General features: G+C 53.1%; 44 protein-coding genes and 1 pseudogene. 28 read left to right on the top strand and 17 right to left on the bottom strand.

Annotated elements, in window-relative coordinates; all coding sequences use genetic code 11:
* A partial coding sequence (locus JW953_23600; GenBank protein ID MBN1995693.1) for an aldo/keto reductase occupies positions 1 to 411 on the top strand: 411 nt, incomplete at its 5' end.
* 23 nt (positions 412 to 434) lie between these two features.
* Here the strand turns inward: JW953_23600 and JW953_23595 are convergent.
* Positions 435 to 1391, bottom strand: coding sequence for a GDP-mannose 4,6-dehydratase (locus tag JW953_23595; GenBank protein ID MBN1995692.1), 957 nt, complete (start codon positions 1389 to 1391; stop codon positions 435 to 437).
* 308 nt (positions 1392 to 1699) lie between these two features.
* On the opposite strand from JW953_23595, the gene mraZ reads away from it, so the two are divergent.
* The 25 genes from mraZ (at position 1700) to JW953_23470 (ending at position 27855) form a co-directional block, all read left to right on the top strand.
* Positions 1700 to 2131 carry a division/cell wall cluster transcriptional repressor MraZ gene (gene mraZ / locus JW953_23590; protein MBN1995691.1) on the top strand — a complete coding sequence of 144 codons (432 nt, stop codon included), beginning with the start codon at positions 1700 to 1702 and terminating at the stop codon, positions 2129 to 2131.
* A gap of 34 nt (positions 2132 to 2165) precedes the next feature.
* The gene (gene rsmH, locus JW953_23585; GenBank protein ID MBN1995690.1) at positions 2166 to 3113 is read left to right on the top strand and encodes a 16S rRNA (cytosine(1402)-N(4))-methyltransferase RsmH; all 948 of its coding nucleotides are present in this window, start codon (positions 2166 to 2168) and stop codon (positions 3111 to 3113) included.
* A 4-nt stretch (positions 3114 to 3117) separates the two neighbouring features.
* Positions 3118 to 3606, top strand: coding sequence for a cell division protein FtsL (locus tag JW953_23580; GenBank protein MBN1995689.1), 489 nt, complete (start codon positions 3118 to 3120; stop codon positions 3604 to 3606).
* Entirely contained in the window at positions 3607 to 5310 is a 1704-nt protein-coding gene (locus JW953_23575) for a penicillin-binding protein 2 (GenBank protein MBN1995688.1), read from the top strand. It begins immediately after the preceding gene.
* Between the two features lie 36 nt (positions 5311 to 5346).
* Positions 5347 to 6786 (top strand): UDP-N-acetylmuramoyl-tripeptide--D-alanyl-D-alanine ligase, encoded by a 1440-nt coding sequence (locus JW953_23570; GenBank protein ID MBN1995687.1) that lies wholly within the window; start codon positions 5347 to 5349, stop codon positions 6784 to 6786.
* Positions 6787 to 6811: 25 nt separating this feature from the next.
* Positions 6812 to 7804: a phospho-N-acetylmuramoyl-pentapeptide-transferase gene (locus tag JW953_23565; protein ID MBN1995686.1), complete on the top strand. Its 993-nt coding sequence runs from the start codon at positions 6812 to 6814 to the stop codon at positions 7802 to 7804.
* Between the two features lie 76 nt (positions 7805 to 7880).
* Positions 7881 to 8183, top strand: a complete 303-nt coding sequence (locus JW953_23560) for a hypothetical protein (protein MBN1995685.1) — start codon at positions 7881 to 7883, stop codon at positions 8181 to 8183.
* An 83-nt stretch (positions 8184 to 8266) separates the two neighbouring features.
* Positions 8267 to 9727 (top strand): UDP-N-acetylmuramoyl-L-alanine--D-glutamate ligase, encoded by a 1461-nt coding sequence (gene murD / locus JW953_23555; GenBank protein MBN1995684.1) that lies wholly within the window; start codon positions 8267 to 8269, stop codon positions 9725 to 9727.
* Positions 9728 to 9778: 51 nt separating this feature from the next.
* Complete coding sequence (ftsW, locus tag JW953_23550) at positions 9779 to 11002, top strand: putative lipid II flippase FtsW (GenBank protein MBN1995683.1); 1224 nt, start codon at positions 9779 to 9781, stop codon at positions 11000 to 11002.
* Positions 10914 to 12023 (top strand): undecaprenyldiphospho-muramoylpentapeptide beta-N-acetylglucosaminyltransferase, encoded by a 1110-nt coding sequence (gene murG / locus JW953_23545; protein ID MBN1995682.1) that lies wholly within the window; start codon positions 10914 to 10916, stop codon positions 12021 to 12023. Before ftsW ends, murG begins: the two co-directional genes overlap by 89 nt.
* On the top strand, positions 12010 to 12753 hold the full coding sequence (locus tag JW953_23540; protein ID MBN1995681.1) for a hypothetical protein: 744 nt from the start codon (positions 12010 to 12012) through the stop codon (positions 12751 to 12753). The genes murG and JW953_23540 overlap by 14 nt, the downstream gene beginning before the upstream one ends.
* Positions 12754 to 12817: 64 nt before the next feature.
* Positions 12818 to 13603 carry a hypothetical protein gene (locus JW953_23535; GenBank protein ID MBN1995680.1) on the top strand — a complete coding sequence of 262 codons (786 nt, stop codon included), beginning with the start codon at positions 12818 to 12820 and terminating at the stop codon, positions 13601 to 13603.
* 62 nt (positions 13604 to 13665) lie between these two features.
* Positions 13666 to 14445: a CvpA family protein gene (locus JW953_23530; GenBank protein ID MBN1995679.1), complete on the top strand. Its 780-nt coding sequence runs from the start codon at positions 13666 to 13668 to the stop codon at positions 14443 to 14445.
* 104 nt (positions 14446 to 14549) lie between these two features.
* Entirely contained in the window at positions 14550 to 15950 is a 1401-nt protein-coding gene (gene murC / locus JW953_23525; protein MBN1995678.1) for a UDP-N-acetylmuramate--L-alanine ligase, read from the top strand.
* Entirely contained in the window at positions 15947 to 16159 is a 213-nt protein-coding gene (locus JW953_23520) for a hypothetical protein (protein MBN1995677.1), read from the top strand. The genes murC and JW953_23520 overlap by 4 nt, the downstream gene beginning before the upstream one ends.
* A gap of 13 nt (positions 16160 to 16172) precedes the next feature.
* Entirely contained in the window at positions 16173 to 17105 is a 933-nt protein-coding gene (gene murB / locus JW953_23515) for a UDP-N-acetylmuramate dehydrogenase (GenBank protein ID MBN1995676.1), read from the top strand.
* Positions 17092 to 18213, top strand: a complete 1122-nt coding sequence (locus JW953_23510; GenBank protein ID MBN1995675.1) for a D-alanine--D-alanine ligase — start codon at positions 17092 to 17094, stop codon at positions 18211 to 18213. Before murB ends, JW953_23510 begins: the two co-directional genes overlap by 14 nt.
* A gap of 63 nt (positions 18214 to 18276) precedes the next feature.
* On the top strand, positions 18277 to 19128 hold the full coding sequence (locus JW953_23505) for an FtsQ-type POTRA domain-containing protein (protein MBN1995674.1): 852 nt from the start codon (positions 18277 to 18279) through the stop codon (positions 19126 to 19128).
* A gap of 263 nt (positions 19129 to 19391) precedes the next feature.
* The gene (gene ftsA / locus JW953_23500; GenBank protein MBN1995673.1) at positions 19392 to 20615 is read left to right on the top strand and encodes a cell division protein FtsA; all 1224 of its coding nucleotides are present in this window, start codon (positions 19392 to 19394) and stop codon (positions 20613 to 20615) included.
* Between the two features lie 58 nt (positions 20616 to 20673).
* Positions 20674 to 21807 (top strand): cell division protein FtsZ, encoded by a 1134-nt coding sequence (ftsZ, locus tag JW953_23495; protein MBN1995672.1) that lies wholly within the window; start codon positions 20674 to 20676, stop codon positions 21805 to 21807.
* 215 nt (positions 21808 to 22022) lie between these two features.
* Positions 22023 to 23354 (top strand): response regulator, encoded by a 1332-nt coding sequence (locus JW953_23490; protein MBN1995671.1) that lies wholly within the window; start codon positions 22023 to 22025, stop codon positions 23352 to 23354.
* Positions 23355 to 23570: 216 nt separating this feature from the next.
* Positions 23571 to 24653: an aminopeptidase P family protein gene (locus tag JW953_23485; protein ID MBN1995670.1), complete on the top strand. Its 1083-nt coding sequence runs from the start codon at positions 23571 to 23573 to the stop codon at positions 24651 to 24653.
* Between the two features lie 125 nt (positions 24654 to 24778).
* Positions 24779 to 25981, top strand: coding sequence for a hypothetical protein (locus JW953_23480; GenBank protein ID MBN1995669.1), 1203 nt, complete (start codon positions 24779 to 24781; stop codon positions 25979 to 25981).
* A gap of 279 nt (positions 25982 to 26260) precedes the next feature.
* The gene (gmd, locus tag JW953_23475; protein ID MBN1995668.1) at positions 26261 to 27241 is read left to right on the top strand and encodes a GDP-mannose 4,6-dehydratase; all 981 of its coding nucleotides are present in this window, start codon (positions 26261 to 26263) and stop codon (positions 27239 to 27241) included.
* 38 nt (positions 27242 to 27279) lie between these two features.
* Positions 27280 to 27855: a UbiX family flavin prenyltransferase gene (locus tag JW953_23470; GenBank protein MBN1995667.1), complete on the top strand. Its 576-nt coding sequence runs from the start codon at positions 27280 to 27282 to the stop codon at positions 27853 to 27855.
* Here the strand turns inward: JW953_23470 and JW953_23465 are convergent.
* From JW953_23465 to JW953_23430, 8 genes are all read right to left on the bottom strand, one after another.
* Positions 27852 to 28838, bottom strand: coding sequence for a uroporphyrinogen decarboxylase (locus JW953_23465; GenBank protein MBN1995666.1), 987 nt, complete (start codon positions 28836 to 28838; stop codon positions 27852 to 27854). The two genes, JW953_23470 and JW953_23465, sit on opposite strands and share 4 nt — an antisense overlap.
* Positions 28839 to 28956: 118 nt before the next feature.
* Positions 28957 to 32538, bottom strand: coding sequence for a glutamine synthetase adenylyltransferase (locus tag JW953_23460; GenBank protein ID MBN1995665.1), 3582 nt, complete (start codon positions 32536 to 32538; stop codon positions 28957 to 28959).
* Between the two features lie 332 nt (positions 32539 to 32870).
* Positions 32871 to 34283, bottom strand: a complete 1413-nt coding sequence (gene glnA, locus JW953_23455) for a type I glutamate--ammonia ligase (GenBank protein MBN1995664.1) — start codon at positions 34281 to 34283, stop codon at positions 32871 to 32873.
* 208 nt (positions 34284 to 34491) lie between these two features.
* Positions 34492 to 35451 carry a hypothetical protein gene (locus JW953_23450; protein MBN1995663.1) on the bottom strand — a complete coding sequence of 320 codons (960 nt, stop codon included), beginning with the start codon at positions 35449 to 35451 and terminating at the stop codon, positions 34492 to 34494.
* A 19-nt stretch (positions 35452 to 35470) separates the two neighbouring features.
* Entirely contained in the window at positions 35471 to 36874 is a 1404-nt protein-coding gene (locus JW953_23445; GenBank protein MBN1995662.1) for an ammonium transporter, read from the bottom strand.
* A 331-nt stretch (positions 36875 to 37205) separates the two neighbouring features.
* Positions 37206 to 37811: a response regulator gene (locus JW953_23440; protein MBN1995661.1), complete on the bottom strand. Its 606-nt coding sequence runs from the start codon at positions 37809 to 37811 to the stop codon at positions 37206 to 37208.
* Positions 37801 to 39024 (bottom strand): phosphoglycerate kinase, encoded by a 1224-nt coding sequence (locus JW953_23435; protein MBN1995660.1) that lies wholly within the window; start codon positions 39022 to 39024, stop codon positions 37801 to 37803. The genes JW953_23440 and JW953_23435 overlap by 11 nt, the downstream gene beginning before the upstream one ends.
* A gap of 36 nt (positions 39025 to 39060) precedes the next feature.
* Positions 39061 to 40251 carry a hypothetical protein gene (locus tag JW953_23430; GenBank protein MBN1995659.1) on the bottom strand — a complete coding sequence of 397 codons (1191 nt, stop codon included), beginning with the start codon at positions 40249 to 40251 and terminating at the stop codon, positions 39061 to 39063.
* Between the two features lie 307 nt (positions 40252 to 40558).
* Between JW953_23430 and JW953_23425 the strand changes: the two genes are divergently transcribed.
* The gene (locus JW953_23425; protein ID MBN1995658.1) at positions 40559 to 41077 is read left to right on the top strand and encodes a hypothetical protein; all 519 of its coding nucleotides are present in this window, start codon (positions 40559 to 40561) and stop codon (positions 41075 to 41077) included.
* A 24-nt stretch (positions 41078 to 41101) separates the two neighbouring features.
* Here JW953_23425 and JW953_23420 read toward each other — a convergent pair whose 3' ends face one another.
* Positions 41102 to 41761, bottom strand: a complete 660-nt coding sequence (locus JW953_23420) for an endonuclease III (protein ID MBN1995657.1) — start codon at positions 41759 to 41761, stop codon at positions 41102 to 41104.
* A gap of 191 nt (positions 41762 to 41952) precedes the next feature.
* Here JW953_23420 and murJ point away from each other — a divergent pair, with 191 nt between their 5' ends.
* Positions 41953 to 43551 carry a murein biosynthesis integral membrane protein MurJ gene (gene murJ, locus JW953_23415; protein MBN1995656.1) on the top strand — a complete coding sequence of 533 codons (1599 nt, stop codon included), beginning with the start codon at positions 41953 to 41955 and terminating at the stop codon, positions 43549 to 43551.
* Positions 43552 to 43623: 72 nt separating this feature from the next.
* Here the strand turns inward: murJ and JW953_23410 are convergent, their stop codons facing one another.
* From JW953_23410 to JW953_23380, 7 genes and pseudogenes are all read right to left on the bottom strand, one after another.
* Entirely contained in the window at positions 43624 to 44937 is a 1314-nt protein-coding gene (locus JW953_23410; protein ID MBN1995655.1) for a polymer-forming cytoskeletal protein, read from the bottom strand.
* Between the two features lie 174 nt (positions 44938 to 45111).
* Positions 45112 to 45690, bottom strand: coding sequence for a zf-HC2 domain-containing protein (locus JW953_23405; protein MBN1995654.1), 579 nt, complete (start codon positions 45688 to 45690; stop codon positions 45112 to 45114).
* A gap of 91 nt (positions 45691 to 45781) precedes the next feature.
* Positions 45782 to 46405, bottom strand: coding sequence for a sigma-70 family RNA polymerase sigma factor (locus tag JW953_23400; GenBank protein MBN1995653.1), 624 nt, complete (start codon positions 46403 to 46405; stop codon positions 45782 to 45784).
* 294 nt (positions 46406 to 46699) lie between these two features.
* Positions 46700 to 48229 carry a ribonuclease Y gene (rny, locus tag JW953_23395; GenBank protein MBN1995652.1) on the bottom strand — a complete coding sequence of 510 codons (1530 nt, stop codon included), beginning with the start codon at positions 48227 to 48229 and terminating at the stop codon, positions 46700 to 46702.
* An 83-nt stretch (positions 48230 to 48312) separates the two neighbouring features.
* Positions 48313 to 48942: a RecX family transcriptional regulator gene (locus JW953_23390; GenBank protein ID MBN1995651.1), complete on the bottom strand. Its 630-nt coding sequence runs from the start codon at positions 48940 to 48942 to the stop codon at positions 48313 to 48315.
* Between the two features lie 762 nt (positions 48943 to 49704).
* Complete coding sequence (gene recA / locus JW953_23385; GenBank protein ID MBN1995650.1) at positions 49705 to 50796, bottom strand: recombinase RecA; 1092 nt, start codon at positions 50794 to 50796, stop codon at positions 49705 to 49707.
* A 579-nt stretch (positions 50797 to 51375) separates the two neighbouring features.
* Positions 51376 to 51573, bottom strand: a pseudogene (locus tag JW953_23380) (ABC transporter permease subunit).
* Between the last annotated feature and the right edge of the window lie 592 nt (positions 51574 to 52165).

The following is a 52165-nucleotide window of genomic DNA, read 5'->3' as shown; positions in this document are numbered from 1 at the left end:
GCCTACGCGGAATTTGGCCTGGGCACAACCATCTGGAGTCCTTTGGCCAGCGGCTTGTTGACCGGCAAATACAACGAGGGTATTCCCGAAGACAGCCGGATTACCTTGCCGGGCTACGAGTGGTTGCGGGAGATGTTTGAAAGTGAAGAAGGGCAGCGGCGTTTGGAGAAAGTGCGGCAGTTGACGCCAATAGCCCGGGAATTAGGCTGCTCAATGGCGCAACTGGCCCTGGCCTGGTGTTTGAAAAATCCCCAGGTGAGTACAGTGATCACCGGGGCGTCTAAACCGGCCCAGGTGGTGGAGAACATGCAGGCGCTGGAGATGGTGGAAAAATTGACTCCGGCGGTGATGGAACGGATTGAGCAGATTTTGGACAATAAGCCCGAACCGGCGGAAGACTTTCGGCGGTAAAAATTCCTGAGAGCCTGTATGTTTCACCTTCCCGGTCCAACTTCCGCCCGCCAATAATCCAATACGCGCCGCAAACTTTCCTCAAAGGTATAGGTCGGTTCCCAGCCGGTGGCGGCGCGTAACTTGCCGTTGTCGGCATACAACACCGGTACGTCGGAAGGGCGCATTCTTTTGGGGTCTTGCTCAACCTTTATTTTTACATTGCTGTAGCCAAGCAGCACGTCCAGCAGGTATTGAATGGAATGAGCCTGCCCCGTGCCCACGTTATAAGCCTCGCCCGGCTCGCCGCGCTCAACCAGCAGGGCATAAGCTTGCATCACGTCCACTACATCGGTGAAGTCTCGCTGCGCTTCCAGGTTGCCCACGCGCATCACCGGCTTGGCCAGTCCCGCCTCTATCTCGGCGATTTGTTTGGCAAAGGAGGAGGAAACAAAGTGGGGATTTTGGCGCGGCCCGATGTGGTTAAAAGCGCGCACGCGCAGCACATCCACCCCGTGGCTCACGTGATATTGTAGGGCCAGCATATCCTGGGCCACCTTGCTCACGCCATACGGATTCTCAGGGCGGAAGGGAGTTTCTTCTCGCACCGGCAATTGGTTTGGGCTGACCTTGCCGTAAACCTGGTTAGAGGCCACAATCAAGAGCCGCGTGTTTAGCCGTTGCTGAGTAATAGCCTGAAGAATGTTCAGTTGGGGGCGGATATTGTTTTCAATGGTTCCCCAGGGGTCCTGCCAGGAGGTTGGCACAAAAGGTTGGCCGGCCAAGTGATAAATAGCTTCCGGTTGAATATCGTGCAATAAATTGGCCACCAGCGTTGGATCGCTCAAATCGGCGGTGAACGATTTTATTTTGGGGCTAAGATACGGCAAACCCTGAGTTGGGCGAATATCCACTCCATAAACTTTTTCCCTTCGGTCCAATAGAGTTTGGGCCAAATGTCCCCCGGCAAAGCCGGTAATGCCGGTAATCAATGCTCGCACTAAGTTTCTCCTCGCATCAAAAAAGGGCGTCAAGCAAGGCCTGATCAGCTACATCGCCGCCCGGTAATAACCCCTTACGCCCAAATGGGCCACATTATACCTTACTTCGATTCCAGCCGCAAAGTTTTGGGCAATCACCAAATAAACATAACCTTAAAAATTTTGTAACCCGACTAGACAAGTGGGACAAAATAGGTTATAATGTGGGACATAGTGGGGAGAAATGGGGGAAAATGGGGTATAGAACACTTGTTCTTTCTCTCTAGTGGGGGAAAATTCCCCACCCCTCACCACCAGGGTACACGATTATGTTTTTGGGTGAATACGAACATACGATTGATGATAAAGGCCGTTTGACCATCCCTGCCAAATTCCGTGATGAATTGGAAGGGGGTGTGGTTATTACCCGCGGCCTGGACGGCTGTTTGTGGGCCTTCAGTCGTTCTCAGTTTGAAACATTGTCCGAAAAAATCGCCCAGTTGCCTACCACCAATCCGGCTGCTCGAAACTTTAGTCGTTTTATGTTTTCTAACGCCTCCGACTCCGTTCCCGACCGCCAGGGCCGGGTTTTGGTGCCCCAAAATCTGCGGGATTACGCCGGCATTGAAAGTGAAACCGTGATCATTGGCGTCATGAACCGGGTTGAAATCTGGAATCCGGCCAAGTGGTCGCAGGTGGTCACCCAGGTTGAAGAAGACCCTGGCGCTATTGCGGCCCAGTTGCAGGATTTAGGCATTTAGGTATTGAACGTGGCCACGTTTTAATATTCTAACTATGGCCCACCAACCTGTTCTTTTAACAGAAACCATACCAGCCTTGCAACCTCGCCCCGGCGGCGTTTATATTGACGGCACGGTTGGCGGGGGCGGTCACGCGGCGGCCATACTCAAGGCTTCAGCGCCAGACGGCCAATTGTTTGGCTTGGACCGGGATGAGCGCGCCCTGGCCATAGCCAGTCGCCGGTTAGCCGAGTTTGGTCAGCGGGTTCATCTTTTTCATGCAAATTTTGACCAGTTGAGCCAGATAGCGCAACAGCAGCAAATCCCGCTGGCGCATGGCATCTTGCTGGATTTAGGGGTCTCGTCAATGCAGCTTGACCAACCGGAGCGCGGCTTTTCGTTTCAAACGGATGGCCCGCTGGATATGCGGATGGACCCCTCTGCCGGCGAAACCGCCGCCGACCTGGTCAATCACTTACCGGAAACGGAACTGGCCGATCTGATTTACCGGTACGGCGAAGAACCGTACAGCCGCCGGATTGCCCGGGCCATTGTGCAGGCTCGACCCCTTGAGCGCACCCAGGAGCTGGCTGATCTTGTGGCCGGTGCGGTTGGGCCTCGGCGCCAAAAAAGCGGCCGGCGGCCGGGTAAGCTCAAAATTCATCCGGCCACGCGCGCCTTTCAGGCATTGCGTATTGCCGTGAATGATGAATTGGGCGCCCTGGAGCGAGTTTTGCCGCAAGCCATCTCTTTGCTGGAGCCAGGGGGCCGGCTGGCCGTAATTAGTTTTCATTCGTTAGAAGATAGAATTGTTAAACAATACTTCAAACAGGAATCCCAGGATTGTATTTGTCCGCCAACTCAACCGGTCTGTACATGTAGACATAAAGCAACTATACATATTATAACCAAAAAACCAATAACGCCTAGTTTGGCTGAGATAGATGAAAACCCAAGGGCCCGCAGTGCAAAGCTGCGGGTCGTTGCGTCAATAGGGTTATAACATTATGTCAACTCATACGATGATCAACTGGAAACCGGAAAATGTCGTTCGCCAGCTTCCCTGGCGGCTGGACAGCAAAGCCGCGCTGGGCTTTTTGTTGATTTTGGCAATTTTCAGCCTGGTGGGTTGGTTGTATCTATCGCAGGCCAGCGCGGTAACCACTACCCGGTATCGTATTGATGAATTGCGGTTAGAATTGGACCATCTGGAAAACCAAAATGCAGCCCTGGCCCTTGAAATTGCTCAATTGGAAAATCTGGCCCGGATTGAAACCCGCGCCCCTGAACTGGGCCTGGGGCCAACCACCAACGTGCGTTATTTGCCGGTGGCCCATTATCCCCTCCCGGCAAAAATAGAGGGGCGGGAAGTGAACGTGGCTGAAACAGAATACATTGCTGCCTTTCCCGTTTCACTCCCGGAGTCTCCCTCTCCCATGGCGGATTGGTGGGTAGATACGCTGGATAGTTTTACGGCGTGGCTGGTTGAAGAGTAAATGAAAACAGCGGACCATTTTAGATACCGTATCTATGCCATTATGTCGGTGATGTGCGCCGCCGGATTGGTGCTCATTGGCCAACTGATTCGTTGGCAAATTATTGAGCACCGTAACTTTGTGGCCCTGGCGGAAGCGGAACACCGGGATGAATTGATCATTCCGGCCCGGCGGGGCGAAATCCGCGACCGGGTCGGGCATCTGCTGGCCGTTGACGTTATCCAATACGATATTTCGGCCAGCCCGCAAATCATCGGCGACCCGTATGCTACCGCCGACCGGCTTTCTCGTCTCCTGGACATGCCGCGCGAGGAACTGTTGCAGCACCTGACCAGCCAGGACCTCTGGGTACCCATTGTTTACGCTGCTCCCCAAGCAGTGGGTGAAACCCTTATTGGTTGGGACATAGTGGGGGTTCAGACCGAACCGCGGGCCAAACGGGTTTACCCCGAGGGAGAAATGGCCGCGCATTTGTTGGGGTTTGTTAATGGCAATGGCCGCGGTTTTTACGGGGTGGAAGGTTACTACCAGAATATGCTCAGCGGCAAACCCGGCTTGCAAGCCGGTGAGCGAAGTCCTTTTGGCGAAATGATACCCCTGGGCATCAGCCATTTTGTGCCTCCGGTGAGCGGCACAACGCTTTACCTCACCCTTGATCGTTCGGTTCAATTTTTGGTGGAGCGGGAGTTAAAAACGGCAGTGCAACAATACCGCGCCCAGGGTGGCTCGGTGGTGGTTTTGCAGCCCAAAACCGGGGCGGTGTTGGCCATGGCCAGTTATCCTGCTTATAACCCCAACAATTATAGCCACAGTGATGACCGGCTTTTCCCGGACCCGGTTGTCAGCGAACAATACGAGCCTGGCTCGGTATTGAAAATTATCACAATGGCGGCCGGTTTGGACGCCGGGGTGGTTACGCCCGACAGCACGGTTTTTGACAGCGGAGCGATTGAGTTTGGCGGCCGTATTTTTTACAATTGGGACCGCCAATCACATGGCCCGGTGAATATGACCACCGTGTTGGCCAAAAGTTTAAACGTGGGCATTGCCCAGGTTGCCGGCAAATTGGGCAAAGATCGTTTTTACACGTACATGAAACGGTTTGGCTTTGGCCATCTGACCGAAATTGACCTGGGCAGTGAAGGCCCCGGCACGCTCAAAACACCCAAAGACGCCACCTGGCATGAAAGCGATTTGGGGGCCAACTCTTTTGGCCAGGGCATTGCCGTAACCCCCCTTCAAATTGCCGTGGCTGTGGCGGCCATTGCCAACGATGGTCTATTGATGAAACCTTATGTGGTTGAGCGAGTGCTTGACGGCGGGCGGGAAATCCAGGTAAAACCCCTGGTGGTGCGGCGGGCTGTATCGCAAGAAACCGCGTCAACCTTAACCGGGATGTTGGTTACTGCTCTGGAGCAAGCCGATTCGTTGGCCATGGTGCCCGGCTACCGGGTAGCCGGAAAAACCGGCACCGCCGAAATTCCCGTGCCCGGCGGTTACCATCCCACGCTCACCCTGGCCTCTTTTGTGGGGTATCTGCCCGCCGATGACTCCGAGGTGTTGGTGCTGGTGGTAATTGACCGCCCGGCCACGTCTCGTTGGGGCAATGAAACGGCTGCCCCAACTTTCAGGCGTATCGCCGAACAGTTAGTGGTCTTGCTCGACATTCCGCCCGACAACGTGCGGCTGGCGCAAACCAAATGAGCTTAAAGAGAATTCATCATTTTGTTGAATTGAACTATGACTGATTTAACTCTAGCCGATGTGATGGAAGGTTTAACTGAATATCGTCTGGAAGCGCCGCAGCCTATTGAAGCCATCACCATTGATTCGCGGCAGGCCGGCGAGGGGGCGCTCTTTGTGGCCCTACCCGGCGCAAACACCGACGGCCATCTTTTTGTGGAAGACGCGTTTGAGCGTGGGGCCATAGCGGCCATTGTCCATCGGCCGGTTGAGGGGGGTCGGCTCATTAAAACGGGCCAGCCTATTACGGTTTCGGCCCTGGCTCATGAAGATTTGCCAGTTTGTATTCAGGTGCAAGACAGTTTAACCGGCTTACAACAATTGGCCATATTCTGGCGCAAAAAGTTTGACCCGCGCGTAATTGGCATTACCGGCAGTGTGGGTAAAAGCACCACCAAAGAATTGGTCAGTTCGGTGCTATCGGCGCGTTTCAATACCCTGGCCAGCGAGGGTAATCTTAACAACGAGATCGGCCTCCCCCTGACCCTGCTGAACTTAACCGCCGCCCACGAACGAGTGGTGCTGGAAATGGGCATGTACGACCTGGGGGAAATTTCCCTCCTGTGCGAGATTGCCCGCCCACAGGTGGGGGTGGTTACCAATGTAGGGCCAACCCATCTGGAACGCCTGGGCACTATTGAGCGGATTGCGCAGGCCAAAACCGAGTTGGTCCAGGCTCTCCCGCCCGCGGCAGAGGGAGGCGTGGCTATTCTCAATTATGATGACCCCCTGGTTTTGCCTATGGCGGATAAAACCCAGGCCCGGGTGGTCACTTATGGCCTATCGCCCCAGGCCGATCTATGGGCCAGTGATGTGGTCAGCGCCGGCCTGGAGGGGATCCGTTTTGTTTTTCATTATCAGGATGAAGTTTTGCACGTGCGCGTGCCTCTTCTGGGGCGGCATAGTGTGCATACGGCGCTGCGGGCCGCTTTGGTGGGCCTGGTTGAAGGAATGGCCTGGGAAGAAATTATCAGCGGTTTGCAGGCGCTGCCCAGCACCGCTCAGTTACGCCTGGTGGCGGCGCCCGGGCCTAACGAGTCGATTTTATTGGATGACACCTACAACGCCAGCCCGGCCTCCACCATTGCCGCCTTAAATTTATTGGACGACCTGCCGGCGGCCAAAAAAATTGCGGTATTGGGCGACATGTTGGAATTGGGCAGTTTTGAAGAGGAAGGGCATCGTAAAGTGGGGTGTCGCGCGGCTGATGTGGTTGACCTGCTCATTGTGCTGGGCGCGCGGGCCAAATTTATGGCGGCGGGGGCGCAGGAGTGCGGTCTTGACCCCTCGCTTATTTTGCAATTGACCAACAATGAAGCGGCGATTGCGTACCTGGAAAAAACGTTGGGGCCTGGCGACATTGTGTTGCTCAAAGGCTCCAACGCCCAAAAATTGGAAAAAATTGTTTCGGCTTTGGCTGTACAGGATACAAAATAGGGGGTCAGCTTTCCGTTCAGGCACTATGGCATATTCACTTACTTTGGGCACAATCTCATTTTTATTAGCCGTTATTTGGGGGCCGCCCTTGATTGCTTTATTGAGACGGTACAACATTGGCAAAGGCATTCGCATTGAGGGGCCGGTCACCCATCAAGTGAAAAAGGGGACCCCCACCATGGGCGGTTTGATGATCATTGTGCCGGTTTTGCTGATCACGCTTGTTTTAAATATTGCCAACCTGTTCGCCAACTTGTTGGGCGAGGAAAATCTCATTGGCCGGTCCATTCTGGTGCCAATGGGCGTCATGCTTGCCTTTAGCATTCTGGGCGCGGTTGACGATTTAATGGGAGTCAGAGTGATCACCACCGGTTTGACAGCGCGTCAAAAACTTTTGTGGCAATTGATTTTTGCCACAGCCACGGCCCTATTTTTGCATTACGCGCTGGATTTACGCAGCATTGCCATTCCAGGCATTGAGGAAAAAATTGACATCGGCTGGCTCTATCTTCCAATTGCCATTTTTTTTATTGTGGGTATGTCTAACGCGGTTAATTTAACCGATGGCCTGGATGGTTTGGCCGGCAGCATTGCCGCGGTGGCCTTTGTGGCCTATGGCGTAATTGCTTTTTTGCAGGGGCAAATTTGGCTGGTGGCCTTTGTTTATACGGTGGTGGGGGCAGTGTTAGCCTTTCTCTGGTACAATGCCTATCCCGCCGAAATGATCATGGGCGATACCGGCTCGCTGGCCCTGGGCGCTACTTTAGCCGTGGTGGCCCTGATGACGGGCCAGTGGTTGCTTTTGCCGGTGGTGGGCTTTGTTTTTGTGGCCGAAACGGCGTCGGTTATTTTGCAGGTAGGTTTCTTTAAATTGACCAGGGGTAAGCGTTTGTTCAAAATGGCCCCAATGCATCACCATTTTGAGCTATTGGGTTGGTCTGAAACCCACGTAACCCAACGTTTCTGGCTGGTTGGTATTTTATCGGCTATGTTGGGCATTGCCCTGGCTTTAATCTAAAGGTTGTGGATAAGCGTCTGGTTTAGGCAGACGTTTTAATAAATTTATTAGTGAATAATATGGAGGACCATTCAAAATGGAACATCTTCAAATGCGAAACTCAAACCATAAGCAGCGCCCCTCTCAGCGCAGAGCCTATCCAGAATTGGTGGTGGCCCCGCCTCTATCTGAAAAAGACGCGGCTTATTACGCTGCGCTTAAACTGGTGGCCCGCATTGACGAAGATTTGAGCCTGGGTATTCGTCATTATCGCAATCGAGCCGGCCGGCTTCTGACCACTTTGGATCAGGTAGTGCATGCCATTCTGGCCGATGATCTGCTGGTGGCCGAAGAGCAAGAAGCCGAACTGATGTGGTTGCCGCAGGAGTTGGCGGCCTGACCCGTGGTTTGTTTCTGTTTGTTTCTATTCAGTCGTCTTGTTGAGGTATAGGCTGAATAGCTACGCTTGTTTGGAAATTAACTTTGACAGACATCGGTGCGTTATCCGGCTTACGGGCGCTGGTGGTTGGTTTGGGGCGCGAAGGTACTGCTCTGGCGCTCTATCTGGCCGGGCATGGCCTGGCCGTAACCGCTACTGACCAACAACCTGCCCAAAAATTAAACGCCATTTTACCCTCTTTGCAGGAAGTTGGCGTGTCGTTGACCCTGGGGGAGCATCCCGTATCTCTCCTGGATGAGGTTGACCTTTTGTTTGTCAGCCCCGGCGTCCCGCCGGAACTTCCTTTTTTGCAAGAGGCCAGGCGGCGTAAAATTCCGTTTAGCGCCGAGAGTAGATTGTTTTGCCACCTTTGCCCGGCGCCAATTATTGCCATAACCGGCTCCAGCGGCAAAACCACCACCACTACGCTTGTTGGGCACATACTGGCCGCCGCCGGCCGCAAAACCTGGGTTGGGGGCAACATTGGCCAGCCTTTAATCACCGTTGTGGATCAGATTCAGCCGGGCGATGCGGTGGTTATGGAGTTGAGCAGTTTTCAATTGGAATATTTTCACGGCAAGCTCAATGAAACGGTTGACCTTAAGGTTGTCGCTGGCGTTCAACGGCAGGTTCTGGCGGCGTTGCTGGCTCCCTGGAGCCCGCCTCTTGGGGCCGTCCTTAACATCACGCCCAACCACCTGGATCGGCATCCTTCGATGAAGGATTACATCCAGGCCAAACGAGCCATTGTTGATTACCAGAGGCCGGACGGGCGGGCTATCATGAGTTTGGATAACGATCTGACCCGAACCATTGGCCGTCAACTTGGCTCCAGAACCCGCTGGTTCAGCCTGGAAGCCCTGCTGCCTGGCGGGGCGGGTTTATCAGGCGATACGGTAGTGTTGCTTGACCAGGCCGGCGTGGCGCAGCCGGTAGTGAACCGGCAGCAGATAAAACTGCGCGGCAGCCACAACTTGAGCAACATTCTGGCCGCCTGCCTGATTGCCGGAGAAGCCGGAGTTTCAGTAGAAGTTATGGGTCGGGTGGCCGCCACCTTTACCGGGGTTGAACACCGGCTGCAAATGGTGCGGGTACGGAACGGAGTGAGTTACTATAATGATAGCATTGCCACCACCCCGGAACGATTAATTGCCGCCTTGCGCTCTTTTGACGAGCCAATTGTATTGCTGGCCGGGGGGCGGGACAAACATTTGCCGTGGGCAGATGCGGCGCGGGTGATGCTGGGCAAAACCCGGCACATCATTCTCTTTGGCGAAGCCACGGAGATTATTGCCCGGGCCATTGACGAAAATTGCCCGGCGGCAAGCCTGGCCAATCCGGCCTTGCACCGTTGTGTAAACCTGGAAGAGGCGGTCCACCTGTCGGCGCAGGTGGCCCGGCCCGGTGAGGTGGTTTTGCTTTCGCCCGGTTGCGCCAGCTTTGACGCTTTTGCCAACTTTGCGGAACGGGGCGAGAAGTTTAAAGAATTTGTAGAGCAGTTGTAGGGCCGGGGAGTACGGGTAAGTTATGCGCCGTTATAAAGGTTTTTGGATCTGATGGGCCAATCAAAAACAGAAGATCAGCACAAATATGACTATTTGCTCATAATCAATGTGGCCGCGCTGCTGATCGTCGGCCTGATGATGATTTACAGCGCCACCTTTGCCCTGGGTTATCAACTGCACGGCCAGCCGACCTATTATTTTATCCGGCAGCTTTTGTGGATGGGCCTGGGTTTGCTGGTTATGATTATCCTGGCCCGGGTGGAATACCATACCTGGCGGCGATTTTCCATCCCCATTATGGCAGTTACTATCTTCTTGTTGGGGTTGGTGTTGGTAATTGGCGAAATGCGTTTTGGCGGGCAGCGCTGGCTTTTTCACGGCTCTATTCAACCTTCAGAAATAAGCAAGTTAGCCATTATCATTTATATTGCCGATTGGTTATCGTCTAAAGGCGACGAGCAGATCCGCAAAATTAGTTATGGCCTGGTCCCTTTTGCCATTTTATTGGGCTTTATTACCGGCCTGATTGTTTTGCAGCAAGATTTAAGCACCGCTATTCTGATCGCCGTCACCGCCCTGGCTATGTTTTTTATTGCCGGGGGCAGTTTGTGGCAAATCATAGCCAGTATGGCCCTGGCCGGAGGAATTTTTACCCTGTTTATCACTCGCTCCGCTTATCGTTTGGCCCGCATAACCACTTTTTTAGACCCGCTCAACAGTGATCCCCTGGGCGACGGCTACCAGATTCACCAGATATTGATTGCCCTGGGGTCGGGCGGTTTGACCGGCCTGGGGTTGGGCGCCAGCCGGCAAAAATTTGGCTATATTCCGGCCTCCCACACAGATGGTATTTTTGCCATTTTAGGCGAGGAGCTGGGCCTGCTGGGCTGCCTGGTAGTGATTGCCTTGTTGGCCTTTCTGGCTTATCGTGGTTTTCGCATTGCCCTGGAAACCACCGACCCCTTTGGCCGGGTGCTGGCGGCAGGGATTACGTGCAACCTTATTTTTCAGGCCATTGTTAATATTGGCGTGATAACGGCCAGCCTGCCGTTTACCGGCATTCCCCTGCCCTTCATCAGCTTTGGCGGGTCGTCGTTGGTGGTGAGCATGGCCGGCATTGGCCTGTTGCTGGCCGTTTCTCGTGGAACAATGCCGGATGAGGGCCGGTTGAAAGAAGAGGAACGCCGTGAGATTGATCATATCCGGCGGCGGAACCGGGGGGCACGTTTATCCGGCCCTGGCCGTCGTCCAAGAGCTGGCGCGGCAGCACAGTGATTTGGAAATTCTCTGGGTCGGCAGCCGGGGCGGGATGGAAGAAACTCTGGTTGAACGGGCCGGTTTAAAAATTGAATTAATTTCGGCGGAGGGAATACGTGGCAAAAATCCCGTGGCGTTTGGGCGCGGATTATGGGCACTGGCCCAGGGTTATCGCCGCAGCCGCCAAATTATCCGTCGGTTTCGGCCTGAGGTGTTGTTTGTGACCGGTGGTTACGTGTGTGTGCCAATTGCGCTAGCTGCTCGAGGGGCCGACCTGCCGGTGATCATTTATTTGCCGGATGTTGAACCGGGACTGGCGATTAAGTTTCTGGCCCGGTTGGCCAATCGGGTGGCAGTGACCACTGTCGAAGCAAAGCAATTCTTTAAGCCTGGCCTGGCGGTGGTCACTGGGTATCCGGTGCGGGCGGAGTTGTTTGCCATGCAAAAGCAAGGCCAGGCTGTCGCCCGGCGAGAACTGGATTTGCACGGCGACCTGCCGGTGTTGTTGGTTTTGGGCGGTAGCCGGGGTGCCCGCAGTATCAACCAGGCTATCACCAATCAGATTCAAGATTATCTGTCGGTGTGCCAGGTGGTGCATGTGACCGGCACGCTGGATGAGCAGTGGGTTTGGTCCAGGTGGGCCGAGTTGCCGGAAGAATTGCAGGCTCGCTATCACGTGTGGGCCTATTTGCATGATAAAATGATGGCCGCTTTGGTGGCGGCTGATCTGGTGGTATCGCGGGCCGGCGCCAGCGTGATGGGCGAGTTCCCGGCAGCAGGTTTACCGGCGGTGCTTGTGCCGTATCCTCACGCGGGGGCGCATCAAATGTTGAACGCGCAATACCTGGCCCAACATCAGGCGGCGCTTATTTTGGATAATGCTGATTTGAACGAAAAATTAAAGGATACGGTACTCAATTTACTGAAAGACCCAAAAAAGTTGGCGGCCATGAGCCAAGCCAGCCAAAACCTGGCCAGGCCAGAGGCGGCGGCTTGTTTAGCCCAGGAGATTGTGGAGGTCCAGCGTGTTACAAATTAACTGGACAGTTCTGGTTTTATTAATAATGGGGCACTTTGCCCTGGCCGGTTTTTTTAAAGGATGGTGGAAAGAAGCCATTACCACTATCTTCCTGGCTGTTTTGGTTTTCTTTTTGCAGATGCCCAGCGCCGCCCAGTTTTTTATAAACTCAATTAATTGGGTTATCGCTGCTATCTGGCAAATCTTGCCCAGTTTTGTGCTTGATTTTCTGGCAACCGTCTTTGGGTTGGGTACGGCTGGGTCTCCGCCGCAAATTGATGCCAGCAGTCCACAAACCTGGTTAATTATGTTGATTGTTTTTGTGGGCCTGGCGATCTTGTTTGGCCGTTTAAGTATGCCTGGTTCAGGGCGTCGGGGTGATTACAGCGGTTATGTAGTAACGTGTGGTGGAGGCTTATTTGGGGTATTGTTGGGTGCTGTCAATGGTTGGCTCATTATCAGTCTAATTCGAGCCTATTTGGATGGCCGTAATCTACCTGCCGGTAGCGAGATGGCTTCTATAGGAATGGCCTCGCCGGTGGCAGACCAGATTGCCATTCAAGCAGTGAATGTGCCCAATGCTTCTATCTTGGATAGTTTTTTGCCCTGGCTTTTTGTGGGGATTAGTTTGGCGGTGTTGGTGGCGGCTTTCAAAAGTAGAGTTGCTGTTCGGGAAAATAAAGGATTTAGAAAAATTGATTTTAGACCACCACCGGGTTATGCCAAAACCAAAATAACCAAAGGTAGTTGAGCCTTGACCTTTTTTGTACTCAACCTTATTGAACGATGCGCCATTTAGAGGGTGAAGTTGAGCCGTGAACACTGTTGAGATAAATTGGACCGTAATCACTTACTTTGTTATTGGCCTTTTTGCTCTATCAGGTTTCTTAAAAGGCTGGTGGAAGGAAGCAATAACCCTGTTCTTTCTGGGGAGTCTGGTTTTTTTGCTGAAGATGCCCGAGGTGGCTCAAACAGTTATTGATTGGCTGAACCGTATCTTGCAAACAGTCTGGGGTTGGCTGCCGTTGTCTATTCAGGAATTTCTGGCCAATGTTTTGGGGATTACGTCCTTTCAAATTGATGCCGGTAGCGGCATGACGTGGTTGGCTGTTTTGATTTTTGTGCTCGGTCTCTCTGTTTTATTGAGCCGTTTGCTCTTGCCTAATCATTTGAGGACTGCCAAAACTTATTACACCTACACTGTAACCCCCCTGGGTAGTTTTTTAGGGGGTCTTTTGGGTGGGTTGAATGGATTTCTGATTATAAATTTGGTCAAAGAATATCTGGATGGTAGTAATTTGCCCACTGGCGCCGAAGAACCGGCCACCGAAGTGGCCGTAGCCGGGGGGCAAACCGTGGGCATCGCCTCTTCTGGCGTGGGCCTTGAGGTGATAGATTTGCCTAATTTTACCCAAATTAGCCATCTGCTGACATGGGGCATTATCGGTTTTGCGCTCTTGTTATTGGTACTTGTTTTTAGGAGTAGAGTCTTTGGCCCAAAACAACCCTTTGGTTATCAAAGAGGGAATATCAAGAAAGAAAAAGAAGATTTTGTAATCGTTCCCGCTATTGTGCCTGTTAAAAAAAAGGAGGGTAATTGATGGCTTTTGCCGTAAAGGGTTTTGATGAATACTTCATGCAAATAGTTCCGTAGGTGAACACTATGGAAATTGATTGGATGTTGCTCACCTATCTTGTTGTTGGTTTCTTCGCCGTTATCGGATTTTTTAGGGGTTGGTGGAAGGAAGCCATTACGATTCTTTTCCTGGCAGTTTTGTTATTATTGTTACAACGACCAGATTGGGCACAGGTTGTAGTTGACTTTATAAATTGGATAATTGCTGTAGTGTGGCAGTTTGTGGTCAATTTGTTTGGTCTTACCCCTACTATTGGTCCGTTTCAGTTCAATGCTTCAAGCCCGGGGACATGGATTGCAATTTTACTTTTAGTTCTCGGGTTTTCTGCTGTGTTTGCCAGTCTGATCCTCCCAACTTCGCTTAGACGGTTACCCTCGAAAGTATATAAGGTTGGACCTCTCGCCAGAATATTGGGATTATTTTTGGGGGCCATAAATGGTTTTCTGATCATAAGTTTGGTTAGAGAATATCTAGATGGTCGGGCTTTACCTGGTAATACACCTCCTGAAACAGAAATAGCGGTGGCGGGCAGCAGCGCGTTTGGCCCGGCCTCAACCAATATCTCAATCCAAGCAGTGAACTTACCCCAATTCACAATTATGGACAGCTACATCCCGTGGTTGATCGTTGGGATTGGTTTGTTGATTTTTTTTATTGCTTTAAGGAATCGTATTATCATCTCAACATCAAAAGATGGTCGCAAGGTAGAATATAAACTACCTTATGGTTACAAAGAATGGATGATTGAAGAAAAGAAACCGGATGATAAAAAGAAAGACGAAGAAAAAAATAAGGACAAGAGTTAGGCTTTGCTCGTAAATAATTTCGTCCTTGATGCTCGTTCTTTATAGACAAATTTGGGGAGTCGTTTTGAGATAAATCCCTAATTGAAAGAAAGCTAACAATTAACGTGCCTAACATTCACCTCATCGGCATCGGCGGCGCGGGTTTAAGTGCCATTGCCACCGTACTTTTACAACAAGGTTATACCGTTTCCGGCTCCGACATGCAGGCGTCAGAAGCAACCGCGCGGCTAACCCAGTTGGGTGCAACCATTTTCATTGGCCACCGGCCTGAAAATCTGGCCGACAACCTGGACACGGTCATCGTTTCCTCGGCCATTCCGCCCCATAATCCCGAATTGGCCGCCGCGCGAGAACGTGGCCTGAAGATGGTCAAACGGGCCGAATGGCTGGGCCGGATGATGCGCGATAAGGTGGGCCTTGCCATTGCCGGAACGCACGGCAAAACGACCACCACCGGCATGGCGGCTTTTTTGTTCCGGGAGATGGGCCGGGAACCAACTTATATTGTGGGTGGTTTTATCCCTCAGTTGGAGACCAATGCCGCCGCCGGTCAGGGAGATGTTTTTATCATCGAAGCTGACGAGTATGACCACATGTTTTTGGGACTACGACCAATAGTGGCCGTGATAACCACCGTTGAATGGGACCATCCCGACATCTTTCCCACGCGGCAGAGTTTGCGCAAAGCTTTTGCCGATTTTGGGCAACTGGTCCCGCCGCATGGTCTGGTGATTGGCTGCGGCGATGACCCCGGCGCGCGGGAAACGCTTAAAGCGGCGCTGGCCAAAACGACCACTTACGGTTTGGGAGAAGAGAATGATTGGTGGGCGGTCAACGTGCAATCCAATCGGCGAGGGGGGTATGATTTTCAAGTGATTCATGCTCCTACGGGTGGTTCGCCGCTGGCTGCTGTTTCGCTGACTGTACCGGGATTGCATAACGTTTATAACGCCCTGGCTGTGTTGGCGATGGCCCGGCAGCAGGGGCTTGATGTGGCGCAGGCAGCCGGAATTTTGGGACGGTTTGCAGGCGTCAGCCGTCGTTTTGAGTTAAAGGGTGAGGCTAATGGTATCACGGTGATTGACGATTACGCCCACCATCCCACCGAGATCAGGGCCACCCTGGCTGCTGCCCGCGCCCGTTTTGGCGACCGCCCGCTATGGGCTGTTTTTCAGCCCCATACCTTTAGCCGGACGATGGCGCTGCTGAATGATTTTGCGGGCGCTTTTGACAACGCCGATCACGTGATCATTGTTGATATTTTTGCCTCGCGGGAAACCGACGCGGGCTTGGTCAATAGTAAAGATATTTTGAACCGGATGAATCATCCCGACGCTCGCTACCTGGGGCCGTTGCTTGAGGCTACCGATTATCTGGTTTCGCATCTGGCGCCGCCGGCGGTGTTACTCACCCTGGGGGCGGGCGACGGCTACCAGGTGGGCGAATGGGTGTTAGAGCGTTTAAACGTTAAACGTTCAATGAGTGGAGAAAGGAACAACCAATGAACCAGAAAAATGGCAAACTGATGCAGGCAAAAAATGGACAGCGTGTTTCTCAGTTGCCGCGGTCAAAATCTCCTGCGCTTACCCCGGCTGAGATGACGGAAGCAGCCCGTTTTAAAGCCATGACAGCCGCCAGAGCAGCCCGGCAGGCTATGCTGTTTCAGATTATGGCTGAAATGATGGAAGTGGATCAACCTTCCCCGGCGGCCTAAGCAGGAGTATCTTTTGTCCTGGTCGCCGTTTCTGACAGTCCTGGCCGCAGTGTTTGGCGATAGGGTGCGGCGTAATGAGCCGTTGGCCGGGCATACCACCTTTCGGTTGGGTGGCCCGGCCGAGGTATGGCTGGCGGTGGAGAACGTGTCCGAATTGGTCTCAGCCGCCACTTTGGCCCGGCAGCATCACGTGCCACTTTTCATTCTGGGAGGCGGAGCTAACGTACTCATCGGCGATGCCGGTATCCGGGGCTTGGTCATCCAAAATCGGAGCAATCGGGTTGACTTTCCGTCCCCGGTTGGAGAACCGGACCAGAGGGTAGAAGTGATGGCGGACAGCGGCGTGGTTTTGCCTGGTTTGACTCGTCGTTGCGCCAAACGCGGCCTGAACGGATTGGAATGGGCGGTTGGCGTGCCCGGCACTATTGGCGGGGCGGTCATCAACAATGCCGGGGCTTTTGGCCGTGATATGGCTCACACGCTTGTCCGGGCCGAGTTGCTCACGCCCACCGGAGAACGGGTGTGGCAGCCGGTTGATTGGTTTGAATATGAGTATCGTACCTCAAGGCTGAAGGGACAGCGGGACGGCTGGATTGTCTTGCGGGCGGCGCTGCAACTGATGTCTGCGCCAGTGGCTAAAGTGGAAAGGCGGATGCAAGAATTCAATATACAGCGCAAGGCCAGCCAGCCACCGGGAGCCACAATGGGCAGCATATTCAAAAATCCGTCTGGCGATTACGCCGGTCGCCTGATAGAGGCCGCCGGGTTGAAAGGGTATCGTTTGGGCGGGGCGCAAATTTCACCCGTGCATGCCAATTTTTTCCAAAATCTGGGCCAGGCGACAGCGGCGGAAGTGTTGACCTTAATTGAAACGGCGCAGACGACCGTCAAAGACAAATTTGGGGTTGAACTTGAACTAGAAATAGAGGTGCTTGGTGAGTTCTAAGCGAAAACTGCGGGTCGGCGTAATTTTTGGTGGGCGCAGCGGCGAGCATGAAGTTAGCCTGACTTCGGCTAAAGCCGTTATGAACGCCATTGATAAAGATAAATACGAGGTGGTGCCTATTGGCATTACCAAAACAGGCCAGTGGCTGGCCGGGGGCAACATTCATCAGAAATTGTTAGACGCCGCCGCCGGGCATCCCCTGCTGGCCAATGAAATCAGCCGGGCCGAGTCTCTCGCTCAAGAGCAGGCCCTGGCGCTGGGCGTGGCCGAGACCGGCCCGCTGGATGTGGTGTTTCCGGTGCTGCACGGCCCCTTTGGCGAGGATGGCACTGTGCAGGGCTTTTTTGAACTGGTGGGTGTTCCCTACGTGGGCGCAGGTGTGCTGGGCAGCGCAGTGGGTATGGACAAGGCTATCGCCAAAGAAATTTTCCGGGCGCATGGTCTGCCTATTGTCATCCATCGTGTGTTTTTACGCAAGCAGTGGCAGAGCGACCCGGAGGCCGTCATCGCTGCATGTGAGGCAGCCATGCCTTATCCCATGTTCGTCAAACCGGCCAACCTGGGCAGCAGTGTGGGCATCCACAAGGCCAAAAATCGCGTCGGGTTACAATCCGGCTTGGATGATGCAGCTCGTTACGATCGGAGGCTTATTGTGGAGCAGGGCTTGGACGCTCGCGAGATTGAGGTGAGCGTGTTGGGCAATGATGACCCCATTGCCTCTGTGCCGGGTGAGATTGTGCCCTCCAAAGAGTTTTACAGTTATGCGGCCAAATATCTTGATAGCGATTCCGAACTTTTGATCCCGGCTCCCCTTAACCCGGAACAGACCGAGTTAATCCGGCAACTGGCCGTGTTGGCCTTTAAGGTATTGGATTGTTCCGGCCTGGCCCGCTGCGACTTTTTATTGGACAAAACTACCGGCGAAGTGTTTATCAACGAACTCAATACAATGCCCGGCTTTACGCCCATCAGTATGTATCCCAAGTTATGGGCAGCCAGCGGGATTTCGTATAGTGAGTTAGTTGATCGTTTGATCGAATTGGCCATTGAACGCTTTGAGGATAAACAACAATCGCAAACCACGTTTGATGTGAGTGCGGCTGAGTAGTGTTGACCGATGTATAGCCATCAAAAACGCCGACGACGGCGCCGTTCTGAAATGCGACTGGGAGTGAAGACGATTGATTACGAAGCCACTGCCGTTCAACCTCGCCTGACCTTGACCCCCGTGGTAAGATTTTGGCAGGCGCGGGGCACAAAATTGACCGGCCTGGTTGCTCTGATTGTGTTGGGCTGGAGCGGATACTTCTTATTTACCCAGCCGCGTTTTTTTGTTTACGGGGCCGATATCCAGGGAAATGTGGCCGTGTCGGCGTACGAGATTTATGCCGTTAGCGGTATAGACAGCCAGAGTATTTTTTGGCTCAATCCAACCGAAATCGTTGAGCGAATTACGCGACTGCCTAATATCAAGGCGGCTGCTGTGTCCGTTGCGTTGCCGGCTAAAATAGTGATCAACGTGGTCGAGCGGCGCCCCGAACTGTTGTGGCAAACCGGCGAAACCGTCTGGTGGGTGGACCACGAAGGCATGATTGTGCCTCCCAGGGGTGACATCACCGGCATGCTGCGGATTATTGACGACGACCAACAGCCCTTGCAGCCGGGCTACCAAATTGACGCCGCCATTGTGGAAGGAGCGCAGACCTTGCGGATGTTGGCCCCGGAAGTATCGGTGATCCGTTATTCTCGTTTGCAGGGTTTAACGGTGGCTACGCCTGAAGGATGGCCGGTATACCTGGGCGACGGCAGTGAGATTAAGGCCAAATTAATAGTGCTCACGGCGTTGCTGGCCGATTTGAAAGATCGAAATATTACGCCGGTTTTTATTGATTTGCGCGACCCGCTCCGGCCTTTTTATAAACCGCAATCTATTATTCAGATTGCCCAGCCGGTACAGCGATCAGTTTCAGGGTCGCGAGCGGCTGTTGGTTCGGCGCAAACCGGGCCGATAGCGCCGCGGTAGGATATTATTTAGGCTGTACGGCAAATAATGACCTGCCAAAGATGCCATACAAACAAGAAGGTTTCTCTTGTTTACCGGCATATACCCGGCAATGGGCCGTAATGCGCTGTGATGCGCCAAAATTTTAAGGAAAAACACTATATGTTGTGGTTTAACCCCTTGCAAAATACTATATATTGTGGTAAACTGGATTCTACCACTTACTACCTTTATCGGGGGGAAAGCCGGTGTAAACCCAAAACTTTTCAGCGAGGAGACCTGGTGTGGAGCGGACCGTTGTCGCCCTGGATATAGGCACTACCAAAATCTGTACCCTGGTCGCCGAAGTTGGCCCTCCCCCGGAGAATGTGCTGCGGATAGTGGGGGTGGGTACGGTTCCGGCCAAAGGCATCCGCAAGGGCGTGGTAGTGAATGTGGGTGAGGTCACGGCGGCCATTACCGATTCTATTCATCGGGCTGAACGGACCTCCGGTTACGAAATTGCCAGCGCCTACGTTGGTTTGGCCGGGGCGCACGTTAGCGCTATGAACAGCCGGGGGGTGGTAGCCATCAGCCGGGGCGAGCGAGGCATCCGTCCCGTAGACGTGGAACGGGCTTTGGAAGCGGCCCGGGCCATTGATCTGCCGCACAACCGCGAGGTGCTGCACATCATCCCCCGCGATTTTACGGTAGACGGCGACAGCGGCGTGCGCGACCCGGTTGGCATGCAGGCGTATCGGCTAGAAGTTGAGGCCCATATTGTCACCGGCTCCACGGCCTCCATCCGTAACCTGGTCAAATGCGCGCAGAATGCCGGTATCTACATTGACGCCTTGGTCCTTGAGCCGTTAGCTTCCGGCGAAACAGCGCTCACCGATATTGAGCGCGAGATGGGCGTGGCCTTGGTTGATATTGGCGGCGGCACCACCGACATTGCCATTTTTATTGAAGGCAGTATCTGGCATACGGTGGTGTTACCCACCGGCGGCGAACAAATTACCAATGATGTGGCCGTGGGTTTGCGCACGCCGTTCAATCTGGCCGAGGAGATCAAGATCAAATACGGCCATTGCCTGCCCGACACCATGATGCCCGATGAAACTGTCAAGGTAAGCGTGTTTGGCGGGGACGGTCAAACCCAAATCTCCCGCCAATTTTTGGCCGAAATCATTGAAGCCCGCGCCGAAGAAATACTGGAGATGGTTTTAAAGGAAATCAAACGAAGCGGCTATGATGGTTTACTACCGGCGGGTGTGGTATTGTGTGGCGGTACCGCCGAATTGCCGGGCCTGCGGGATTTGACTCGGGAGATTATGAACTTGCCGGCCCGTATTGGCGAACCGCAAAACTTGCGTGGCCTGGTTGATACCTTACAAAGCCCGGCTTTTGCCACCAGCGTAGGGCTGCTTGAATGGGGCGTCCGGCACGATCTGCCCTCGCCTGCGCAGCAGCCCTCTACCGGCCAGTTGAAAGTGCCGGGCTGGCTAAAACCATTTTTACCTGGCTGATTATCTGCGTTTAATGTTTTAAGGAGAATTTAAAATGGCTAACAACGGGAAAAATTATATGATGACCCCAGAGAATTTTGCCCAGATAAAGGTGATTGGCGTTGGCGGCGGCGGTAGTAATGCCGTTAACCGGATGATTGCCGAAGGATTGCGCGGTGTTGAATTTATTGCCGTCAATACCGATGCCCAGGCTTTATTAATGAGCGACGCGCCCCAACGTATCCGTATCGGCGACAAATTGACCCGCGGCCTGGGCGCGGGCGGCAACCCTGAAGTGGGGGGCAAAGCCGCCGAAGAATCATCGGAAGAGTTGGAAGAGATTCTGCGCGGGACGGACATGGTTTTTGTGACCTGCGGAATGGGCGGCGGCACCGGCACCGGGGCCGCGCCGATTATTGCCGAGTTGGCCAGAGACAGTGGCGCGCTGACCGTGGGCGTGGTGACCAAGCCCTTCACCTTTGAAGGCACGCGCCGCCAAAATGTGGCGGTGGAGGGCATAGAACGGCTCAAAGAAAAAGTTGATACGCTCATTGTTATCCCCAACGATCGCTTGCTGGAAATTGTGGATAAAAAAGCCAGCATGACCCAGGCTTTCCGCACCGCCGATGACGTGCTGCGCCAAGGGATCCAGGGCATCTCCGAATTGATTACCGTGCCCGGTTTGATTAACTTGGATTTTGCCGATGTTCGCTCGATCATGAACGGCGGCGGCACGTCGCTGATGTCGGTGGGGGTGGCCGCCGGCGAAAACCGGGGGGTAGAGGCCGCCGAAAGCGCGGTGTCTTCCTCGCTGTTGGATGTGACCATTGACGGGGCCCAGGGCATTCTCTTTAACGTGACCGGCGGCCCCGACTTGAGCCTTTTTGAAGTAAATGAAGCCGCTGAAATCATCAAACGTAAAGCCCACCCCGATGCCAATATCATTTTTGGGGCGGTGATTGACGATAACCTGACCGATGAATTGCGCATCACCTTGATTGCCACCGGCTTTGACGCCGTGGCCCAGCGGCGGCCCTACGTGGCCGGTAAACGGCGGGAAGGAGAGTCAAAAACCATTGCTTTCCCGCAAGACAAAATTAAAGAGTCCTTTGGCCGGACCGATTCTGCCCGTCAGGAGCCGGTTTACGACCCTGATAACCTGGAAGTGCCGGCTTTTCTGCGCAAGCGCATGCAGCAGCGCCGGGCTTCTTAAGATTTTTTTTGTTAACTCTGTTTGGGAATACTAACCTAAAAACGTTTCCTCCTATGGCCTGAGTGTGGCAGGTCAAAAAAAACCACACACCGCATCCCCGCTGCGCCCCTGGCCTTCCCCAGCCAGGGGCGCCTTTTTTTACCTGTATAAAACCCCCTATTTTGTGGTGTTGACGCTGGATATGGAGCGAGGTACAATGAGTATCAGTTGATATAATGAACACTGCCCTCTCCGAAACAACTGTGGCCACTATTTTAGTGGTTGATGACCTGCTAACCGATTTAGACTTTTTGGTTGATACTTTGAGTCTGCACGGTTATCAGCTCCAAACTGCCTTAAATGGCCCCGACGCCTTATCCCTGGCCCAAACTGACCCGCCGGACTTAATTTTATTGGATGTGATGATGCCGGGAATGGACGGTTATGAAGTGTGCCGGCAATTGAAGGCCAACGAACGCACCCGAGATATCCCCGTAATTTTTGTGACGGCCCTGGATGAAGTGATAGCCAAGGTTCAGGCCTACTCCGCCGGAGGCGTTGATTATATTACCAAACCTTTTCGTTACGAAGAAGTTTTGACGCGGGTCAAAATTCACCTGGCGCTTAAACAACGCAACCATCAATTGGCTTTGCTCAATCAGGTGGGCCGGGAACTTATTGCCACCCTTGACCTACAGCGTATCGCTGAGCAAATTCAGCAGACCGTTACCGAGATTGTGGGCGCAACGGGGACATCGGTGTGGCTCAAAGATCAAGAACAGGAAGAGTGGTTGGTTTGTGTGGCGGCTTTTCAAGAGGAGTCGGAGGAGTGCTGGACTGATTTGCGGGTACGGGTGGGTCAGGGTGTGGCTGGCTGGGTAGCCCAAACCGGGCAAAGCGCCACCATTGCCGATCCAGCTAACGATACACGTTTCTTCTCCGGAATTGATAAACAGACCGGCTTTTGTACCGAATCCTTGCTGGCGGTGCCATTACAACTGCGTGACCGCGTGATTGGGGTGTTGGAAGTGGTCAACAAGTTAAATGGTACATTTGACGTGAATGACCTGGAACTGGTTGAAACCATTGCCGCTTCAGCCGCAATTGCCATTGACAATACCTGGTTGGTTGAGGCGCTGCATCAGCACGCTGTTGATCTGGAGCATACCAATGCCGAGCTGCAAGAGGCGCTGGACAAAGTTAAAATTTTGACCGGCCTGTTGCCAATATGTAGCGGCTGCAAAAAGATACGCAACGACCACGGCTATTGGGAGCAAGTAGAAATTTATATTGCCAGCCATTCTGATGCGGAATTCAGCCACGGACTTTGTCCTGAGTGTATTAAAAAACTTTATCCTGATTTATATGGAAAATTAGTGGAGCGCAGACAGGCTATCTTGCAGGCCCTGACCGACCTGGGCCGGGCAGACCTGGAAACTATTGCCACAGCGGTGAAACTGCCGGAGAGCAATACCTTAAATCGCCTGCACGATATGGCGGCAGAAGGATTAATAAAAAGGGTTGACGTGGCCGGTCAAACGTTTTACGAATTGCCTACAGAACCTTGAGCTGTGTTCGATTGTACTTGGCCAATTTGAATTGCGCCTCATCAAGATGTCCCCCGCATGACAACCCTTCTCTTTATGGTATAATTGTTTCATTATTAAATTGAGGAAAGATGATAATTCCTCTGCCTTTTTGCCGCTGAAGGCTGAAAAACTCCTCAATTATTCCCAAACATTGTTTTATCCAAAAAATTAGAATATGCGTGCAAGGAGACGCCAATGAGTCGATTGGAACAATTTCGCCAACAAATGGCCCAAGAGGATATTGACGGTTTTCTGATAACCCAACCGGAAAATCGCCGTTATCTCTCCGGTTTTACCGGCAGTAATGGTGTGCTCATTATTACGGCAGAACAGCAGGTTTTGGCGACAGATTCTCGTTATTATGAACAGGTGCGGGAGCAGTGCCCTGATTGGGAGCTGGTTGAAGTTGGCTATGATTTTGTGGGCAATATGCTGGAGCTATTGCGAAGATTGGGGTTGGGCGCCCGCCGGGTTGGTTTTGAGGCGGAACACGTTAGCGTGGCTACGCTGCATGCCTGGGAGCGGGCCTTACTGGGCCGGCTCATTTTGATCCACGCCGAAGGTTTTGTTGAACAGTTGCGTATGCGCAAGGATAAGACCGAGATAGCCAGCATTAAAAAAGCCGTGGCCCTGGCCGACGACGCCTTTGCCCATATCAGCGCCTGGCTGCGACCAGGCCAAACCGAGTTACAAGTGGCCTGGGAATTAGAAAGTTACATGCGAACGCATGGGGCCGAGGCTGTTTCTTTTAAGTCCATTGTGGCCGGCGGCCCCAATAGCGCCAAACCGCATGCCGTGCCCACGGAGCGTTCCTTACAACCGGGCGAACCCATTGTGCTGGATTTTGGCTGTATGGTTGGCGGCTATTGTTCGGATATGACCCGCACGGTCTGTTTGGGCCAGCCGGCCGACGGTCGGTATTTGGAGGTTTGGAATATCGTGCGAGAGGCCCAGGAGACCGCCCTATCTGGGGCCAAGGCCGGTATGACGGGTGTGGAGGTGGATAAATTAGCCCGCCAGGTAATTGATCAGGCCGGATACAAAGACAATTTTGGGCATGCCTTGGGGCACAGCCTGGGCCTGGCCATTCACGAAAATCCCCGTTTTAGCTTTAACTATCCCCATCAGATACCGGCCGGAGCGGTGATGAGTGTGGAACCGGGCATTTACCTGCCCGGCTGGGGCGGCGTGCGCCATGAGGACCTGGTAGTGGTGCGTGAAGAAGGGCTTGAGATTCTGAGCAAATCGCCCAAAGAAGCGGTATTGAAGGTAACGTGAAACCTGCCGGGGTAATGGTCATAACTTAAAAATGATGCCTTGCACTAAACGGTTAAGTATGGTAATATACTATACATAAAATTATGTTAAGGTGAGGGAGTGTCCCCTCAACTGAGGAGCTTGTTATGGCTGGATCGAGACCCTCAATTCAATCTGTGCAAAGAAGCTTGATTATTGGCGTTTTGGCCGGTCTCATTTTTGGGTGTATTGCCGGCCTGGTTTTTTCCTATCTATATATCCGGCTGGATCCTCCGGTTTATCAGGGGGGTGCCTACCCTGAGGAATTAGCCCCAGGTTACCAAAGCCATTACCTGGCCATGGTGGTCGATTCCTACATTGTTAATCATGACGAAAAAGAGGCCCAAAGGCGCCTGCAAACGTTTGACCAGGCCACCAAAATTCGGGTTTTGGGCGAGCGGTTTACGGTATATGTGGCTAATGGGCAGGCAGTTGAAGCCCAGGCTGTGAGCGATTTGGCCGGCCAGCTCAAGAATCTTGAAGGTTGGTCGGCTGAAACCATTTCGGCTGAGGTAGGAAAATTGGCTGCCGAATACCAGGGCGATAGCGCCAAAATGCAGGCGGTAACCAGTTACGGCGCGGCTTTGAACGTGGTGCAGCAAGTTACGCCGCCGCCCGCCGGTGAAGAACCCGTCACCCCAATTGCCCCGGCCACAACGGCCCCGCCGGCGGAAGAACCGGGTGGCCTTATTGCCGGTTTTTCGGCGTGGCAATTAGGGCTTTGCTGTTTGTCGCTGCTGCTCATTATTGTGGTTGTGTTGCTCATTGGCCGCTGGCAATTTAACCGCAGCAGAAGAGCGCCGGCCAGGCCGCAAATTGAGTGGGAGGGCGAAGGCCCGGCACCCATCAAACAGTGGAGCGGCACTTATACCCTGGGTCAAGATAATTACGACGAGTTTTTCACCATCGAGACGCTTGAAGGCGACTTTTTGGGCGAGAGCGGCATGGGCATTTTAGAAGCTATTCCCGGCACCAGCCCCAAACAGGTGGTTGCCTTTGACGTGGGTCTTTTTGATAAAACAGACATCACCACCCTCTCCCGGGTAGTGATGAGCGAACACGCTTTTTACGATGAGGCCATTCAAGCCAAAGTTGAAGCCAATCCCCAGGCCGAGGCTGTGTTAGCCCAACCGGGCGCAGAATTTGTTTTGGAGACCTCGGCCCTGCGCGTTGTAGCCCACATTGATGAGCTGGAGTATGGCGAAGGCAACGTCTACTTCAACAGGCTTACCGTTACCTTAACCGTTTTCATTAAAGAAGGGGTTGATCTGAGAATAGGCACTATGGACGTGCCGGAGGAGTACCAATAGATTCTGCATAAATATAGTCTGTTTTTCAAACATCCTCTAGCAAAACCTACTTGCCCCTCATCAAAAAATAATAACAACATTGTTAAGCTCGTCCTCAAACTTGTTTAGACCCAAACTTCTGCTTGGGCCTAAACAAGCCTGGGAAGAAAATAAAGTTTGGACCGCTTCCCTGCCTGCCTTCTCTATAATTGCCCAGATAACCAACTTACATTAGAATACATCCCCGTTGTTTCAGCAACCGCTCTACCCAAAAAGAGATTTGAGAACCAGGAGATTTTTATGAGTCAAAAAACAGCCCTGATCACGGGGATCACGGGCCAGGACGGGTCTTACCTGGCCGAGTTTTTACTGCAACAAGGTTATAACGTGGTGGGCATGGTGCGTCGCAGCAGCACGGTTAATTTTGACCGCATTGCCCATTTGCAGGAGGAAAAAGCCCTGGAAATTGTGCAGGGCGACCTTCTGGATCAAATGTCGCTGATTGACCTGCTGCGGGAATACCAGCCGCAGGAAGTTTATAATCTGGCTGCGCAGTCGTTTGTGCCTACCTCGTGGCGACAGCCGGTCCTCACCGGCGAGTTTACGGCCCTGGGCGTCACCCGGATGTTAGATGCCATTCGCATTGTTAATCCAGAGATACGGTTTTACCAGGCTTCCAGCAGTGAAATGTTTGGCAAGGTGCGCGAGGTGCCGCAAAACGAAAACACGCCCTTTTATCCCCGCAGCCCTTACGGCGTGGCTAAAGTGTATGGCCATTGGATTACCATTAACTACCGCGAAAGTTATAACTTGTTTGCTTGTTCGGGCATCCTGTTCAATCACGAAAGCCCACGCCGGGGCCTGGAATTTGTGACCCATAAAGTTACTTACGGCGCGGCGCGTATTAAATTGGGCTTGTCTAATGAGGTCCGCCTGGGCAACCTGGAGTCCCGCCGCGATTGGGGTTATGCCGGCGATTATGTTCGGGCGATGTGGCTGATGCTCCAACAGGACGAACCCGATGATTATGTGGTAGCTACCGGCCAAACGCATTCCGTGCAGCGCTTGTGCCAGGTCGCCTTTGAGTGTGTCGGTCTCAATTATGAGGATTATGTGGTCACCGACCCCAAATTTTATCGCCCGGCCGAGGTAGATTTGCTGGTTGGCGATGCCACCAAGGCCGGTGAAAAATTAGGCTGGGAACCGATTGTCAGTTTTGAAGAATTGATCGAGATGATGGTGGAAGCCGACCTGGCCGCCTTACATGAAGAAGGATATTAAAATTTGCTCTTTATGGATAAGGAATTTTTGGCCAAAGGATGAAAAAACTCGTTGTTGGCTTTTCCGGCGCAACCGGCGTGATTTACGGGGTACGGTTGTTAGAAGTATTGCAGGGTATAACCGACATTCAAACCCACCTGATTATCAGCGATGCGGCCAAACGCACCATCCGGCTGGAAACGGCTTACACCGTGGACCAGGTAGAGCGCCTGGCCCACGAACGCTATGACTTTAACGACATTGGCGCGGCTATCGCCTCGGGTTCATACCCCACCAGCGGGATGGTTGTTGTGCCTTGCGCCGTAAAAACCCTCTCCGGTATCGCCCATTCTTACAGCGATAATCTCATCCTGCGCGCCGCCGACGTGACCCTCAAGGAACGGCGCAAATTGGTATTACTTTTCCGCGAGACGCCCTTACACTTGGGGCACCTCCGGCTGATGGTCCAGGCTACCGAGATGGGCGCCATCATCATGCCCCCTCTGCCGGCTTTTTATCACCGCCCCCAAACCATTGACGATATTATCAACCAAACGGTCAACCGGGTTTTGGACGTATTGAACCTTGATCTTGAGCCGGACCTTTTCCGGCGGTGGCAAGGTTCAGCCCATTAGGTGTTCAGGGAGCGATCAACCTCAGCCACAGCCTGTAAATTCTCTGGGGGGGTAAGGGTGGGGATAACGCAGGCCGGGGCCAGAATTAAACGCCGGCCCCCGGTTTGGGCAATGGCTTCTCTGGCTTGAGCGGCCACCACTGCCGGACTGCCCTCTTCCAGGGTGGTTCTATCCAGACCGGCCATCAGAGTTTTATCGGTAAGTGAGAGGGCTGCCTGGAGCGAAGGGTCGGTTTTGTGGTTATGCCAGCTTACGGCATGGGCCGGATATTGGTTGACAGTTTCAAAATATGGGTTCAGCCCATGCAGGTGGAGCACCAGGGGCACTGGCTGGGTTTGCACTCTTTCCAGCGCAATCAAATCATAGCGGACGACAAAGGTTTGACACAATTCTTCGCTCAACTTCTCTGCGCACGACAGTTGGCTAGCAAAGAATACGCCGTCGGCCCCGGTTTCCAGGGCCATGTCGGCAAAGCGAGAGGTGGTTTCGGCAATGGTGGCCAGGCCAATGTGCACATCGGTGGCATGATGAGCTAAATGTTCCAGCAGTGCGTCCCCGGCTAATTTGTAGGCAATGGTCATCGGGCTAAAAATGGTGATCAATACCGGGGCATCCTCTTCGCCCAATTGATTTTTGATAAGAGTAATAGATTCCAGAATGTGGCCATAACTGCCTTCGGTGGGATTGAGCGTGGACAGGTGCCGCCAATCATCGGGGATTTTGATGACCGGCTTTTTTAATTGAGGGGAGTGATCGTCGTCTTTGGGCGTCGAAATCTGGGCGCCCCAGTCTTGAATGGGGTAAAAGCCGCTGGGCGTCAGTTTGATTAAGTCAAAGTTGTACTTCTGGTAGAAAGCCAGCGTGGCTGAAGCCAATCCCGTTGGGGTCAGGTCTTGTTTGTGAAAATGCCGCCACAGGCTCAAAGGCACTTGGTCAACCGGCCGGCCTTCCAGGGCAGTATAAACGCGCTCTCGCTTGTTCATAGCTTCCTTCTTCTTTAGCTACCTACTTAACGGGCATAGGGTCCAAAATCTTCCCGCCTCAATAATAGCATAAAGTTGGCAACTGAACAATCATCAACCATCCAAAGTTCATGATCCCTTAACTCAACACCCGCTGGCTGATTTCTTGCACGCAGATAAGATGGCGGTTTAAGTCGGCTTGCAATTGGTTGAGGTTGCGTTCGTAGTGTAAGCGGCGGGCCAGAAAGGCGAACTCTTCACTGCCGGGCGGTGGAACGGTTAAATCTTTGGCGTTGCCGCGCACCATGCGTAAGGCATTGATCAACCGGCGTAAAAAGATGTGGGCTTCACGAAGAGGCACATAATCGTCAGGCGAGAGGATTTTTGTTTCGGCCAGCATTTGCATAGCCTCCCCAATGTTGGTTAGTCGCAGGCGAGGGTCTTGGTGCCCGTAAGTGATTTGTAAGCCTTGCACCAGATATTCCAGGTCTACCAGGCCGCCGGGACTGAATTTGGCGTTAATAGTGCCTGCTGTCACCAGATGCCTGAGCTGGCGCTCGCGCATGGCGCGCATAGCCGCCACGTCAAACGGCTGGCCGGTGTAGATAAATTTGTTACGTAGTTCAACAATCTGTTGGCCCAGTTTTTCGTCGCCGGCAATGGGCCGTAATTTAACCAGGGCCTGTTTTTCGTAGGGCCAGGCGTCGCCGTTGGGGCCGAAGTACCGGCGAAACGACTCAAGGGATACCGCCATGCTGCCGGCCTGGCCATAAGGCCGCAAGCGCAGGTCCAGTTCAAAGATGCCTTCCTGCCGGGCTTGAATGGTTTGATTGACCTGTTGGACCAACTTGTCGAAAAATTCGGCAGTGGTGATCACATTGGGGCCGGTGGTTTGGCCGTTACCGGCAAAAATAAACAGCAGTTCAATGTCCGAGGCAAAGCCCAATTCGCGCCCGCCGCATTTGCCCAGGGCGCAAACGCTCATAGGGCAGGGCCGGCCATTTTCCAGCCGGGGCAGGCCAAACGTGGCCCGGAGTTCGGCCAGGCAGAGGTGATAGGCGGCTTCTACAATCACTTCGGCCAGGTCGGTCAATTCACCTGAAAATTGGCCAAACTCAGAAATGTGTCCCTGGATGTGGCGCATATCCACGCGGAACATTTCGCGGTCTTTGAAGGCGTTGAGCGCCTCGCGCTGGGCAGCGCCGGTTTGCAGGAGCGCGGCCAATTCCGACCGCAATTCGTCTTTTGACTTGCCAGTGGCCAGCGCGTCTACATCCCGCACCACCGGGAACAGGTTGGCGTATTGCATCCGCAAAAAGTCTTTCCACAGGAAATCACTTACCCCCAGCAGGCGGGCCAGGGTGTTGAGCACCTGGGGCTGTTCCAGCGAGGCAATTGCATCCGGCCAATTGGGGCGGGTAAATAACTGCCCCAACAGTTCCCGAAAGTGAAGCAGGGCCTGTTCCGGGTTGGGCGAGTTGGGCAGCAGGTGGGTGAAGTGCCGGATTAACACAATGGCCACGCGCAACTCTCGTTGTTTTTCGGGGGAAGTGATTTTTCGGCGCTGCGCATCAGTAACGTAAAGGGTGTCCCGCACGTGCTGGCCCACCGAGCTGACGATCATCCGCCGGATATTGACGCCGTTGAGGGCCAGGGCATTGGTGAACTCAAACAGGAAGCCGATGGTATCGGTGGAAACAATGTGCAAAATGGTGTGCCGTTCGGAAGATTCGTTATCAAACTCAATGTCAACCGGGTACAGCGTAGAGATGGCCCCGGGGATGTCTCGTAAGGCAACCGCCACGCGTTTGGCCAATTGGCCCTGGGCCTCACGTTGTTTGCCTGCGTGCAGCAGGCGGATCAGGGCGTTCAGGTCGGTGGTATATTGTTGCCAGTAGAGTTCATCAACATGGTCAACCACCGGCTGCACGGTGAAAACGTCAACAATTTTTTGGCGGGAGACGGCGTATAACATGGACGATAGTTGGCGACACCGGGAGCGGGAAGGGCGTTGGGGCACAGGCACATAGCCGGGGTCGGCGGCTCGCCCGTAGCTAAAGATGTGGCCGTCAACAATGTTAAAACCGTGCACAAATAGCAGGCCGCAAATCAGGGAGAGCTCGCCCAGGTAATCGTAGCCCACAATGGTCACCTGCCAAAGTCCATTCTCCAGGGGTTTGGCTTCCACTTTTGCCAGATTGTCCTCGTTGAGTTGTTCGGCCAGGGTTGCATGGTGCTCGATGTCGGCGTCGCTGAAGGTGGTGACGTAGGCGGGCGGCATTCGCACCAGGTGGGGCAACAATAAATCTGATGAGGTAACGGAGCGCGTTTTGTTTGTGACGGGCTGTTTGCCCAGGTATTGTTGGTAAACCACGCGGATAACGGCGCTGTGTTGCTGGTAGCGGGCAATCAGATTGTCGCCTGCCTCTCGGCCCTGGAAACCGAGCCGTCGGGCCAGTTGGGTGATGGCTTCCGGGTCGCCGGGCAGGCTGTGGGTTTGGCGGTAGTGTTTGAGTTGCAAATGGTGTTCAACCGTGCGCAAAAAGATATAGCCGTCGGTGAGCACCCGGTATTCATGAGCAGAGAGGAAGTGGGCGGCAAACAGGCGGGCCAAGGCCTCGAGGGTGTTGGGGCTGCGCACTTCGGGCTGTTCGTCGCCATGCACCAGTTGCAGGTATTGGGTTACAAATTCAATGTCGCGGATAGACCCCTGGCCCAGTTTGACCTCGCCCCAGGCGCGGCCTTGCTGTTGCAGTCGTTCTTCGATGCGCTGTTTGAGCGCGTTCACCTCGGCCTTGACGGTTTCGTCGTCGGCGGCAAAGATGAAAGGTTGGGCCTGGCACAGAAAGTCCCGGCCCAATTCCTGGTTGTCGGCAATAACCCGCGCTTTGAGCAAGGCCTGTTTTTCCCACAGGCGGGCGTTCTTTTGTAAATAACTTACATAGCCGTTAACCGATGACACCAGGTTGCCCACATTTCCCCAGGGCCGCAGCCGCATGTCCACCCGATACAAAAAGCCTTCCGGCGTAATGCGGGCCAGGGCGTCAATTAGGTTTTGGCCCAGGCGCCGGTAAGCCGCCGGGTCTGAGCGGCATAAAAACAACAGGTCAATATCGGAACTATAGTTGAGTTCCTGCCCGCCCAATTTGCCCATGGCCAGCACCACAAAATCATCCGGCTTTACATTGGACTGCCGGGCGGCCAGGGTTAAACAAACGCGCACCAGGCTGTCGGCCAGGCCGGAGAGTTGGCCGGTGACGGTGGTCAGGTCAAAGGAGTCCAGCAGGTCGCAGACCCCGATGCGCAGCAGTTCCCACCGCTGGAACCGGCGTAGAGCATCCAGCAGAGCGGCGGGGTCGGACGGATCTTCGCTGGAAAGCAGGATCAGGGGGCGGATAGCTTCGCGGGCGGCGGCGTCAAATTGGGCCGCGCTCTTAACGTGGGCCAGTTGCTGGTGCGCCGACAGGCGGGTGAAATATTCCGGGCTGCGCAAGAGGATTTCGGTGAGAAATTGGCTGCCCGCAAATAATTTTACCAAAATTTCAACGGAGCGGGGGTTGTTGGCAAAGTGGTTGAACAGAGCGGACTGGTCGGCCACGTTGTAGGCAAAGCGGCCCAGGTTGACCAGCACATTATCAGGATTGGCCGCTTCCGACAAGGCCAGCAGCAACGGCGTTAAACTATCGGCCAGGGCCTGCCGGGCCGGCTCGTTTTTGGCCATTTTTTGCAAGCGGCGATACGCTTCCGGGGGGTCGGCAAACCCAACCGGCCCCAATAGCCGCCAAACGTCGTCGTCGCTGAGCGGCGTTTGGCTTAAAATATCACGGGCGTAGGCGGAGATAGTGGTGTTCATGGTTAGAGGTATTATAGTGAAAAGGAAAAAGGAGGCCAAGCGCAGGCTGCTCAATACCGCGTTTTTTGTTTAGGCGCTGCGCGTTACGCAATAACGCCATACGCCTTGAAAAAATACCTCGGTAAGATTACGCATTATGGGTTAAGGGTAACAAAGAGGCGGCAGAATAACCTGCCGCCTCTTCTGGGTGGGGCGAACCTTTAGATGTCGAAATACAGGGTGAACTCGTGAGGATGCGGGCGCAGCCGGACGGGGTCCACTTCGGCTTCCCGCTTGTAGGTGATGTAGGCTTCCAGAATATCCGGGGTAAATACATCGCCTTGCAGCAGGAATTCGTGGTCTGCTTCCAGTGCGTCAAGAACATCGGCTAATGAACCGGGCGTGTTCATTACTTTAATCGCTTCCTCAGGGGGCAGGTCGTACAGGTCTTTATCAATCGGTTCGCCGGGGTCAATTTGCTTCTGGACCCCGTCCAGACCGGCCATGAGTAGGGCGGCAAAACAAAGATACGGGTTACAACTGGGATCCGGGGCGCGGAATTCAACCCGCTTGGCCTTGGGGCTGCCGGAGTACATAGGGATGCGGCAAATGGCCGAACGGTTGCGCTGCGAATAAACCAGGTTGATAGGCGCTTCGTAGCCGGGCACCAGGCGTTTGTAAGAGTTGGTGGTGGGCGCAGCCAGGGCCAGCAGGGCCGGCGCGTGTTTCAACAGACCGCCAATGTAGTAACGGGCAATGTCGGAGAGACCGGCGTAACCCGACTCGTCGTACATCACGGTGTCGCCGCCTTTCCATAAGCTCTGGTGAGTGTGCATACCGCTGCCGTTATCGCCAAAGAGGGGCTTGGGCATAAAGGTGGCCGTAAGGCCGTTTTGGCGGGCCACACTCTTGATGATATATTTGTAAATCATGATGCTGTCGGAGATTTTGGTGAGCGTGTCGAACTTCAGGTCAATTTCGGCCTGGCCGGCGGTGCCTACCTCGTGGTGATGCAATTCCACATTAACCCCCACCGCTTCCAGGGCCAGCACCATTTTGCTGCGGATATCTTGCTGGGTGTCGGTGGGCGGGGCCGGGAAGTAGCCGCGTTTGGGCGGAATTTGCGCGCCCAGGCCGGGCTTGTCGCTGTTCCACCAGCCCTCTTTGCTGTCAATCTCATAGAAAGACGAGTTTGTGCCGCCGCCGTAGCGAACCGTGTCGAACAAGAAGAACTCGGCTTCCGGGCCAAAGTAGGCTGTGTCGGCGATGCCCGTTTTTTTCAGGTAGGCTTCGGCTTTTTTAGCCACGTAGCGGGGGTCGCGGCTGTAGGGTTGGCGGGTGACGGGGTCGTACACGTCGCACATAATTACCAGGGTGGGCACCTCAAAAATGGGGTCCACAAAGGCGGTGGTGGGGTCCGGGATCAAGATCATGTCAGATTCCTGAATTTCCTGGAAGCCGCGCACCGAAGAGCCGTCGAAGCCAAGCCCTTCGTCAAACAGGTCTTCGTTTACCAGGCGGGTTGACATGCTAAAGTGCTGCCAGGTGCCCGGCAGGTCGGTGAACCGGAAGTCCACCATTTTAATATTGTGCTCTTTGATAAGCGCCATTACATCTTTTACTGTTTCTGCCATTTTTTAAGTCTCCTTTAGGTTAAGAATTTTTCTATAGCGTAAAACGCCCGAAAGCAGATTGATTTTTTTTTGACAACTTTACCCTCGTTGTCAAACCCCGCCTGATAACTGAAGCGCCGGTTATGAGGCAGAGTTTGGGAACGAGTTATTTGGATGTTTTTTTGGGGCCGGCAGTTCTTTACAAACTGCCGGCCCGGACAATGTTTTGTTACTGAACGTTCACCGCGGCGGTGTTGCTGATAAGCCCCCGGCGAACCAGGTCTGTGGCGGCGTGATGGCGTAGATCGTTAATATCCCGGCCGATATAGAGGCTGTAGCGATCTTCGTCTTCCCGATGTTCGGCGGCAATCACGGCTTTGCCGTTACGGTAAATTTCAAACGCCGCGCCGGCAAAGACCAATTTTTCCGGCTGCAATTTGAGCGTGCTTTTGACGCGTTCCCAGTAGTCGGGTAACAGACGGTCGGGGCGCAGGTCGTAATTGTTTTTCAAACGTTTATCGGCAATAAGGGCCTGGGCCACCTGGGTGCGCAAAAGTAGGGCTTCGTAACCGCCGGCCAGGTCAATTTCGCGCTTGCCGCTGGCCGCGTAGGTGTAAATGCTGCCCCGGTCGTCGGCCAAAAAGACCGGCGCCCAGAACTCGTTTTCATCTTCGCTCTGCGGGCGTTTTTTGAGGTAGAGGATGGGGCGAACCAGAGCCAGCGAGTTCATGTTGACGCCCCGTACCCGCAATTTTTCGCTCATGCCCGGCGTACCGATAAGGCCCATCGCATTGAGATATTCGGCCAAGTATTCGCGCACTTTGGCCAATTCAACGTGTCTAAAAACCGGGCCGCCGGGCGTGGTGGCAAATACCTCATCGCCAACCGTATACACCGGGTACATCTGGCGCGAACGCCGGGCGATGAAGATGTAGGTTGGCAGGCGGGCCATATTGACCAGGCCGCGGATAAGCCGCTCGGTCACCGGCACAATTTGCTCCGGCGCATCGGCTGAAACCTGGAAACCGCACACCTCAACATTGTAGCCGGGTCGGCCATTGCCGGACCGGTAAACCGGGATGTGGAAGATGGTGTCAAGGTCAATGGTTATGGTTGAGGTTTCCACGTTGACGTAGTAGGGCACGTCTCCCTGATCATGCTTTACGTTCTGCTCCAATGAAATTTTCATGGGGCCTTCTCCTTGTTAACTAACTGGCCGATTCAACAACGGGCATCACCACGCGCTCGCCGGGCGAGGCATTGACCACGCTGGTGCCAAACTCGGGGTAGCTGATGGTGCCGTGTTCGGTGATGTCCAAACCTTCTAGTTCTTCCTGCGGCGTAACCCGGATGCCAATGATCACGTCGGTGGCCTTAAAAACAACAAAGGCGGTGGTAAAGGCCCACAGACTCACCGAGAGCGAACCAATAAACTGGATGCTCAGTTGGCTAAAGCCGCCGCCGTAGAACAACCCGGCCGCATCGCCCATTGCGGTCAGGCCGCCGGCTGCCGGAACGGCAAACAAACCCACCGCCAGCGTGCCCCACACCCCGTTGAGGGCATGCACGCTCACCGCGCCTACCGGGTCGTCCACTCTCAACACACGTTCAATGAAGAGCAGGCCAAACACCAGCACGCCGCCGGCCACCAGGCCGATGATCAAGGCCCCGGTGGGCGATACGCTGGCGCAGCCGGCGGTAATGGCCACCAGGCCAGCCAGGGTGCCGTTGAGGGCCATTTCGGTGGAAGGCTCGCCGGCGCGGACCCAGTTGATCACCATGGCCGACACCGCGCCCGCTGCCGCCGCCATATTGGTGGTAACGGCAATGTAGCCAATGCCGGGGTTCATACCGCTGAGCGTGCTGCCGGGGTTAAAACCAAACCAGCCGAACCAAAGGATGAACACCCCCAATGCGGCCAGGGTTAAGCTGTGGCCGGGGATAACGTTGCTGCTGCCATCTTTGTTGAACTTGCCAATGCGCGGGCCAAGAATAACGGCTCCGGCCAGGGCCGCCCAACCGCCTACGCTGTGCACAATGGTGGAACCGGCAAAGTCAATAAAGCCCAATTCGGCCAGCCAGCCGCCGCCCCACAGCCAGTGGCCGGAGATGGGGTAAACCAGGCCCACTATAATGATGCTGTACACCAGGTAGGCCGAGAATTTCAAACGTTCGGCCACCGCGCCGGAAACAATGGTGGCGGCTGTTCCGGCAAACACCAACTGGAACAGGAAAAAAGCCCAGTTGTAGGCGCTGTCGGGGCCAAAGTTGAGCTTGCTTAAAAAGAAGTTATCGGTGCCAATAAAGCCGCTGGCCGAAGCGCCAAACATCAGGCCATAGCCAAGCACAAAAAACAGCAGCGTTCCAACCGAAAAGTCCATCAGGTTCTTCATTAACAGGTTGGCCGCGTTTTTGGCGCGGCTGAAGCCGCTTTCCACCATGGCAAAGCCAGCCTGCATGAAGAACACCAGAAAAGCGGCTACCAACAACCAGATCACGTCAATCATCTGGCTTGCAGTGGTGGCTCCGTCTTGAGCATAAGCTACCCCGCCAAGGGTCAGGGTGAGCAATAAAGCGATGGGCAAAGCCCGGGTAAATAATTTGCGTTTCATGATGTTCCTCCAAAGTTATTTTTATAGTATTTGTCGAGTTTATTGAATGGATAGGTTAACTTTGCAGGCGTCGTGGCCTGGAAAACAAAAAGCCCTCAGCACGAGTTGGTTATCGTTGCCGAGGGCTTCGCGGCCGCTCAAAAATTGTTATTCAATTTGATGGGGGTTAATCTACCATACTTTTACTGGGTTGTCAACCCCTTTTTAAGTTTTTTAAGGTTAAGGCTTTGTTCATAAATAACGCCGCATCGGATGCGCTTGCACTTTGTGCTTGTTATTTACCAACAAAGCTGATGCCAAACGAAGTTTGGACGTTGTTTTTGAACAACTTCTAAGCGAATTTTTGCCCCACGGCAATCACCGCCTCGGCCACTTGGCGCATAGGGCAGCGTTTTTCGCGGGCGGTCATTTGCAGGCGTTTGTAGGATTCAGCTTCGGACAGACCGGCGGTAATGAGAATACGCTTGGCTGCCTCGATCAATTCGCGGGACGCCAACTGGTCGCGGAGCAGATAGGCTTCTTGGGCCACTTTCCGCATTTCCGCAAAGCGGGTCAGGGCCAGATCAATCATCGGCCCCAATTTAGCCTCGTGGATGGGTTTGACCAGATAGCCCATCACCGCTGCATTGGCCGCCCGTTCAATCATGGTCTGTTCGGTGTAGGCGGTTAGCATAATGATGGGCAGGGGGTTTTCGGCGGCCAGGATTTCAGCCACGGTCAAGCCGTCTTTGCCCGGCATCTTGATGTCCAGCAGCAACAGATCGGGTTCTAACGTTTTAACCTGGGCCAGCGCATCGTCACCGTTGACGGCGGTGCCGACGACCATATAGCCCAAACCGGCCACCATGGTCTTTAACCCCATCCGAATGACCGCTTCATCGTCGGCAATGAGAACCTTTAATTTTTTCTTTTGACCAGGGTTTTGCTTATTTGTCATCCAGCGCCGCTACTCCCGGTAGGGTTTTGCCTTCCAAAAATTCCAGGCTGGCCCCGCCGCCGGTGGAGATGTGGCTAATCTTATCGGCCAGGCCGGATTGTTCTACTGCGGCGGCGCTGTCGCCACCGCCAACAATGGTGGTGGCCCCGCTTAACTGCGAAAGGGCTTTGGCCACGGCAAAAGTGCCTTCGGCAAAGCGCGGAAACTCAAATACGCCCATGGGGCCGTTCCACACAACGGTTTTGGCCGGGGCCAGCCGGTTAGAGAAGTGGGCAATGGTGGCTGGGCCAATATCCAGAATTTTCCAGTCGTTGGGCACTTCGTCAACCGGCGTCACTTTAGATTCGGCGTCGGCTTTAAATTCGGCAGCCACAACACAATCTACCGGCAACACCAGTTTGTCGGCGTGCTCGGCTAAAAGCTTTTTGGCGGTTTCCACAGCTTCCTCTTCTACCAGCGAAGTGCCCACGTTGTGCCCTTGAGCCACAAAAAAGGTATTGGCCATACCCCCCCCAATGAGCAGGGAGTCAACTTGAGACAGCAGATTTTCAATTACGGCAATCTTATCGGAAATTTTGGCTCCACCCATAATGGCCAAAAAGGGCGGAGTGGGATTGGCCAACGCGCCGCCCAGGTAGGCCAGTTCCTTTTCCATCAAAAAACCGGCCACAGCCGGGCGCAGAAAATCGGTGATGCCGGCGGTGGAAGAGTGAGCGCGATGAGCCGTACCAAAGGCGTCATTCACATACACGTCGCCGAGTTTGGCCAGCGAGGCGCGAAAGGTCTTGACCTTTTCCGGGTCGGCTTTGAGGCTAGAGCCATCTTCCTGCTTGGCCTTGCCTTCTTCTTCAAGATGAAAACGGAGATTTTCCAGCAGAATAACTTGACCCGCTTCAAGTTGAGCGCAGGCAGACTCTACGGCGTCGCCGACGCAGTCGTTCAGAAGTTTTACCGGACGGTCCAGCAGTTCTTGCAGTTTGACGGCCACGGGTTTGAGGCTGTACTTGGCCACCCGCTGGCCGTTGGGTCGTCCCAGGTGACTCATCAGCACCACGCTGGCTCCGTTGTCTAACAGGTAGTTGATGGTGGGCAGGGCGGCCCGGATGCGGCGGTCGTCGCTGACCTGTCCATCTTGCAACGGCACGTTAAAGTCCACCCGCACTAAAACGCGCTTATCTTTAACCTCAATATCTTTGATTGTTTTTTTATTCATTGGTTTTTCCTCTCAGATTAAAAATTTCAAATAATATTACTCTACCGGCACCGGGGCAAAAACAGGGTTGCCTTGCCCGGATAGAATTAACTCAATGTGGCTAAGATTTTCTAAATCGGCGTTGTAAAGATATTGCACTTCAAGTGTGTGCTTTTGCTTATCACTATCTATCAAATTAAAGCCGCTGCTGGTTACAACTAAATTACGCTCAGGAATGCTCAAATTCAATTGTGTTTGGAGAAGGGCCAAAAACGGCTCCAGATTTGTTTCCTCAAAAAGGTGGCCAGGTAATTGGCGCAAAACCAGATGTACTGCGGCGCTGCGCGGAGAGACCTCAGGCCTTTGCGTCACTTGCAGCGGGACGATTTCAAAATCAACCTGTTCGCCCTGGTAATTCAGCCGAGCCGGCAGCGTGATCTGCACTTGCGCGGTGGCGGTGGCCGAGGCAATTGTGGAAAGGTCAATCACCGGCGTAGGGGCGCTAATAGGGGGCACATTACCGATTTCACTGATTTCCCAAACAAATTCCTGCGCCGGTTGGCTGTCGTCCGGTTCGTAAATGAATAATTCCGACTTGATGATGGCCCCGGTATTATCGTCTATCCACAGGGTTCCCCTTACATCTAGGGGGGAATTGCCTGTTTTTTGGTCAATCTCCTCAATCGTATCGGCTACAACATAACGGGTGACAGGCCGGTTTAGGTAAATTTCACTGTCTCTTGCCTCTGGCCTTGTTTGATCCAGTAGTTGCACCAGGGTCTCCGCCGGATGCAAATTGCCCAGCAAAGCTATGCTAATTTGTTGGGTTCTGGTAAATGGAAATGTCTTCAACTCCAGCCAGCTGGCGTATTGAGGTTCAAATATGTAGGTATTACCGCCAACAAGATAAATTTCATTTTGTAGGCCGTTGTTTTCTTGGATCAAGAGGTGGGCATTCCCGCTGGCATCGTACTCACTGGTAATGGTCTGTTTAATTCGGTTTCCCAGCTTGTCGCGGACGAGGTGATGATTTTCCAGACGATAACCGGGCAAAGTTTCTATTTTTTGGTAGGCAGCAGTAATATTCAATTGGTTTTTGGGGCCAACCGTTGTTGCGGCCAGAGGGGTTTTTTGCGTTTGCCGGTTGAATTCTTGCAACCGGTCCAATGGCCCGCAGGCCAAAATGGTTAGGGTCAATAGGACGGCGTTGATAAATGTTTGTTTTGGTTTAGGTGAGAGCGGACTCATAATTTTATCAACTCTAATCAGATGCAACGTTCAGCAGTCCGCTGTTCGTTTTTGTTGATGATTTGGCTCTAACTGTTTGTCTGGATTTCACATTTTACTCTGACCGATAGGAAAGCACAAAAACACAATGTAGGGTCTGCCCCAATTTTTAGGCCATAGCGTAGGGACAAGGACATTGTCCTGTCCTTACCGCCAAAATTTAGGGGCGTACCTCACAACGTAGGTGTCTGTTTCAACTGGCGGGGGGCAATCTTGAGATTATGTCAAAAAAGCGTTATACTAGATATATAACTTCAGGAGGTTATTTATGGATACCGGCGGTGGACTTAGTTTACAAATTGCTCAGATAAACGCCAAAATTGTTTTGGAGAAGTTTTTGGTGGAAGCCAAAATGAAAATTGTGGGCAATTTGGATAATACCCTTAATGATGAAAGATATAATTATATTACCATAACCGATGGGATAGCTATGCCCTGGCACCAGAGCAATCCCCTGAAGCCAATAAAGTACACCGAAAGCGTGTTGAAAATTGAAGAGCTGGTATTGGTTTATCCCATGCAGGCAGAAGCTCAAGCCGCCATTCAACGGATGCCGCGTTCTGAGCCGGCCATTATCTATGCCGGCGACTTTGCCATCCACGGCAATATCTCTATGGGCGGGGATATGACGTTGTCCACGGTGTTGGATGCGGTAAATAAAAGATTTTTGACGCTGACCGAGGCGTCCATTTTCCCTATGACTCAGGCCAGCACCGCGATACCGGAAGAGATGCCGCTTGTTTTACTGAATAGGTCAAAGATATATCAACTCCATGGAATTGGGTAACATTATCTACTGACCCTCCCCCTGCTAACGACGACGCTCCACCCCCACCTGATCGCAGAATGGTTTGACCGCACAATGGCTGCACCAGGGCGAAATGGGCGTGCAAAGATTTTGCCCCATACCAACCAGCAGGCCGTTATATTCAAGCCAATATTCGGGCGGCAATTTATCTCGCAGGGCAAATTCTGTTTCTTCCGGCGTTTTGGTTTGGATGTAACCCCACCGGTTAGAAATGCGGTGAACGTGGGTGTCAACACAGATGCCCGGTTTATTGAACCCCGCGGTAAGCACCAGATTGGCCGTTTTGCGACCTACCCCCGGCAATTTCAGCAACTCATCCAAATCGTCAGGCACGTGGCCGTTGTACCGGTCAAGGAGCATTTGCGAAACGGCGATGATGCTTTTAGCCTTGTTGCGATAAAACCCCACCGGATAGATGATCTCCGCAATCTCTTCAGGTGATTGGCGAACCATATCATCTGGATTATCGGCCACGGCAAAAAGCTTTGGCGCTATTTGCGCCGTGAGGGTATCTTTGGTGCGCAGGCTAAGGATGGTGGCGATGAGAATCTGGTAGGGCGTCCGTTTCTCCTGCCGGCCCATACTTTCTACCATTGGCAAGGCCCAAACTTTGGCACTTTCTCGCAAGATGGAAATGATTTGGTGAATATCTTGATCTTTCATCAGCCCTTATTTTGCTTTCTTTATGCATCATCATATTTCCTGCAAGTACGGATTAGCCACAATGGAGGAAAGTATAGCTTAAAGCGGAAAGTAGGGCGAATCCAATAATTTACCCAAATTGACACGAATAGAAAAAAAAGGTACAGTGCGGGGAATTTGTTACTTGGTGTTTATTGGCGAACGCTTCTTTTATGAACCAGGCCGAAACAACCCAAACCACAACTCATATCAGGCGCATTGCCCGGGCGGCCACGCTGGTGATGGCGCTGTTTATTGTCAGCCGGCTGTTGGGACTGTTGCGGGAGATGGTCATTGCCCGCCAGTTTGGCCTCAGCGCCGAGATGGACGCTTACCTGGCTGCTTTTCGTTTGCCTGATTTTCTGTTTTACGTGGTGGCCGGCGGAGCCTTAGGCTCTGCCTTTATTCCCGTATTTACCGGCTATCTGACCCGCCAGGATTTGACCGGCGCGTGGCGTTTGGCGTCGGCTGTGATTAATTGGGTGATGCTTATTTTATCAGGCCTGGCCGCCGCCGCCGCAATTTTTGCGCCCTGGTTGGTCCGGGCCTTTTTTGGCGATTTTACCCCGGCCCAACAACTGCTGACCATTGAATTGATGCGCTGGATGCTCATCTCTACGGTTATTTTTGGAATCAGCGGCGTGGTGATGGGTATTTTGAACGCGCACCAGCATTTTTTTCTGCCGGCCCTGGCCCCGGTTATTTATAACGGGGCCATTATTATGGGCGCGTGGCTTTGGGGGCCTACCTGGGGGGTGCGGGGTTTAACGGCGGGCGTAGTGCTGGGGGCCGTGGGCCACCTGTTCATCCAGGTGCCGGGCCTGGTGCGGCAACAGATGCGTTACCGGCCCGTATTGGCCTGGCGCGAGGCCGGTTTGCGCGAGGTGGGGCGGCTGATGGCCCCGCGGGTGTTGGGCCTGGCCGCAGTGCAAATAAACTTTGTGGTCAACGTGGTGCTGGCCTCCGGCCTGGCTGAGGGCAGTTTGACCGCGCTCAATTACGGCTGGATCATTATGCTGCTGCCGCAGGGCATTATAGCCCAGTCGGTGGCCACGGCCCTTTTCCCCACCCTGGCGGCGCTGGCGGCCCGGGGAGAACAGGACGAGTTGCGCCGCGTATTTGGCATAACCTTACGTAATTTGCTTTTTCTAACCTTGCCCGCCTCGGTGGGCCTGATCATTTTGCGCGAACCAATTGTGCGCTTATTGTTGCAGGGGGGAAAATTTGATGCCGCCTCAACCGCAACCACAGCCTGGGCTTTGGGCTTTTTTGCCCTGGGCCTGGTAGGCCATGCCGTAGTGGAAATAGTGACGCGAGCCTTTTATGCTCTCAAAAATACCAAAACCCCGGTAGCCGTAGCCGTGGTGGCAATGGCGCTTAATATTGGCTTAAGTTTAACGTTGTTGAGACTTTTTGCCTGGTTGGCGTGGCCGCTCCACGGCGGCTTGGCTCTGGCCAATTCCATTGCCGTGACATTGGAAATGGCGGCCTTGTTGATTTTACTGCGCCCTTTGATGGGCGGGTTGGCTAAAACCGCTCTGTGGCCCTCTGTGGCCAAGATGAGTTTAGCTGCGGCAGGCATGGCCCTGGTGCTGTTGGTTTTGCTGCCTGTTTTGCCTGCAACCGGCAAGTGGCTGGGTGGGATCATTGGTATTCTGGTTGGTGGTTTGGTTTACGTAGGGCTGGCCTACCTGCTCCGGGTGCAAGAGCTAGAGATAATCCGGCGGCAAGTGACCCGGCGAATGGGCCAGAGAGTGGGGCTGAAAAATTAAAAGCGATACCGGCGGCGCTATGGTGCCGCCGGTATCGCCCGGCATTGTTCTTGATTGGGCCCGGCCTGCGGTCTATTTATCCGCATCGGGGTCGGGGTTGTTGCCGGTGGGTTCATCCGGTTCCGGCGATTCCTCGCCGGTTGGTTTTTTCCGGGGGCTTCGTTTTTTCTTGGGTTTTTCTTCTTCACCGGCTTCATCCAGGGCGGCTCTGATCTTGGCCCGCAGTTCGGCATCAGAGGCGCTGTTTACGTCCAGGTCTGAAAAATCTTCGTCAGAGAAGTCGGCCTTTGTCCAGGCGCCGGGCCTGGGCCGGGGAACAGGCGCCGGGCCGCGGGGGGTGGGGTATGAGGCAGCGTAATAAGGCCGGGCGCCAAAGCGGGTCAGGATAACCGCGCCTAAACTGGTCAGGGTAATAATCATGCCCGCCAGCCAGCCCAGAAAACCTAAAATCCAACCGATGCAGGGTATCTGGCCGATAATGGGCATATTGGCCACAATGGTGAGGATCATCACGCCGACCACGGTGGAGAGCACAAAGTTAGGGGCCGGATTTCCGGCGGCTACCAGTAAACGTTCTCCCAGAATTTGACCGGCCACAAGCCAACCTAGCAGGATCGCAACCCCCAGCAGAACCGCCGCAATGAGGGGCACAAAGGCCAGGCAAATGGTCAATACCAGCAGCATGCTGGCCATCACAATAAGGGTGGTCAACAAGCCAACGCCAAAACTCACTACCGGCGTGTCTACAATAACATCGCTTACAGTTTTCATCTGTTGGGGCATAAAGGTGGCCACTAACCAACCTACCACGCCCAATACAATCAGTAAAGTAATGTTCCCCACAATGTCGCTGACCAAGTTTTCAAAAAAGCCAAAGGCTTTATCTGGCCAGGTGTGAGTCCTGACAGGCGGTTCGGGAGCTTCCGGTATGTCGGGAATGGGAGGGATAGGCGGGATCGGCGGGATAGGAGCGGAAAAACCCTCTTCGCCGTTGAGTCTTCCGCCTATTCTTTCGATTTTGCCCTCTATCCGGGCACCTTCAGCCACCGAGGCATTGCCGCCGATAAGGCCAATATCTCCTTCAACTATAGCGGTATCGCCCAGATTGATGTTGCCGCCAAGCATGCCAATATCACCTTTAATGGTGCCATCTACGTTGGCGTTGCCGCCAAATACAACCATGTCGCCGTCAACGACACTCTCTGGACGTAACGTCACGTTGCCGCCAAATACAACTACATCGCCGTTAATCTCTTCCCCGGCCTCTAAGGTGAGATTCCCCCCAAACACAACCCGCCCGTCCTCGGGGCCTTGGGCCAAAGCAGGGGGCGCAAAGATGAGAAAAAGAATTAAGATTAAAGGTAAGACTAAAAGTTTTTGTTTCATGGTTTACTCCTTCTTAAAGATAATGTTTCCGGCCAGGGTTTGATTTATGGATGTTGATGGGTGGTGATGGGGTATGGCGTGGTGCGGGGCTAAAAAGCATCCGCAATACGCCGTACGCCACAACCTCTTTGCCCGATCCAGCGTAACTAAAGTATGTTTTGAAGTTTATTTTGATCAAACTAGCAACAGGTTGCCTGTAACCGGCGCCCGGCGATAGAGCAGTTGCATTACCCGGAACCAGGTGGCGGTTAAGAGCATGGTAACAATAACATAACCCCAGAAAAGAGGTTGGCTCATGGCCAGCAAGGCCACTTTGAAAAACAGGCCGCCCAGGTTAATAAAAGCACGAATCTGGTTGACCACGCCGCCTAACTCACCCAGAAAGTAATAAAGTGTTTGCACGTTAAGCATGGTGGCCCTGGCGCCAATCAGAATTGCACCCCCGGCAATAGCGCCAATCACGGCAAAAGCAAGCGTACCCAGGAAGAGTACGGTCAGGCCCAACCACATCTGGTTTCGCCTGTCGTTCTGGCGGGCCAGCCGCGCCTCAAAGCGGGCGCTAAAACCCGGTTGGGGTCCCTTCATCACGGTTGACGCCTGATGCAGAAACTGGTCAATCCCCTGCAAAGCCTGGCAAATGCGCTCACAGGCGGGACATTCGGCCAGGTGGGTTTGCAGTTCGGCGCTTTCGGCGGGGCTGAGTTCATTGTCTAACCACAGTGAAATTTGTTCAATATATTTTTCGTGCGTCATTGGCTCACTCCTTTGTGAGATAAGTTAGTGATTTTGGCAATACCCGTTTGGGGTAAGTGACAACTTTTGTTTCTCAATTTCTTACTCCTCATCACTGATTTGAGGTTTCTGATTCCTTGATCATCATCTGCCTGGCCCTAAAGAGCCGGCTTTTAATGGCGCTGACGGTTGTTTCAAGGGTTTCGGCTATTTCTTCGTAAGATAAATCATGCCAGTAGTACAAGATAATCGCTGCCCGGTGTTCGGAGGGCAGGTTGTCCAGCAACGAGCGCAGCGTCTCGTGGGTTTCGCCGATCAGCACAGCATCTTCCGGCTCCGGCTCCGAAGTTGGCAGCCAGCGCCAGGGCGGCAGGTCGTCCCAGGAAATCATTTGGTAGCGCCGCCGCCTGAGCTGGTCTATGCAATAGTGCGAGGCAATAGACAAAAGCCAGGAGGAGAATTTGCGGTTGTGGTTGTAGGTTTCAAGCCGGGTATAGACTCGTAGAAATGTCTCTTGGGCGGCGTCTTCTGCCTGCGCAGCATCACCGAGCATACGATAGCATAAGTTAAACACGGGCCGCTGGTAAGCGTCTACAATGTGCATAAAAGCGGCGCTGTCGCCGTTTTGCGCGGCCAAAGCCCAGGCTTTTTCCTGGGTTTGGTTTTCCGGCGCATCTTGTTTTTCTATTGCCTGTTCCGCTGTTCTGGAAACCGGGGGGCTAACAGGCGTGGTCATAATAAATTTTTGGCCTAGGGTTATTTGCATAGTGCAGTTAGAGTTCCTTTATCTGTCTGCATCATGCTATACGGATTATAATGACAAAAGTTTCAGGAGAAAATAAGAGGCGGGGGTTAAGGCAAATTGTTTGGCTACCTCACCAAATGAATGGCGAATGAGAGCAGCCAGCAATTGAACATCTTCAGGGGTTGCGTTTCTGATAAGGGCCGCGGCATAGAACTGGTATTGTTTTGGGGTCAAGGAGCGATTCAAGGCGCTCCTTGACCCCCGCCTTAGCTGCGATATTTTGCTTTATTTGGCATAATCTATGGCCCGGGTTTCCCGGACCACGGTCACTTTAATTTGGCCCGGATATTCCAGGCTTTCTTCCACCTGGCGGGCAATCTCTTTAGACATTTTGATGGCTTCGTAGTCGTCCACTTCCTCGGGCCTGACAATAATGCGAATTTCCCGGCCTGCTTGAATAGCAAATGATTCTTCCACACCCTTGAAAGAGTTGGCCACCTCTTCCAGGGCCTTGATGCGTTTGACGTAATTCTCCAAACTTTCCCGGCGAGCGCCTGGCCGCGCCCCGGAAATGGCGTCGGCCACTTCCACAATCACCGCCTCTAGCGATTCCTGCTCTACTTCATGGTGGTGCGAAGCAATGCAATTGATCACCTTTTCGTTTACGCCATAACGTTTAGCAATATCGGCCCCAATAATGGCGTGCGGGCCTTCAACTTCATGGTCAACGGCCTTGCCAATATCGTGCAGCAGGGCGCCCTCCCGGCAAATCTCTATCTCCGCGCCCAGTTCATTGGCAATAATCACGGCCAGGCGAGAAGCTTCAACCGCGTGGGCGTGCTGATTTTGACCATAGCTGGTGCGGTATTTCAAACGACCCAACAGTTTGATCAACTCCGGGTGTAACCGATGCACCCCCGCCTCGTAGGCCGCTCGTTCCCCTTCCTCTTGAATAATTTGATTAACTTCCTCGCGCACTTTTTTAACCAGCTTTTCAATACGGGCCGGATGGATGCGGCCATCGGTGATCAGGCGGCTCATGGCCAGGCGGGCCACTTCACGCCGCACCGGGTCAAAGCCGGTCAAGATGATGGCTTCCGGGGTGTCATCCACAATCACGTCAATGCCGGTGGCGTTTTCAAAAGCGCGGATATTACGACCCTGGCGGCCAATAATGCGGCCTTTCATATCGTCGCTGGGCAGCGGCACCGACGACACCGTGGTTTCCGATACCTGGTCCGAAGCAATGCGCTGCATGGCCAGGGCAATGATTTTGCGGGCTTTACGGTCGGCCTCTTCTTTTACGTCGGCCTCTACCTGGCGCAGCACCCGGGCCATATCTTGTCTGGCCTCGGTTTCTATTGCTTGCAGAAGCATCTCTTTGGCCTCGTCCCGGCTCATGGTGGAGATGCGTTCCAGTTCGGCCAGTCTTTCTTCATTGAGTTGTTCTATTTCATTGGCTCGTTTGTCAATTTGACTCTGGCGCTTGTTGAGGTTGCGCTCTCTTTTGTCAATATTTTCAAAACGTCTATCCAGATTTTCCTGACGCTTTTGCAGCCTTTCTTCAATTCGATCAAGTTCCTGCCGTTTGCGGTTGATTTCCTTTTCAGTTTCACCCCGTACCCGAATGGCTTCCTCTTTGGAGCGAATCTCTAATTCTTTACTTTGCGCTTCGGCCTGGGCAATAATTCCTTTGGCCAATACATCGGCCGATTCCACTGTTTGTTTGCTCACCCGCCGATAGTATAAATAGCCAAGAGCAACGCCCCCCACCAAAGCCACAATAGCCACAATAACATATCCTACAATATTCATACGCTTCTTTCCTCTCTTCGTTTTTTAATGTCGCCGCTCTAACGTCCCAAGTGGACCTTAGAGTCACCAAAAATGCGTCCCGGCTACTCCCCAATATTCAACAAGGACCGGGCGCGGTCGAAAACCTGACGAGCCGTTTGGTAACTAAAACCACGCCTGCTCAAAAAGCTGATTACCTTTTTCTGTAAATCCGGTTCAGGCAAATTTTGCCAGCGTTGAAGTTTACCGGCCACGGCCAGCCAGGCCAATTCATCTTCATCTACATCGGCCAAAACGGTTTGGATGATTTCGTCGGAAATACCTTTTTGTTTTAACTCGTAGCGCAAGGCCTGTCGCCCGCGCGGCCGAAATTGTTCTCTATTTTCCAACCAAAAACGGGCAAACGCCTCGTCATCAAGATATTGCCGCTCAACCAGGCGGCTCACGGTTTCCTCAATCACTTCAGGGGCATAGCCTTTGTCGCGCAAATAATCGGCCACCTCTGTTTGACTCCGCGCTCGATACCCTAAAAAGCGTATCGCTTTATCGTAAGCCTTGCTGCGCTGGTCCTCCTGTTTGAGTTTTTCTATATCGGTGTCGCTTAAATATTGACCTTTACGCAAGGTGGCGGCCACCAGCATGGTCACGCCCAGGGCGAATTGGCCGTCCACAAATACATTGACCCGTTCTTGATTTCGCTGTTGTACCTGTAAGGCCGTGATGATACCGGCCATGTACACCCCCTGAAAAAAAACAAAAGCTATGACGAAAATCGTCACAGCTTTTAAGATTCAGCAAGGCTATTGAATTACCCGGCCCCGCGCCCTACCCATTACGTTTTGACCGCCTGACTACCGCCCGGCCATTTTAGATTTTAAAGGCAAACAAAACAATCGTTTGCCTCAAAAACTTACCTTTGTCTGCAAGAAAGCAAGTCAGGCAAAACTCAATTCACGTTCAGGGCAAGTATTGAAAAAATTTACTTCATTCACAACCAAGCCTCACGTTAACCGCTGCTCAAGCCCAACTTCAAGGGAGAGCGCCGAAACTACCAACCTCAAAATAATCGTATATACCCAATGCTACAACAACGACCAGGGGCCGTTTTATGCGCCGTTTGCCATTTGGGTACGGCATAGTTATTTTGTGTATGATCAAAAATCACTTTGAGACAATCTTGATAAACAATCATATCCACGTTGGCAGCTACGCTTTTGCCTCCCCCGGTAAATTTGTTTTAAACGTTCCCTTTAGAGAGAGTTTGATTTTATCGGTGAAAATTTTCAACGACTACATCATCACGAGTTTGGTTAACGACTACAGTTGCCTATTATGAAGCGAATCAGGTTTCAATAGCTGCTACACTCACATCGAATCGCAGTGACGGCCTTAGATTCGATGTTTGCGGCAAATCATTAAAAGCTGTAACGGGCTCATGATGAACCCTATAATTTTGGCGGGGCCATAAATAAAATGAAATGCCCCTATAATACCAATTAATCCTGCTCTTCTGTTTCTGCCGACGCGTCATAGAGCGCCTTTTTTGAGGCCGGTTGGGTTTGGCTTGAGCCGTAATCAACTGTGGCCGGGTCTCTGAGCGGCAGTTCAAACTTTTCTCTGATCTTGTTTTCAATTTCCAGGGTCAACTCGGGATTTTCTTGCATAAACTTTTTGGCGTTTTCGCGGCCCTGGGCCAGCCGGGTTTCACCGTAAGAGAAAAAGGCGCCCCGTTTGTCAACAATCTCTTCGGCCACAGCCAGGTCCAGGATGTCGCCTACTTTAGAGATGCCCTCATTATACATTATATCAAATTCGGCCACTTTGAAGGGCGGGGCCACTTTATTCTTTTTAACCGTTACCCTGGTGCGATTGCCCACCACGTCGCCGCCATCCTTGATGGCCTGAATCCGGCGAATATCCAACCGCACCGAAGCATAAAAACGCAGGGCCATCCCGCCGGTGGTGGTTTCGGGGTTGCCAAACATAACCCCAATCTTTTGGCGAAGTTGGTTGGTGAAAACAACGGAGGTATTGCTGGTTTTGATGGCGCCTGTTAACTTACGCAGCGCCTGGCTCATCAAACGGGCCTGCAAACCCATGTGGGAATCGCCCATCTCACCTTCAATCTCAGCCCGGGGCACCAAGGCCGCCACCGAATCAACCACCACCACGGTTAAAACCCCGGAGCGCACCAACGCTTCGGTGATTTCCAGGGCCTGCTCGCCCGTATCGGGTTGAGATACGTACAACTCGTTAATCTGCACCCCGCATTTTTGGGCATAAATGGGGTCTAAAGCGTGTTCTACATCTACAAAAGCGGCAATACCCCCTGTTTTTTGGGCTTCGGCAATGATGTGCTGGCAGAGGGTGGTTTTACCGGAACTCTCCGGGCCGTAAATTTCGATGACCCGGCCTTTGGGCACCCCGCCCACGCCCAGGGCAATATCCAGGGACAGCGAGCCGGTGGGGATGGAGGCCACTTGCAAATGTTGCGCCTCGCCCAATTTCATAATAGCGCCCTCGCCAAACCGTTTTTTTAGGTTGGCCAGGGCCGTTTCCAGGGCTTTCGTCTGTCCGTTGTCTGCCATAAAGATTACGTCTCCCGAGTTGGGATAAAACTTAAAGCCAGTGAAGCTAGTTTACATCAACATAAGAGAAATTGCAATTAATTGACAAAAAATTTTCGTTCAGAATCAGTAGAGCCAAATTCTTAAGTGGAAATGTCGTTCTTTTGACTGCGCTCAAAACAATTTAAGGAGCGTAACAACGCAGAAACTCCTCTTTAATTGGCCCGAAGGAGATTCTTTGCTGCGTTCAGGGTAACAAAATTGGACCCGCTGAGACTATTGACAGGAGCAAGATGATGCAATCCTGGTGATTGACCCTCTTTAACTTATGGTAATATGAGCATTAAATAGCCTATGGCTTCGACTCTTCTATGCGTCTACTCCGAATCCTTACGTTACAGTTTAATAACCGACCGTGAATCGTTGACGAGTGTGTGTCGGGTTTTCCAACTCATCCAACATGGCTACGGCATAATCTTCCACCGAAATCTGGCTTTGACCATTGGCGCCTGTCAGCAGTTGGTCGGTGCCGAGTCAAAATTGTCCGATACGTTCGCCTGGCGCAAAAAACTATGTTGGCCCGTATTTGTCTTTCTAAGGTCATTCATAGCGTATACGGGGGTCAAGCCAACCGTAAATAACATCCACAGCCAGATTGGCCCCAACCAGCAATATGGCGTAAATCAGCGTTACCCCAGTAATAATGGTGTAATCACGATTGCCAATACTCGTCACAAAATGTCTACCCATGCCCGGAATAACAAAGATTTGTTCGACTACGAAGGTGCCCGTCACCACATATCCGCCATTGTTACTGAAAAAGTAACGGTTTCAAACTAATCTTGGTATAATTCGTTTAAAAACCCGGTTTCGACCAGCTCAACCGGCGTTTTTGAAACCCAAATGTGTGTGTCCTACTATTCTGACAATGTTTTACCCGTGATTTAACGAAAGCACCCAACGCCTGCCAAGCAGCGGCTGCACGAATAACCGATGCTACCAGGAGGTACTACACAAACTACTCCGCCGATAAAAGACTATTTCGCCGGCACAATCTCACCAATTCTGCCCACTCCAGGGTACTTCTTCCCCGCGAGAGGCGAGCAGTATTGTCACATGTCGCCGATATGTTCACCACTGGACCTGGTAAAGTATAGGCCGGTCAGTGAACCAATATCTCCAAAAACAAAACAGCAGCCACAAATAAATTGCGACTGCTGCAATTAAACAATGATGCCAACTATCCTGTGGCAGTAGTACATTTCGCCTTCTCCCTGAACAGATATTCAATTGTATGAGGATTCAGGGAAAACTGCAAAATGTGTAATGGTCAACAACATTTTGCACACAAGTGGAGGAAGTTTTTACCGCCGAGACGCGGAGGACACAG

The organism is Anaerolineae bacterium (genome assembly GCA_016931895.1).
GTDB lineage: Bacteria > Chloroflexota > Anaerolineae > 4572-78 > J111 > JAFGNV01.
Note: the sequence above shows the minus strand (reverse complement) of the source record. Positions and strands in the feature narration are given on the sequence as shown.

What these genes read in the sequence shown, in the direction of transcription:
- glnA (MBN1995664.1), bottom strand. Translation starts at nt 34,283, where the DNA reads ATGGCAGAAACAGTAAAAGATGTAATGGCGCTTATCAAAGAGCACAAT.
- JW953_23420 (MBN1995657.1), bottom strand. Translation starts at nt 41,761, where the DNA reads ATGAAAGATCAAGATATTCACCAAATCATTTCCATCTTGCGAGAAAGT.
- ftsW (MBN1995683.1), top strand. Translation starts at nt 9,779, where the DNA reads ATGGGCCAATCAAAAACAGAAGATCAGCACAAATATGACTATTTGCTC.
- JW953_23570 (MBN1995687.1), top strand. Translation starts at nt 5,347, where the DNA reads ATGACTGATTTAACTCTAGCCGATGTGATGGAAGGTTTAACTGAATAT.
- murJ (MBN1995656.1), top strand. Translation starts at nt 41,953, where the DNA reads ATGAACCAGGCCGAAACAACCCAAACCACAACTCATATCAGGCGCATT.
- rsmH (MBN1995690.1), top strand. Translation starts at nt 2,166, where the DNA reads ATGGCCCACCAACCTGTTCTTTTAACAGAAACCATACCAGCCTTGCAA.
- JW953_23440 (MBN1995661.1), bottom strand. Translation starts at nt 37,811, where the DNA reads ATGACAAATAAGCAAAACCCTGGTCAAAAGAAAAAATTAAAGGTTCTC.
- JW953_23460 (MBN1995665.1), bottom strand. Translation starts at nt 32,538, where the DNA reads ATGGCCAAAAACGAGCCGGCCCGGCAGGCCCTGGCCGATAGTTTAACG.
- JW953_23565 (MBN1995686.1), top strand. Translation starts at nt 6,812, where the DNA reads ATGGCATATTCACTTACTTTGGGCACAATCTCATTTTTATTAGCCGTT.
- JW953_23530 (MBN1995679.1), top strand. Translation starts at nt 13,666, where the DNA reads ATGGAAATTGATTGGATGTTGCTCACCTATCTTGTTGTTGGTTTCTTC.
- JW953_23580 (MBN1995689.1), top strand. Translation starts at nt 3,118, where the DNA reads ATGTCAACTCATACGATGATCAACTGGAAACCGGAAAATGTCGTTCGC.
- JW953_23575 (MBN1995688.1), top strand. Translation starts at nt 3,607, where the DNA reads ATGAAAACAGCGGACCATTTTAGATACCGTATCTATGCCATTATGTCG.
- JW953_23470 (MBN1995667.1), top strand. Translation starts at nt 27,280, where the DNA reads ATGAAAAAACTCGTTGTTGGCTTTTCCGGCGCAACCGGCGTGATTTAC.
- JW953_23445 (MBN1995662.1), bottom strand. Translation starts at nt 36,874, where the DNA reads ATGAAACGCAAATTATTTACCCGGGCTTTGCCCATCGCTTTATTGCTC.
- ftsZ (MBN1995672.1), top strand. Translation starts at nt 20,674, where the DNA reads ATGATGACCCCAGAGAATTTTGCCCAGATAAAGGTGATTGGCGTTGGC.
- JW953_23410 (MBN1995655.1), bottom strand. Translation starts at nt 44,937, where the DNA reads ATGAAACAAAAACTTTTAGTCTTACCTTTAATCTTAATTCTTTTTCTC.
- JW953_23520 (MBN1995677.1), top strand. Translation starts at nt 15,947, where the DNA reads ATGAACCAGAAAAATGGCAAACTGATGCAGGCAAAAAATGGACAGCGT.
- JW953_23430 (MBN1995659.1), bottom strand. Translation starts at nt 40,251, where the DNA reads ATGAGTCCGCTCTCACCTAAACCAAAACAAACATTTATCAACGCCGTC.
- gmd (MBN1995668.1), top strand. Translation starts at nt 26,261, where the DNA reads ATGAGTCAAAAAACAGCCCTGATCACGGGGATCACGGGCCAGGACGGG.
- JW953_23465 (MBN1995666.1), bottom strand. Translation starts at nt 28,838, where the DNA reads ATGAACAAGCGAGAGCGCGTTTATACTGCCCTGGAAGGCCGGCCGGTT.
- mraZ (MBN1995691.1), top strand. Translation starts at nt 1,700, where the DNA reads ATGTTTTTGGGTGAATACGAACATACGATTGATGATAAAGGCCGTTTG.
- JW953_23450 (MBN1995663.1), bottom strand. Translation starts at nt 35,451, where the DNA reads ATGAAAATTTCATTGGAGCAGAACGTAAAGCATGATCAGGGAGACGTG.
- JW953_23490 (MBN1995671.1), top strand. Translation starts at nt 22,023, where the DNA reads ATGAACACTGCCCTCTCCGAAACAACTGTGGCCACTATTTTAGTGGTT.
- recA (MBN1995650.1), bottom strand. Translation starts at nt 50,796, where the DNA reads ATGGCAGACAACGGACAGACGAAAGCCCTGGAAACGGCCCTGGCCAAC.
- JW953_23425 (MBN1995658.1), top strand. Translation starts at nt 40,559, where the DNA reads ATGGATACCGGCGGTGGACTTAGTTTACAAATTGCTCAGATAAACGCC.
- rny (MBN1995652.1), bottom strand. Translation starts at nt 48,229, where the DNA reads ATGAATATTGTAGGATATGTTATTGTGGCTATTGTGGCTTTGGTGGGG.
- JW953_23480 (MBN1995669.1), top strand. Translation starts at nt 24,779, where the DNA reads ATGGCTGGATCGAGACCCTCAATTCAATCTGTGCAAAGAAGCTTGATT.
- JW953_23560 (MBN1995685.1), top strand. Translation starts at nt 7,881, where the DNA reads ATGGAACATCTTCAAATGCGAAACTCAAACCATAAGCAGCGCCCCTCT.
- JW953_23400 (MBN1995653.1), bottom strand. Translation starts at nt 46,405, where the DNA reads ATGACCACGCCTGTTAGCCCCCCGGTTTCCAGAACAGCGGAACAGGCA.
- JW953_23405 (MBN1995654.1), bottom strand. Translation starts at nt 45,690, where the DNA reads ATGACGCACGAAAAATATATTGAACAAATTTCACTGTGGTTAGACAAT.
- JW953_23435 (MBN1995660.1), bottom strand. Translation starts at nt 39,024, where the DNA reads ATGAATAAAAAAACAATCAAAGATATTGAGGTTAAAGATAAGCGCGTT.
- JW953_23390 (MBN1995651.1), bottom strand. Translation starts at nt 48,942, where the DNA reads ATGGCCGGTATCATCACGGCCTTACAGGTACAACAGCGAAATCAAGAA.
- JW953_23485 (MBN1995670.1), top strand. Translation starts at nt 23,571, where the DNA reads ATGAGTCGATTGGAACAATTTCGCCAACAAATGGCCCAAGAGGATATT.